The sequence below is a fragment of the Limnobacter sp. MED105 genome, from assembly GCF_000170915.1.
In the GTDB taxonomy this organism is placed as follows: domain Bacteria; phylum Pseudomonadota; class Gammaproteobacteria; order Burkholderiales; family Burkholderiaceae_B; genus Limnobacter.
Map to the genome: position 1 here is coordinate 115,343 of NZ_ABCT01000006.1, position 56,506 is coordinate 171,848.

Below are 56,506 nucleotides of genomic sequence, written 5' to 3' on the forward strand. Positions count from 1 at the left end.
TTTATCCGCACGAATGGATCACGCTAGCCAATGCGCCTGTGGTTCTTATTCTGGTCTCGTCGATTTATTCACTGTTGTTGCCTTTGGGGATTTCGCTTGCGTTGAGCGCACTTGCCGTGCTCATGTTCAACTACCAAATGGTGCCGCCTGTTCACACCTTTCATGTGGACCTGCAAGAGCATGGCATTTTGCTGATCACGATGATGGGTGTGTCGTGGTTGGTTACTTATTTATTGCGGCGGCAAAAGCAAATTGCTGCGCTTGAACGGCGGCAGGCGCAGCGTACTCTGCAGCTCATGCAATGGAGCGAAAAGCTGCGTGAGGTTGATCATCCGCAACAATTACTGTCAGATTTGCAGCAGTTGTTGCTCAGCTTGGCCGATGGCACTCGCCAATTCTTCGTGGGATTTGGTTCTATTGAAGTTGATTTGCTTAACGCTTCTCAAACAAAGGCATTTGACGCGTGTTTGCAAGAAAACAAGGCGCTTGGAAAAAGCACAGGGCGCTACGACAATCTGGAAGATCTGTACTTGCCTATGCGTGGAAAATCGAAAGCATATGGGGTGTGCGTTTGCGTGGGTGACGACCTGGATTCTAGCGAAACCTTGTGGGTTCGAGATGCACAGGCATTGCTTGACCAAATGGGCCTGGCCTGTGAACGGCGAGACAATTTGCTGCGTGCTCAAAGCGCCCGGGAATCGGCACAAACCCAGCAAACCCGTAGCCTGTTTTTAACATCAATTGCTCACGATCAGCGAACACCGCTGGCCAGTATCATGACTTCCGCTTCGGCGATACTGGAGCAAACAGACCGCTTGAGCCACGATGAAATTCGACACTACGCCGAATTGATTCAAGAGGAAACCCAGCAGGTTGCTCGCCTGACCGACAACACGCTGACCTTGGCACGGTTAAGTGGTGAAAAGGTTAAGGTACCCATGCAACTTGAATCGGTGGAAGACATGGTAGCGGCCGTGTTGCAACGCTTGAGGAAACGCAAGACCTTGTATATACCCACCGTGAAAGTTGCTGCAGGTTTGCCTTTGGTGAATTGCAATATGGTGCTGGTGGAACAGGTGCTGGACAATTTGATCGACAATGCAATCAAACATTCGGGTGTCCCTGGTTCAGTTGAACTTAAGGTGTTGCAACAGCAAGGTGAGGTGGTGTTTCAGGTGTCTGATAGCGGCCAAGGTATGCAAAGCCAACTTAAATCGAAGGGCGATGAATCACGGGGTTTGGGTATCGGCTTGCAGCTGTGTAAGGCTGTGGCACAAGTTCATTCTGGGCGCTTGGAGTTTTCTTCAGCTGCAAGTTCTGGCATTGGGGTGCTGGCCACCTTCGCGTTGCCGTCGACCATCGCGCAGGAACATGGCGCATGAGCATTCGTATTTTATTAATTGAAGACGACCGTGAACTTGGCAAGGCCTTGCGCAACAGCCTCAGCACCGAAGGGCATTCGGTAGTTACTGCGGCCAGTCTTTCAGAAGCCAGAGCCTTGTTGGACAATCAGGCCACCGGGCAGCCATTCGATTTGTATTTACTCGATTTGGGTTTGCCCGATGGCGATGGGAAACTTTTTCTGGAAATGGCCCGCAGGGTGAGCACTGCGCCCGTGATTGTGATTTCCGCACGCCCGCACGACGACAGCAAAATTGAATTGCTCGATGCGGGTGCTGACGACTACCTGGTCAAACCATTCAGCGTGGGAGAATTGTTGGCACGCATTCGTGTGGCCTTGCGCCACCGGGGAAATTTGGCGCAGGCGGCCACTCTGGTCTATCAGCGCGATGGTTTGAACATTGATTTGGTGAAGCGTGAAATTACCCTGAATGGTGCTGAGGTTAAATTAACGCCCACTGAGTATGAACTGTTGGCGCGTTTGGTCCGAAGTGCTGGGCAGGCGGTAAGCCACCGGCAATTGTTGGCCGATGTATGGGGCCCCGAGTTTCTGGAGCACACACAATACACTCGTTTGTATGTGGGCCAATTGCGCGCGAAAATCGAGATTAATCCCGCAGACCCACACTTTATTTTGACGGAAACCGGTGTGGGTTACCGCATGTTGGCAGTCGCTTAGTTTTCTGCTCATGTTTCCTTATAACTTCCTTATATGTTGCAGCGCATGATGCAGTCTGTGTTTCTACTACAGATGCGTTACAACCATGAACAAACCAGAATCAAAAGACAAAACGAAGGCTGGCTTGGCCGCGCTTACCTTGGGTGCAATTGGTGTTGTATATGGTGACATTGGTACCAGCCCGCTGTACACGGTCAAGGAAGTGTTTGGCGAGAACAGTGGCGTACCATTGAACCCTGAGAATCTCACCGGCGCCATTTCTGTGATCTTTTGGGCACTGATGTTGGTGGTCACCTTGAAGTATGTGATCCTGATTTTGAAGGCCGACAACCATGGCGAAGGGGGTGGCCTGGCGCTGACTGCACTGGCGTCGGAAGCGGTACGAAAAAACCCGAAACTGAAAACCTTGTTGCTGTTGATTGGTGTATTTGGTGCCACTTTGTTTTATGGCGACAGCGTGATTACACCTGCAATTTCAGTATTGGGGGCCATGGAGGGGCTTACGCTAATTACCCCGACATTAACGCCTTACATCATTCCGCTCAGCGTATTGATTCTGATCGGCCTATTCGCTGTGCAGCGTTATGGAACTTCAGTGGTGGGGCGCTTCTTTGGGCCGATTATTGTGTTGTGGTTTGCTACTTTGGGTGCAGTGGGTGTGGCCAATATTTTGAGCGCGCCTGAAATTTTGTATGCCCTGAATCCTGTACACGGCATTCAATTCATTCTGGATCGGGGTTGGGGTTTGTTTGCAGCATTTGGCGCAATTGTGCTGGCTTTGACCGGTGCGGAGGCGCTGTACGCTGACATGGGCCACTTCGGCAAAAAACCGATTCGCATGGCCTGGACGTTTTTGGTGTTTCCGTGCTTGGCCTTGAATTACCTGGGACAGGGTGCTTTGCTGATTGCCGATCCCGGTGCCATTGAAAATCCTTTCTATCGTTCTTTCCCTGATGCCTGGGTAATCCCCGTACTTTGCCTGGCAACCATGGCCGCAATTATTGCCTCACAGGCAGTGATTTCCGGCGCTTATTCCATGAGCAAGCAGGCCATTCAATTGGGCTTTTTGCCACGCATGAAAATTCAATACACGTCGGCCAAAGAGTCGGGTCAAATTTACATGCCGGCCGTGAACTGGTTGTTGTTGGCGGGTGTTTTGTTGGCGGTGTTGATGTTTCAGAATTCGTCGAACCTTGCAGGCGCCTATGGCATTGCAGTGACGCTGACCATGCTGATTACCACCACGCTAACTTATTTTGTGATTCGCCACAGCTGGGGTTTGCCAGCGTGGTTGTCGGTGGGGGCCACGATCTTCTTTGTTCTGATTGACTTGTTGTTGGTCATCAGTTGTGCATTCAAGTTGTTCGATGGTGGTTGGTTCCCGATTGTGTTGGGTTTGGCTTTGTTTGTGGTGATGTCCACCTGGTGGCGCGGTCGCAAATTGCTGATGAAAAGTATCCAGAAAGACGGCATTGATCTAAACGATTTCTTGCCTACGTTGAATGTAGACCAAATCAACCGCGCTTACCGCACAGCCGTGTACCCGGTTGCCGACCCTGGCAAAGTGCCCATGGCTTTGCTGCACAACTTGAAGCACAACCAGGTGTTGCATGCATCGAATGTGATATTGACGGTGGTGTTTGAAAGTGTGCCTTGGGTAAGCGAAGCGAGCCGGGTTGAAGTGAAGTCGCTCAGCCGAGGATTCTGGCAGGTAACAGTGCGCTATGGCTTCATGAATACGCCAGACATTCCCAAGGCGCTTGAGTTGACCGATGAGGTGGGTCTTAAAATTTCTCTGTTCGAAACCACCTATTTTTTAAGCCGGGAAACCGTGGTGCCTACGGCAGGTTCTGGCATGGTCAAGTGGCGCGAGCAACTGTTTGCCACCATGAGCCGCAATGCAGGGGGTGTGGTTGACTTCTTCAGGTTGCCTTCAAACGCGGTGGTGGAGTTGGGTACACGGGTACAGATTTGATGAATGAAAGCTGATCGAGTGTTGACTGCATTGCTTTATAATTTCGCACATGAATCCAGACGATCTACAAAAGCTTGTCACCATGAAGATGCCTTTTGGTAAACACCAGGGTAAGTTGCTTGCCGACTTGCCCGGCAATTATCTGAACTGGTTCGCACGCGAAGGCTTTCCGAAAGGCGAGATTGGCCGTTTGCTTGCCCTGATGCAGGAAATTGATCACAACGGTTTAAGCCATTTGCTCAAACCACTGCGCAACCCCACCTCAAATTAAAGTAATCGTTGCATGCCTGACTCCTTGAATAAAACCGTGGCAATTATTGGCGGCGGCCCCGCAGGTCTGATGGCTGCAGAGGTGCTCAGCAACGTGGGTGTGCAGGTGGATGTGTTCGATGCCATGCCTTCATTTGGGCGCAAGTTTCTGCTGGCGGGCATTGGTGGTTTGAACATCACGCACAGCGAGGATTACACCAAATTTTGCACCCGCTATGCGGACAGGCAGTCTCATTTACAAACCACACTCAACTTGTTGCCGCCAGAACAATTGTGCGAATGGGTGCATGGCTTGGGCATAGAAACATTTGTGGGTACTTCTGGCCGGGTGTTTCCGAAGGAAATGAAAGCAGCGCCCTTGTTGCGGGCCTGGTTACACCGCCTGCGCAGTAAGGGTGTGCGCATGCATGTGCGCCACAGGTGGCAGGGTTGGGGTGCGAAGGGACAATTGCAGTTTTCAACACCAAATGGGGTCATCGAATATGCACCCACTGCCACGGTGCTTGCCCTGGGTGGGGCCAGTTGGCCCAAGCTGGGTTCCGATGGGGCCTGGGTGCCTTGGCTGCGAAATGAAGGCGTTGAGGTGACTGAGCTTGAAAGCGCCAATTGCGGTTTCGAGGTGAAGTGGAGTGATTACCTGCGCGAAAAATATGCAGGAGCACCCTTGAAGTCGGTTGCCTTGAAGTTCACCAACCTGCACGGCCAGGAAAGCGAGCGGCAGGGTGAAATGGTGATTGGCCAGCATGGGGTAGAAGGCAGCCTTGTTTATGCGTATTCACGCGAAATTCGCCAACGCTTGAATGCGCAGGGTAGCGCAACTTTCACGCTCGACCTGTTGCCCGGGCGCAGCGTTGATCGTGTTCGATCTGAAGTGGCAGGGTTTGCACGCAGCAGCCATTCTTTGCCCGCTTACTTCAAAAGTAAACTTGGCCTTGCTGGCGTGAAGCTGGCCCTGCTGCATGAAGTGTTGAGCAAAGAGGATTTCCAGAATTCAGAAAAACTGGTGTCAACCATCAAGGCGCTGCCGATCACGGTGCAGGCCGTACGGCCAATCGATGAAGCCATCAGTACGGCAGGTGGTGTGCGCTTCGAAAGCATGAACAGCAATTACATGCTGACCAACAAGCCAGGTACATTTGTCGCGGGCGAAATGCTGGACTGGGAAGCACCCACCGGTGGTTATTTGCTCACCGCGTGCTTTGCAACCGGCATGGCTGCCGGGCAAGGTGTGTTGCAGTGGCTGAATGATTCAACTACGGGTTGATGAAGGTAATCATGTTTTGCCAACTCAGGCTTTCGGCTTTCTCGTATTTCAAGCCTAGGTCTTCGGCTTCTTTTTGAACCTGCGCCACGCTCATGGTGTGTAGCGCTTTGATGGGTACGTCGGGATCAAAAGCCCGGTATTCCACAAATACAATCTTCCCGCCTTTTTTCACCGCTTTCATCAGCGATTGAAGTGTTTCGCGCGGGTATTCAAGCTCGTGGTACACATCCACCATAATGGCCATATCCAGAATTCGATCCGGAAGATTCAAATTCTTTTCAGTGGACTGTTGAATTTGCAGCCTGCCTTTGGGCAAACCATCCGCCTTCTTTTGCAGCATCTTGATCATTTGCGGTTGAATATCGACCGCCCACACCACACCATTGGGTGCAATTTTTTCGGCCATCATTTGTGCAATGTGCCCAGTGCCCGCCCCAATGTCGCCCACCACCATACCCGGTTTCAGGTTCAGTTTCTGGATCAGTAAATCGGTGCGCTCCTCTTGAAGGCGCTGCGGGCGTTCAAGCCAGGGGGCACCTTGCCAGCCCATTACTTTCGAGATTTGGCGATCGCAATAGGATTTGCCAATGCCATCGGGGTGGGGGTTGGGTAGGGTGGCGTAGGTGCAGCCTGCTTGGGCCGCGCCAGTAATCCAGAACGATGACGCAGTCATTAAGATTGCCAAGAACATATTGACTCGATTGTTCATTGCTTCCTTCCCCGCATTACTTCGACCACTTGCTTCTGTTAATCTGGTTTTTGACTCAGCATAAGCTGAAAAATAAAAAAATAGAGAATTCGGAGACAACAATCAATGAACAACTTCAACGGCAAAACAGCCGTGATCACCGGGGCAGCCAGTGGAATTGGCTTGGCTTTGGCCAAACATGCCGGTGCCATGGGTATGAACCTGGTGCTGGCCGATATCGATGAAGCCGCACTTCAGGCCGCAACAGAACAGTTGAGCCTGCCAGCAGACCGTGTTTTGGCCTTGCGTACCGATGTGCGCCATGCAGCAGAAATCAAGGCGCTGGCTGATGCTGCCTATGCCCGGTTCAATGGTGTGCACCTGTTGTTCAACAATGCGGGTGTGGCTTTGGCACGCACCACTTGGGAACACACTGTGGCCGATTGGGAATGGATTTTGCAGGTGAATTTGTGGAGTGTGGTACACGGTATTTCCGAATTCCTGCCGCGCATGCAGGCGCAAGGTGGCCCCGCGCACATTGTGAATACGGCATCGGTTGCGGGCCTTGTGTCCAACCCCGGTATGGCGGCATACAACGTCAGCAAGCACGGTGTGGTCACTCTGAGCGAAACCTTGAGCCTTGAGTTGCAAATGACTCAATCGCCCATTGGTGTTTCCTTGTTGTGCCCGGCTTGGGTGCCCACCGGGATTGGCAATTCTGAACGCAACCGGCCTGGCGATGTGGCGCACACCAATTCGATTGAAGGATTTTCTGCACAGTTGAACAAGCGGATTGGCAAAGCCATTGCAAGCGGGCAATTGACCGCCGATGACATGGCGGTGGAAACGTTCAAGGCAATTTCTGAAAAGCGCTTTTACGTGATTCCGCACGGCTACATGTTCCCGGTGATTGAAACCCGGATGAAGGAAATTCTTTCGCAGCAAAATCCCACCTTACCCAAATAAAAAGAGGACAAAAAATGAAAGCATTGATGTGTAAAACCCTGGGTCTTCCCGACACTTTGGTATTCGAGGAAACCGCCGATCCACAGCCCGGGCCAGGCCAAGTGGTGGTTGATATGAAAGCGGCCGGTGTCAATTTTCCGGATGCGTTGATGATTCAAGGCAAATACCAGTTCAAACCCGCTTTGCCTTTTGCGCCAGGCGCTGAACTGGCCGGTGTGGTGGCAGCACTGGGTGAGGGCGTCAAGAATGTGAAAGTGGGTGATCGCGTGATTGCCATGTGTACACATGGTGCTTTCGCCGAAAAAGTGCTGGTGCAGGCCAAACAGATTATTCCGATGCCACCGGCCATCAGTTTCGAGACTGCGGCATCGTTCACCTTGGCCTATGGCACCTCTTACCACGCACTGAAAGGCCGTGCCCAATTGAAAGAGGGCGAAACCCTTTTGGTGTTGGGCGCTGCAGGTGGGGTAGGCCTTGCGGCCATTCAGATCGCGAAAGCCCTGGGGGCCAAGGTGATTGCGGCAGCCTCCAGCGCGGAGAAGCTGGCGATTTGTAAAGAGAATGGCGCAGATGAACTGATTAATTACAGCAATGAAGATTTGCGTGAACGCGTGAAAGAACTCACAGGTGGCAAAGGGCCCAATGTGATTTTTGACCCCGTGGGCGGCAAGTTTGCAGAGCCTGCATTTCGAAGCATTGGCTGGAATGGACGCTACCTGGTTGTCGGTTTTGCAGACGGTGAAATTCCAAGTATTCCACTGAATCTGCCCTTGCTGAAAGGTGCTTCTATCGTGGGAGTATTCTGGGGCGATTTTGTGAATCGACAGTTGTTTGACTTCATCAAAGACCTGGGTGAAATGTTTGCCTTGATCGAACAAGGCAAATTGAAACCACTGGTGTCTAAAGTGTATTCACTCCCGCAGGGCGCACAGGCCCTGCAGGATTTACTGGACAGAAAAGTGGTGGGTAAAGTGGTGATTACTGCCAACACTTGAGAGGCTAGGTGGTGTAGTCACCACTGGCCTCTGGTTGAAACAGTATTTCTTTGACCACCGCAAAATGCTGCTCTCCGTTGGGGGTTGCCCACTGCGCCACTGTGCCCGCTTTTCGACCAAGCAGGCTTGCGCCGACTGGCGAAAGCACTGAAATGTAGCCCTTTGCAGGCTCTGCATCGCTTGGGTAACACAGCATCAGTTTGTTGGTTGATCCACTTTCTGTTTCAACAATTGTGAACAGGCTGTTCATGGTGACAACGTCTGCGGGAATATCTTGTGGCTTGATGAATTCGGCATTATCCAAGGCCGCATTTAATTCGGGTGGAAATGGCGCATTCAGTTTGGAAATCCGAGCTAGATCAAGCTCGTTCATCCATCGCTCGGACGTCAGTAGTTTTTTCATTGTTTAACTCTCAGGCAGTTGCGCTTGGAGTGTGCCCGGCGATGCGTGTGTTGTGCGCAAAATTGGGGGGTAGGTGATCGCCGGGCTTAAGAATGTGCGGCCGGCGGACAAACATGCATGCGACCAGCTGCCTTGCTATTGAGCAAGGCGAGCAGTTGGGCAGCGAAGTGTTTGTTAAAGGTCAGCATGGCCGAATGGTAGGCCGCTTCCCTGATTAGGTCAACTCTTGAGCAAACCTTGTGCCGCCAAGGTGTCGTCAATTAACTCAAGCCGAAGCAAAGGATTGTCCAAAGCAAGCAGTTGCAGCTTGGTGGGCTTGTCCAAGGGCAATAATTCGCACCAGCGGTTGGCCACCCAGCCACAATCCATGAGTTTGTAGGGTTTGCGAAACGGTAGTTGTTCTTCGGCGATTTCTTGCTCATCAATCGAGTTAATCAGTCGTGCCAAGGCATTTGCGCTGCCTTGCAGGTAGTCTGGAATTTCAACCACAGGGTCAACTGGCAGGGGCTGAGTTTCACCTATCCACAGGCCGTTTTTCTCTTGTGAAGCATTTAACAGCTTGAAGCGCTGGCTGCCCACTGTCGAAATTTCTATCAGTGTTGGGGTTACAAATTCATGCTTTTCTATATTCACCAGCGTGCCGATTTTTGCCAGTTGAATTTTCTCATCAGGACGGCGTACCTCGTTGCCGTCCAGCAGGCTGATTACTCCAAACGGTGCTTTGTCGCGCAGACATTTTTTCATTAAGTCGAGATAGCGGACTTCGAAAATTTGAAGGTTTAAAACACCTTGTGGATACAGCACCGTGGTGAGCGGGAAAAGGGGCATGGCCGCTTGAGACATTGTCAAATTCCTTGGATAAATCTTCTACAACAATCCAAGCATATCAACCCAAGGCTTGTATTGCCATCTCGGCGCTCAAAGCAAGCAAGGTAATTCCCATCAGCAAACGCTGAGCAAGAAGCCATGCCGGTTTACGTGCAAGAAATTCAGCTATGCTGCCGGAAAATATTGCCATACAGGCATTCACACCCGCGAACATCGCGATTAGCAAGCCGCCGTAAAACAGCGATTGCTGCAATACCTGGCTTTTTGTTTCATCAATAAACTGAGGCAGCAAGGTCAAAAAAATTAGTGCAAGTTTGGGGTTAAGCAGACTGGTGGTCGCCCCCATGGCAAATAATTTACCTGCATGTTCGCGAGGCAAATGTTCATGGATTTCAAGAGGTGATCGACCACCTGGGCGAATGGCATTCCAACCTAGCCATCCCATGTAAACAGCGCCAAGGGCACTCAAAATTTGAGTGGCATGTGGCTGCGTTTTGAAGAAAGCTGTGATGCCATACGCAGCGCCAAACATGTAAAAAAGATAACCAACTACCACGCCACCCAGCGAAGTCAGTCCCGCCCGTCGTCCTTGCGTGATTGAACGTGAGATGACATAGACCATGTTGGGGCCGGGCGTAACAGACAACAAACCGCCCACCACCAGAAAAGCATATAGAGAACTCAGGTCATGCACTTTAAATATTCCTTGTTGGGTGAGTCGCGAGGTGGATTATTCAATACTGGAAAAATTTCGTAAAACGAATTAAATTGAACTGATTAATCAGAAAAGTTGATGAAATGAAAAAACTCGATCTGGATGCATTAACCATATTGGTTGCAGTGGCTGATTCAGGTAGTTTTGCGGCTGGCGCAGCTTTGGTGCACCGCTCGCCGTCGGCGGTCAGCATGCAAATCAAAGGGCTTGAGAGTCTTCTGGGCAAACCCCTGTTTTTGCGCGACACACGCAACTTACAGTTAACGGCGGAGGGCCATACCTTGTTGGGCTATGCCCGACAAATGCTCGCCTTGCGGGATGAAGCCTTTGCAGAATTAACCCGACCCGCTGTGACCGGGCGCGTTAGCATCGGTGTTCCTGATGATTATGCGTCGTCTTTGTTGCCACCAGTTTTGCGTAAATTTTCTGCCACTTATCCCCGTGTGGAAATACAGGTGGTAGGGCGACCCAGCAATCACATCGCGCAAATGGTCAAAGACAATGAAGTAGACCTGGCTGTAATCACCCGCACCAAGGGGTGCCCAGGGGTGTTGCTACGCCTGGAACCACTGGTGTGGGCGGGTTCCCCGAGCAACAAAAATATTTGGAAGGAACGCCCCTTGCCACTTGCACTGTTTGGTGAGGGAAGTACCGCGCGTATCCATGCTCTAAAGGCTTTGCAGCAGGCAAAAATTCCCTACCGTATGTCGTACGAAAGCCCGGCCGTGCAAGGCTTGGTTAGTATGGTAGACGCTGGCCTGGCAATTGCACCCCTGGCCCAGTGCGGTGTACCTGCTCACCTTACCCGATTGGGTTCTGCAGAGGGCTTGCCACCGTTGCAGCCCGTCGAGGTGGTGTTGTCCAGAAGCTTGAAATCGAAACGCCCTCCCTGTGATTATTTTGCTGAGTTGCTGGTTCAAGAACTCAGCACTTGAATCTGTCAGCCACACATTGCAGTACAAGTTGAATCAAATCCATCAGTAATTCCAGCTGCACAAAACAGCCCACGGAGACTAAAAGTCATGAAATTGCTGCTAAATGCGCTCGGTCTTTTGGCAGCGTCAGCATTATTGGGTGCGTGCCTTGGTGGCGCTGACAGTACCGATTCCTCTTCAACGCCACGGCTTGATTTACGCGAAGTACAAGCCAACATGGTGGGGGTTTGGTCAACTGCACCTTATGGCCCTTATCCGCTCGGGCCGCTGACTCAGGAAAACATACCCTTGCCTGGCGCACCCGAGTTGGCAAGCTTTCCGGGGGATCAGGCCGTTAACCGCAGCTTTCGAATGATCATCAACCCGACCTTGGGTGGCCAAGCGGTTCGTTTGCGGTTGTCCAATCTGGTGGGGACCCAGCCGGTGCGTTTCGAGAATATTTCAATCGCCAAAGGCAATCCTTTGTTACCCAATATCGATGAGTCGACTCGGGTTCCGCTAACAGTGAATGGTCGAGATTTCGGCGTGGCCATGCCAGGGCAGGAATTGATTACCGATGTGGCTGAGTTCGCATTCAATTCGCAGGAAGATTTGGCCATCACATTCCATGTGGCAGGCGAAAGTGGACCCATGACCTGGCATGCAGTCAGTTTTGGTCCGCAGTACATTAGCCCTCACAACAGTGGGGATGTGACCCGTGATTCTCTCGGCACCTCGTTCTCGCAAGTGTCGGTGGGGTGGTTTTTCCTGTCTGGACTCGATGCGTTCAATCCCCAGACCAAAGGCGCAATCGTAGCCATTGGTGACTCGATCACTGACGGGTTTTTACAGGTATTGAACCAACGCTGGACGGACCGCTTGGCCATGCGCTTGAATGCACAAAACGCCAACGTGGCAGTGTTGAATCAAGGGATCAACAGCAACACGGTGACCGCAGCAAGAAGCGGTTTTGCTGGTCCTCCATTGCTTGAGCGTTTTCGGCGGGATGTGTTGGAGCAGCCCGGCGTTAAAGGTGTGATTATTTTTGAGGGCACGAATGATTTGGGTGCCGGTGTGAAAGCTGAACCTGTGATTCAAGCCTATCAACAGCTAATACAGCAGGCGCGGTCCAATGGCTTGTGCGTGTTTATGGGTACAATCCCGCCGCGCGCTGACGTGGCATTCGGGTGGCTTCCCGATGGCCCTATCGTGAAAGAACCCGAACGGCAGAAAATCAATACCTGGATTCGTAGCACGCCTTTGATTGATGGTGTTGTTGATTTTGACGAAGTACTTGCTTTGCCTGGCATACCGTTGCCCAATGCGGCTTTGTTCATCCCCGACTTGCTGCATCCAAATTCACTTGGCTTTACCGCAATGGGCGATGAAGTGAATATTGATGCATTGCTGACCCGTTGCAATTTAAACTGAACTCACCACAACAACACGGAACTTGACTCATGAAAATTCACCACATGAATTGCGGCACCATGTGCCCAATCTGCAAGCGATTGATCAATGGCAGTGGTGGTTTTTTTGAACGGGCGAATATGGTGTGCCATTGTTTGCTGGTCGAGAGCGAGCAGGGTTTGATTTTGGTCGATACCGGTTTAGGTACAGGTGATGTGCTGGAACCTAACCGGCGTTTGGGTGCTGGCTTTGTAGCCATGTTGGCTCCTCAGCTGCGCATGGAAGAAACTGCGATTGAGCAAGTGAAGAACCTTGGATTCAAAGTCAGTGATGTGAAGCACATTGTGCCCACTCACCTTGATCTGGATCATGCTGGGGGCTTGAGTGATTTTCCCGGTGCGCAAGTGCATGTGTTCGAGCCTGAGCATCGCCATGCAATCAAGCCAAGCCTGCGTGATTCCTTGCGCTTCAGGAAAGCGCAGTTTGAGCACCAACCCAAATGGACCATTCACGACAAACCCACTGAAACCTGGTTTGGTTTTCAGGCCATTCGACCCATTGCCGGTATTGAATTACTGATGGTGCCGTTGATTGGGCACACGCGCGGGCATGTGGGCGTGGCGGTGAAGAACGGCAACAAGTGGATTTTGCATTGCGGCGATGCTTACTTTCATCGCAGTGAAGTGGCTTTGAAACATGAAGACCCCATGCCTGCAGGCGTGGCCTTTTTTGAAAAACTGGTGCAAACATTACCGGCAGAGCGGGTGGCCACACAGGCACGTTTGCGTGAGTTGGTCAAAAGCAGTGGCGATGAAGTTGAGCTGTTTTGCGCGCATGACCCCGTGGAGTATGCGCGCTATCTCTGAATCAGAGTCAGCCTTTTGCTTTTCGTGCTGCAGCCAATTGTGCTTGCAGCGCATCAATGCGCTGGTGGTTGTCTTCGGAACCAATGTAACTTCTGAACAGCCATTCCTGAGTGCGCATGGACATGTCCAGATCTTGGTTCAACACCACATTCGACAGTCGCTTGGTTTCAGCCAAACAGGCACGGTCGTATTGCGCCATATCGCGTGCAATTTGGGCAACCGAAGTCAGCAATTCACCTTCAGGAAATACCTTGCTGACATAGCCCATGCGCTCCGCTTCTGCAGCATCGTAAATGCGGCCAGTCAACGCCACTTCCTTGGCGCGACCCATGCCAATGATGCGCCACAGCGGGTCCATAATCGGGGTCAGCGACAGCACAATTTCACGCTGGCCAAACTTGGCGCGTGTGGAGGCGTAGCGAATGTCACACATCATTGTCAAATCAAAACCACCCGCAATGGCGGCACCTCCCACGGCACAAATGACAGGTTGTTCGCAAAACAGAATCGCGCGGTAAGCGCGGTGGAACAGGGCGGTGTAGGCCTCGTTGCTCACCTTCTCCAGTTTGCGAATTTCATTCAAATCGAACCCTGCTGAAAAGTAGCGCTCGCCGCCAGTGAACACAATCACGTTCACGTCTTGCCGCGCACCCAGCGTGTTGAACATGTGTGTTACTTCTTCCAGTACATCGGGCGCAAGCGCATTGCCTTTGTCGGGGCGGTTAATCGTGACAGTGGCCACGCGTTCGGCCACATTCAGGGTCAAATACTCAAAATTCATTTGCATTGTTTCCAGTTGTTTTTTATTTCCAGGCATTGTTCGTTACCTTGACCACATAAAAGCCCTGGTAGCCATCGGTGTACCAGATTTCTTTTCGTTCCGGCACAAATGCAGGGCTGGACATGGCCCAGTTGCTCGCCGGTGCGGGCAACGTTAGCACACGTGGCTTCACTGGTGCGTTGAAGTAGGCCACTTCAACCGGGTTGGCCGGGTCGCGAATGTCAAAAATCCGAAGGCCTGACAAAATCATGCTGCAAGCCACAATAGTGGGGTCCACGCGGGTGGGAATATTGCAGTAGTGCCCCGCATAGCCACCTGTGGGGTTTTGAGCCCCCGGGTCGCTGGCAATTTCTTCACGGTTGGCGATGTTGTGCACATCCAGTCGCAGGTTGGAAATTACTTTGGGCTTCGTTTCATCTGAAATGTCGATAATGCGTGCTGCACCCACGTTGGGACCATGAATACCGACAGGAAGGGGGCCACTGTTGCCGCCCGAGTATTCATCAATTTCCATCACATACTGTTTGCCATTGCGTGTGAAGGGAATGGCGTTTTGTGGAATGGTCACAGTGTCCCAGCTTACTCGGGAAATTTCGCGCACCTGCGGGTTGGCTTTGCGGGCCTGAATTTCAGAAATGTCCAGAATCAACATACCTGCAGGGTCGCCAATACTGGCCACATAGGCGCGGTTGCCATCAGGGCTGATGGACAGGCCATGCGATGAATATTGGCCGGCCCAAAGGGGGCGCGGCAGGCTTGGGTTGGAAATATCAAGCGCCACCAACGTGGAAGTAGAAGGTGAGCCCGAGAAGAATGTTTTACCGTCGGGAGAAATGCCGCTTTCATGTCCAAACAAACCCAGCGGTGTTGATGATTTCAACACCGGGTTGCGACAGTCTTCCGACACATCGTAAATATCCACAATTCCTGGGCCAAACGCCGGGTTGCCCAATACAGCGGCCAGCACGCCACCTTCCTGGCTCACCACCAGTGACTCATGGGGTGACAACATGGCAGGCGTGATTAGCCGCGCAGTGCGAACTGGCTTGGTGGGGTCGCTCATGTCGAACACATTCACGCCCAGTTCAAGGTCAAGAATGTTGGTGGGAAACAGCAAGGTGCTGTCAGCAAACGCGCAGTCGCGGCCCGCTTTGTCGCGGTAGCGTTCTACCTTGAAGCCACCTACGGTGCCAATAACGCGTTCGGGTGCGAATGAACCCACCATCTGTGTGTTGCAGGCAAAACCTGCAGCAGCCAAACCAGCATCGTGATCGGCTTGTGACACACGGCCTTGCATCCCTGTTTCAGGGCGCGAGCCCGGGCCACAGCGTCCTTGAGGTGTTGCAGTAATATTCAAACCATCGACCACTTGAGAGGGATTTGTTCGCACGCCGCTGAAAGAATTGCTGCTGTCGGAACTACCCAGGCAACCCGCAATCAGTGTGGGCAGAAGCAGGGCGGTGAGAACCAAAGGTGAGGATTGTTTCAACATGATCTAGAGTGTCTCCGGTTCAGGATTTTTTGAGTTGTTGTAGTTTCAATTGGATCCAGCCAATTTCCATGCCCTGTTCGCGAATCATGGAACTGGCCAAAGCCTTTACCAGGCTTGCCCCACCGTTTCGGTTTGCAAACCAGGCCATGGGAATGGCTGCACGGTGGTGGGCCAGCATCAGCTCAAGAAAAATAATCTCTTTCTCGGTACCTGTGGCGTTCTTCAGTTCTTCAAGTTGTTCGGGTGTGGCCACGCCAGCCATGGCACCGCCATCAGCTTTGCATTGGGCCTGGTAAAGCTGATCGTCTAGGTGGCGAACATTGGTGGCGTTTTCGACCCACGCCATGGGCGGGCCATCCAGCATTACGGGTTCGTTCCAGGCGGTCAGCCAGCCTTCCATCACACCCATTTCACGGGTCTGTTTCATGATGATGGATTGGGCCAATGCCTGAATTTCAGGCGATGCGGCGTCGCGCATCATCATTGACATTTGAATGGCTTGGGCATGGTGCAATAACATGCTGCGCGCAAAACCCGAGTCGATCGGGTCGATGGCTGGTTTCTTGTCTTGTGTGCTTTGCTGGAAAACAAAAAAACCAGCCACAAGTGCGCATAGGGCCAGTACGACAAGTATCAGGGCGCGTTTGCCCGGATAGGGTGATTGTTGGGACTTTGGGTGTTGCATGTCTCGCGGTGTATTTTTCTAATGTATATACACCTTCTACTTACAAAAACCCCTGTTGGATTCAGTACTTATTGTTCAAATTCAGTGCTGAAAACCTGGTGTCAACATGTCAGTAATGTCCCTGGCGCTGGCCGGTACGCAGTCGCTGGCATTCTGCCCGGCCCACAGCGGCGAGAAGTCGCCTGAGCCCATGCTTTCCGCCTTGGCCCGTAATGGTGCAATGCCAGGTGTGGCCAAAGGAAATTCGGGCGGAAATTCTGAAAGCGCACCGAGTTCTCGCATTACCCGGTTCACAATGCCGCGTGCTGGCCTGCCACTGAACAGGTTGGTCAGTGCAGTGTGGCGTGCAGCTTCACTTTGCAATGCTTTGCGGTGAATGGCACTGGTGCTGCATTCCGTTGCCAACAGATAAGCTGTGCCCACTTGCACTGCGCTGGCACCCAGGGCCATGGCCGCAGCCACGCCCTTCGCATTGGAAATACCGCCCGCCGCGATGACCGGCACATTCACTGCTTTCACAATTTGCGGTAGCAGCGCAAAGGTACCCATTTGCAGATTTAAATCATGATTCAGAAAGTGTCCGCGGTGCCCGCCAGCCTCCAGCCCTTGGGCAATGATGAAATCGCAGCCATTGGCCTGAAGCCATAGCGCCTCTTCCACGGTGGTGGCCGATGAAATGATTTGCGCACCCATGGCTTTCACGCGCTTTAGCAATTCAGGTTTTGGCAAACCGAAATGAAAGCTGACATAGGGAGGCTTGAACTCCTCAAGCAGTTCAGCCGATTCATCATTGAATGGAGTTCGGCCCTGACCGCTGGGAAATTCGTCAATGTTTAAACCCAACTCAGCGTAATACGGCGCCAGTGCATTTTTCCATTTCTGGTTGCGCGTGGCGTCGATTTCCGGTGGTGTGTGGGCGAAGAAATTCACGTTGTAAGGCTTCGCATTGCCTTTCTGAGTGGTGCCTTCTGCAATGGCCTGAAGTTCAGTGCGAAGCTGACTTGTAGTGAGCATGGCGCAGGGCAGGGAGCCCAGGCCGCCGGCATTGCTGACTGCAATGCACAGCGCACTGGTCTGCACACCCGCCATGGGCGCCTGCACAAGCGGGTATTGCGTGTTAAACAACATATTCAACCTTAATCTTTCAGTTCCAATGCACGGTTCAGGCTAAGCGCAGCCAGCGAACCCACCGCGCCTGAAAGCAGGTACAGGCTTACATACTCCAGTCCGAAATGTGCGGCCAGACCCAAAGCAACCAGGGGCGCGAAGCCCGCTCCAACCAGCCAGGCCAGGTCGGATGTCAGCGCAGCACCCATGTAACGGTACTTGGCTTTGAAGTTGGCGGTCACCGCACCAGCGGCTTGCCCGTAGGAAAGCCCCAGCAGCACGAAACCGATCAGGATAAAAACGGTTTGGCCGGTGTCGCCACCGTCCATCATGGAAGGCACAAAGAAGCTGAATAGAGCAATCAGGATCGCGAAGAAACCCAAGGTGTTACGGCGCCCCAGCTTGTCAGCGATCAGGCCACTCAACACCACCGAGCCAGCTGCAAGCACTGCGCCTGCAATTTGAATCACCAGGAATTCTGGTATGGACCGCTCGGAATGCAGCACAATCCAGGACAGCGGAAACACAGTCACCACGTGAAACAGCGCATAGCTGGCCAAGGCCGCCAAAGCACCCACCAAAATGTTGTGACCTTGCGAGCCTACAATTTCAGTGACCTTCACGGGTTGAAGTTCGCGTTCCTCCAGCAGGCGAGCGTATTCGGTTGTGGCCACCAAGCGCAGGCGGGCAAACAAAGCCACCACGTTAATCGCAAAAGCCACATAGAAGGGATAGCGCCAGCCCCAGTCCAGGAAGTCAGCGCTGGACAAAGCAGACAACAGGTAGGCAAACAAGCCTGCTGCAATCACGAATCCCAAAGGAGCACCCAACTGGCCCAGCATGGCGTACCAACCACGTTTGTTTTCAGGCGCATTCAAGGCCAAAAGCGATGGCAAACCATCCCATGAACCGCCGAAAGCGAGCCCTTGACCAATCCGCAGTACCGACAACAACACGATGGAGGCGACACCCAGCGATGCGTATGTGGGCAGGAAGGCGATGCCGGCTGTAGAAATACCCAACATGAAAAGGGCCACGGTCAGTTTGGTTTCACGTCCAAACTTTTGTTGCACCATCATCAACGCGACGGTACCGACCGGGCGAGCGATGAACGCAAACGAGAAAATAATAAATGAATACAGGGTTGCGGTCAGCGGGTCTTCAAAGGGAAAAAACACCTTTGGGAACACCAACACTGATGCAATCGCATACACAAAAAAGTCGAAATACTCGGATGCGCGCCCAATAACCACCCCGATGGCGATTTCGCCTGGGGACACATTGCTGTTACTGCCGTGATGGCCCGGTGTGACGCCTTGTTCTGCGTGAATTGTACTTGTGCCGGACATTTGAACTTCTCCTCGAATCTTTGCTTGCTTGAATATTATTTTTATTTTCAATGGGTTGAAAGTGAAATCTGCTGGCTGGGACAATATGTCCAATGCCCAGCGACACCCCATGTCAGTAAATTAGCATGAAATCAATTCCTAACCGTGCTGGGTATTATGTTCAAGCCACTGAAACGAAGTCTTTTGTTGGTGCCGCTTCTCCTGCTTGCAGGATGTAACACCATTGTGATGAATCCCAAGGGAGATATCGCTTCTCAACAGGCCGATTTGATCGTGTTGTCGACAGTGTTGATGTTGATCATCATTGTGCCGGTGATTTTCCTGACCTGCTTCTTCGCTTGGAAGTATCGCCAGGCCAACACGCAGGCTGAGTACGATCCTGAATGGGACCACTCCACCAAGCTGGAACTGGTAATTTGGGGTGCGCCGCTGCTGATTATCATTGTGTTGGGCCTGGTGACCTGGGTAAGCACTCACAAGCTTGACCCATATCGCCCGCTTGACCGCATTAACGCAAGCACACCTTTGCCGGCAGACCATGAGCCATTGGTGGTTCAGGTGGTGTCACTGGATTGGAAGTGGCTGTTCATTTACCCCGAGCAAGGCATTGCGACCGTGAACGAACTGGTCACTCCAGTGAATGTGCCCGTGCGCTTCAAGATCACCTCCAGCACCGTGATGAATTCCTTCTACATTCCTGCGCTGGCTGGCCAAATTTACTCCATGGCAGGTATGGAAACCACTTTGAACGCTGTGATTAATGAAAAGGGCAGTTGGGAAGGTTTCTCTGCGAACTACAGCGGTGCCGGGTTTTCCCACATGCGCTTTAAGTACAACGGTGTAAGCCAGGAAGAGTTTGACAACTGGGTTGCACGCAACAAATCGTACGGAAAAGAACTAGACCGCGCTGCTTACCTTGAACTGGAAAAACCCAGTACGAAGCACCCTGTCGAGCGTTTCGCCACAGTGGAACCCGAACTGTTCCACGCCATTGTCAACCGATGCGTGGTTGAAGGCACTGTGTGTATGGACACTCAAATGATGGCGGACTCCATGCGCAATCGAACTGATTTGTCGCCTGACGAACTGGCAATTTTGATCGAAGAAGCCATGTGCCGCATTCCGACCGACGACGCAAATCCACTCATCACTTCATCCAAGAAGAATGGCTATGACTCAGTATCCAATTGAAACAAGCCCGATATTCGGGCGGCTAACACTGAACGCAATCCCATACTACGACCCAATCATCATGGGTACGTTGGCCGTGGCGATGATTCTGGGTATCGGGCTACTGGCCATGATTCACAAATATCGCCTGTGGGGTACTTTGTGGAACGACTGGTTCACCAGCATTGACCACAAAAAGATTGGCATCATGTACATGGTGTTGGGCCTGGTCATGATGATGCGTGGCTTTGCCGATGCGATCATGATGCGTGCCCAGCAGGCCATTGCCTTCAACGGCAATGAAGGTTTCTTGCCGCCGCACCACTACGATCAAATTTTCACGGCCCACGGCGTGATCATGATTTTCTTCGTGGCCATGCCTTTGATCACCGGCCTGATGAACTACCTGATTCCTTTGCAAATTGGCGCACGCGATGTGGCGTTTCCGTTCCTGAACAACTTCAGTTTCTGGATGACAGCCATGGGTGCAGCGCTGATCATGGCGTCCCTGTTCGTGGGCGAATTTGCCATGACCGGCTGGCTGGCTTACCCACCGTTGTCGGGTGTGTTGCAAAGTCCGTATGTGGGGGTTGATTACTACATCTGGGCGCTACAAATTGCAGGGGTGGGTACTTTGCTTTCGGGTGTGAACTTGATCGTGACCGTGATCAAGATGCGCGCCCCCGGCATGACCATGATGAAAATGCCGATTTTCACCTGGACGTCCCTGTGCGCCAACGTGTTGATTGTTGCCGCTTTCCCAGTGTTGACAGCCGTGTTGGGCATGCTGACCATGGACCGTTATTTGGGCACCAACTTCTTCACGAACGACCTTGGTGGCAACTCCATGATGTACGTGAACCTGATCTGGATTTGGGGTCACCCCGAGGTTTATATCCTGATTTTGCCGCTGTTTGGTGTGTTCTCTGAAGTGGTATCTACTTTCAGCCGCAAGCGTTTGTTTGGTTACAGCTCCATGGTGTACGCCACCGTGGTTATTACCATTCTTTCCTACCTGGTGTGGTTGCACCACTTCTTCACCATGGGTAGCGGGGCCAGCGTGAATGCCTTCTTCGGTATCACCACAATGATTATTTCCATCCCGACGGGTGCGAAAATATTCAACTGGCTGTTCACCATGTACAAGGGCAAGATCAGTTTTGAGCTGCCCATGATGTGGACCATCGCCTTCATGATCACCTTCGTGATCGGCGGCATGACCGGTGTGTTGCTGGCCGTACCCCCAGCCGACTTTGTATTGCACAACAGCCTGTTCCTGATTGCGCACTTTCACAACGTGATTATTGGTGGTGTGCTGTTCGGTTTGTTTGCCGCCATCAACTTCTGGGCACCCAAAGCCATTGGCGTGAAACTGGATGAGTTCTGGGGCAAGGTGTCGTTCTGGTTCTGGGTCGTTGGTTTCTACTTCGCCTTCATGCCGCTGTATGTGTTGGGCCTGATGGGTGTAACACGCCGCATGAGTCAGTTTGAAGATCCTTCACTGCAAATCTGGTTCCAGATCGCAGCGCTGGGTGCCGCCATGATCGCTGTGGGCATTGCCGCCATGTTGATGCAGTTCTATGTCACATTCCGTGACCGTGCCAAGTTGCGCGACACCACCGGTGACCCTTGGGGCGGCCGCACATTGGAGTGGGCCACTTCAAGCCCACCTGCAGACTACAACTTTGCGTTCACCCCTGTGGTGTATGACACCGATGCCTGGGCTGACATGAAAAAGAACGGCTACAAGCGCCCACAGGAAGGTTTCGTGGACATTCACATGCCCAAGAACACCGCAGCAGGCGTGGTGATTGCCGGCATCAGCGCAGTGATCGGTTTTGCCCTGGTGTGGCACATCTGGTGGCTGGCGGCAGGCGGCTCCGTGGCCTTGGTGGTTGCCGTGATTGCACACACATTCAATTACAAGCGCGACTTTTACATCAAGGCCGATGAAGTGGCCCGTACGGAAGCCGCGCGCACGAAACTGGAGCAAGCCCATGTCTGACCTGACCATGAATGCACCCACTGATCCAAGCGCACGTTATTACGTAAAAGACCACCATCCCAAAAATGGCTCTTCGCTGGGTTTTTGGATCTACCTGATGAGCGACTGTTTGATCTTCGCTTGTTTGTTCGCCACCTATGCAGTCATTGGCCGCAATTACGCAGGCGGCCCCACCGGCGCAGAAATTTTCGACTTGAACCTTGTGGCCCTGAACACAGCGTTTTTGTTGCTGAGTTCAATCACCTACGGCGTGGCCATGGTGGGCATGCAAAACCGCAATGTGAAGAAAACCATTCAGTGGCTGGCCATAACAGGTGTGCTTGGTCTGGCGTTTTTGGCTGTTGAAATTTACGAGTTCTGGCACTTCATCAGCATTGGTGCCACACCGCAAACCAGCGGTTTCCTGACCGCCTTCTTCGCCTTGGTGGGCACTCACGGTTTGCACGTATTTTTCGGCATCATCTGGCTGGTGGTGTTGTTGTTCCAACTGAAAAAGCACGGCCTGATTGTTGAAAACCGCCGCCGCGTCATGTGCCTGTCCATGTTCTGGCACTTCCTCGATGTGATCTGGATCGGCGTGTTTACCTTTGTCTATTTGATGGGAGTATTGCCATGAGCGCGCATCCAAACAACATGAATGACCATCACGACCACCACGATGATGAGGATGAAGTGCATGTCAGCATGCGCGATTACACCATTGGCTTCGTGTTGGCAGTCATTCTGACAGTCATCCCGTTTGCATTGGTCATGGGCGGTGTGTTTGAAAGTTCAACCACCACGGCCTTGGTGATTTTAGGCTTGGGTGCTGTTCAAATGGTGGTGCACATGATTTACTTCTTGCACATGAACAGCAAATCGGAAGGTGGCTGGAGCATGTTGGCCATGATGTTTACACTCATTATTGTGGTGATTACGCTGGTGGGTTCAATTTGGGTGATGTACCACCTGAACACCAACATGATGCCGGGCATGAATCACGAGGCCATTGAGTCGATTCAACAACTGAAATAAAGGAGTTCGGTGCACCATGAATGATGTGTCAAAGCCCCATTCAGCCCGTGCACCCAGATCAATCAAAAGGCTGCTGGGCTTTGCCCTGGCGGCCTTTTTTTTCAGCGTATTTTTGGCACTTGGCACCTGGCAGGTGTACAGGCTTGATTACAAACTCGATTTGATTGAGCGCGTTGAAAACCGTGTGGATGCGCCAGCCGTGAATGCGCCTGCCGCCGCCGAATGGCCTGCTGTTGCCCGTGACACCCATGAATACCTGAATGTGAAAGTGCAGGGTGAGTTGCTACCCCAGCACACCACCCGCGTTCAAGCCACCACAGTGTTGGGGGCTGGTCATTGGCTTCTTACGCCGCTGCGCCAGGCCAACGGGGAAATTGTGTGGATTAATCGCGGGTATATTCCCGTGAACGAAGCTGATCCCATGACGATTGATAACACCCAAGGTCTGTTTGAAGTGCGTGGCTTGTTGCGAATCAGCGAAGCGGGTGGCGCATTTTTACGAGAGAACGACCCTGCTGGCAATCGCTGGTATTCTCGCGACATTGAAGCGCTGTCGCAGCACCACGAACTGCAAACCGTTGCGCCTTTTTTCATCGATGCAGGCACTCCTAGAAATCTGGGCGAAGAAATCACGGGGTTTACCCCAAAAACCTACCCGGTCGATGGATTAACTGTAATCAAGTTTCACAACAGCCACTTGGTGTATGCCTTCACTTGGTATGCTTTGGCCTTGATGGTGGCGGGTATCACCGTTTGGCTGAATCGCAAGTCAGTCGCCTTGGCCTAAACCCGCTTGTTCAGGTTCAGCAGCAGGATTCGAGTTCCAATGGCCATTAATTCCGACATCGTTTCCATTCGGCAAGGTAGTAGCGCGTTTGATGAGACAAACGTGTTGAACGAAACCGGCCACAAAAACATGTTGCATTTGATTCACCTGCGCTGGCTGGCCGTGGGTGGTCAAATTGCGACCATATTGGTCGCTACCTGGGGCTTTGGCATACAGCTGCCGATGTTCAACATGCTGGCCGTGATGGTATGCCTGATCGCTTTCAATATTGGCAGCCACCTGCGCTGGCACGAAGAACGTGTGGTCAGCAATCGCGAATTGTTTTTGGCCATGCTGGTGGACATCGCCAGCCTGACTGCCCAGCTTTATTTCACTGGCGGTATCAACAATCCCTTCGTATTCCTGTTTTTGTTGCAGGTTATTCTAAGTGCGGTGTTGTTGCGGGCCGAGTCTACCTGGCTTGTGGTGGCCATTACTACATTGTGTCTGGCTTTCTTGTCGATTTTCAACAAGCCGCTGGTGTGGCCGCTGAATAGCCCGTACAAACTTGCTGACCTGTACGCGACCGGCCTGGTCATTTGCTTTGTGCTGAATGCGGCCCTGTTGGTGATCTTCATTACCCGAATTGGGCGTAACTTGCGTGCTGGTGATGCCGCATTGGCCAGCCTGCGGCAACGCGCCGCCGAGGAAGATCACATTGTGCGCATGGGCCTGTTGGCCAGTGGCGCTGCACATGAACTGGGTACACCATTGGCCACCATGTCGGTGGTGTTGGGCGACTGGAAGCGGATGCCCCAATTCTCAAATGACCCGGCCATGCTGGAGGAAATTGAGGAAATTGAAGGGCAGTTGCTTCGCTGTAAAAGTATTGTCAGCGGCATTTTGTTGTCGGCAGGCGAAACGCGTGGGGAGTCTTCTTCAAAAACCAGTCTGAATGAATTCTTTGAAAGCTTGGTGGAGGAGTGGGAAAGTAGCCGCCCAGCCCAACACTTTGAATACAACAACACCATCGAAGAGGAGTTCACCGTTGCCTTTGATTCAACCGTGAAGCAAATGCTGTTCAACGTGTTGGACAATGCACTTGAAGTCTCGCCGAACTGGTTGCGATTTGAGGTGTCCAAGGTCAGGGATCAGTTATTTTTGACCGTGACTGACCAAGGCCCAGGTTTCAGAGCCGATATTCTTGAGCAGGTGGGCACTCCTTACAATTCAAGCAAGGGGCGCCCGGGCGGGGGTCTCGGGCTTTTCCTGGTCTTGAATGTGGCGCGCACGTTGGGCGGCACGCTGACAGTGAACAATCGTAAAGAGGGCGGTGCCGAAGTGGTGATTGCACTGCCGCTAAACGCCATGATTTTGCAGGAGAACAAATAGCCATGAGCCAAGGTAGCAGTATGGAAAGGCTTTTGTTGCTGGTTGAAGACGACGAGGCATTTGCCCGCGTTTTGAAGCGTTCTTTTGAGCGGCGTGATTACAAAGTACTTCATGCCAGTAGCCAGGAAGAAATGCAGGATGTGCTTTTGAAACAAACGCCAACGCACGCGGTGGTTGACCTAAAGCTCAGCGGTAATTCGTCAGGCCTGAATTGCGTTCAGGCGCTGCATGAACACAACCCGACCATGTTGATTGTGGTGTTGACTGGTTTTGCGAGTATTAACACTGCAGTGGAAGCGATTAAACTTGGGGCGTGCCAGTATTTGGCGAAGCCTTCCAACACCGACGATATTGAGGCCGCTTTCGGCCATGTGGCGGGCAGTGAGCCGGTCGAACTTACGAACCGCACAACATCGATCAAAAACCTGGAATGGGAACGCATTCACGAGGTGCTGGTGGAAACAGATTTCAATATTTCAGAAACAGCGCGCCGGCTGGGTATGCATCGCCGCACGCTGGCCCGCAAGCTCGAGAAGCGCCGCGTAAAATAAGTGGCACCTCGAGCCGCTTGAATCAGTTCAATTCCTCTTCACTCGGAAGCACGGGCAGCGCAATCACTTCAATACCCTCGTCGCGCAGTTCTTCAAATTCCTCAGGGCTGGCCTGTCCGCGTATGGCACGAATGGGGGCCTCTTCATAATGAATTTTTCGAGCCTCCTCGGCAAAGCGGTCGCCCACATCTTCCGAGTGGTTAATCAAGGCCTGAATGGCCTGACGAGCCATGACAAAGGCGGTGGCTACATCCACTGAATTTGGCTTTTGTACTGTGGGTGCTGCAGGTACCCCTGCGCCCTGTGCTTCGCTAACCTTAGACTCAGTATGGGCTTTGCCGCCAATGTTGATCTTGGAAGGTACTTTGCGAATGGCAGATGTGCCACACTCAGGGCAGGTCAGCAGTTTTTGTTCGCGTTGGTCATCGAAATCCTCGTTGGACCGAAACCAACCTTCGAAACGGTGGGAGTATTCACACTCCAGGTCGTAAATAATGATTGCCACAATGTTTGAATCTGTCTCTGAATTTGGGTATTTTACAGTGGAATGGTTTGCCTACCGCTGAATTCGAATCTCTTCTAGAATTCGATCAACAACAATCAAGGCCCAAAGAGGTTTGTATGTCCCGAAAAAAGTCACTTGAACCGCATTTGCGCGGCATCGTTGACTTGGTATCCGCCACGCTCGACGAAGGCACGCGTCAGGTTGAAGGCGTGCATCGCCGAATTGCAGACATTCCGTTCTCCGTGCTGAAAAAAATTCGCCCGATCGCGCCAATTTCATCGGCCGTGCACATGGTCGAGAAGAAAATAACCCATTCAGCCTACGACACTGTGCGCCTTGTGGCCAAGGTAGGTGCTCAGGCTGTTCACAATGTGTTGCCTACAGATCCCACCAGCCAGGGTATCTCCAAACCCGACTACAAAATAGACCACGACAGTCTTAGAAAACAAAAGACCGAACAAAAGACTAAGAAGAAACCCTAGGTGCAAATTGCTTGCGCAAGTTGAATTTAGAGCGTAGATTCTAGATATGAGCATATGCGCATATAGTGACGCAATGCAGCAATAATAGTCATATCCAGGAGACATTTGTGTCGTTCGACATTCCCTCAGACACCCCCTTGGGCCAAATTCGACGCGCCCCGGAAAATTTTGTCAGTCGCAGTGACATCGCTTTCGTGAATCGTGCCAGCGACACCGATCGCCGTGGTTTTTTCAAGAAAGCCTTTGCTGCCGCCGTTGCCGGCAGTGTGGCAAGTGCCATAGGGGCTTCACCTCGTTTGGCGCAGGCGGCGCAGGGTGATCCCGCCATTCTGAATTTGCCAGCGCACAGCAAGGGCCTGGGTCAACCCGTTGCCACCATGCCCTATGGCATGCCTTCACAATACGAAAAAAACCTGCAGCGCAGGGAATCACCAGGATTGACCCGCGTGGGTGGTTCATCGGTCTCGTTTTGCCCTTTGCAGGGATTGTTCGGAGTCATCACACCATCGGGTCTGCACTTCGAGCGTCACCACCAGGGTTGGTGGGACATTGACCCCACCCAGCACCGCTTGATGATCAACGGCCTGGTGAAAAAGGAAATGGTGTTCACCGTGGATGAACTCATGCGCATGGAATCTGTTTCCCGCGTTCATTTCATTGAGTGCGGCGCCAATTCTGGCATGGAGTGGGCCAATGTAGCGGTGCCAACCGTTCAGTACACCCATGGCATGTTGAGTTGCTCCGAGTTCACTGGCGTGCCCCTGATCAAAGTACTGGAATATTGCGGTGTTGACCTGAAGAAGGGTCGCTTCATTCTGGCCGAAGGTGCCGATGGTTCATCCATGACCCGCACTATTCCCATGGAGTTAGTAGAAAGCGGCGAAGTGCTGTTGGCCTACGGTCAAAATGGCGAAATGCTGCGACCCGAAAATGGCTACCCCTTGCGTTTGGTGGTGCCGGGTGTGCAAGGCGTAAGCTGGGTAAAGTACCTTCGCCGAATTGAGGTGGGTGACAAACCCTACGGCACCAAAGACGAAGCCATTCATTACGTCGACTTGATGCCCGACGGCACACACCGTCAGTACACCTCCATTCAAGAATGCAAATCAGTGATCACCACACCATCGGGCGGTCAAAAATTACTCAGCCCTGGTTTTTACAACATTACAGGGCTGGCCTGGAGTGGCAGAGGGAAAATTACAGCCGTCGACGTATCGACCGACGGCGGAAAGAGCTGGAAAACAGCCAAACTGCAAGGCCCCGTTCATGACAAATCGCTGACCCGTTTCAACCTGCCTTGGGTTTGGGACGGCAAAGGCGAGGTCTTGCTGCAAAGCAGGGCGGTGGACAGCACAGGCTATGTGCAGCCCAGCTACCGAACACTTCGTGAAAAGCGCGATGACAAGAGCATTTACCACAACAACGCAATTCAAAGTTGGCGCCTGGATGCCGCTGGTGAAGTGCACAACGTGCACGTGGGGTAAACATGAGCAAGATGGAAAACAGGATTAAATTAACCGGTTTGCTTAGCAATGCCGCAATGGCGGTACTTCTGTGTTCGCTGCTTTGGACAGCAGGTGCAGCCCAGGCTTTCGAAGGTTTGGGGCGCTTGGCCACTCCCGATGAAGTCAAAGCATGGGACATTGATGTTCGCCCAGATTTTGTGGGTTTGCCCAAAGGCAGCGGCAGCGTGGCCAAGGGTATGGAGGTGTGGGAAGCCCAGTGCGCTTCTTGCCATGGCGTGTTTGGTGAAAGCAATGAAGTGTTCACGCCGATAGTGGGCGGTACCACGGCTGAAGACATCAAAAAAGGGCGCGTGCAATCGTTGAAGGACGGTTCTTCTCCTCAGCGCACCACCTTGATGAAAGTACCCACATTGTCGACTTTGTGGGACTACATCAACCGTGCCATGCCATGGACCGCACCGAAAAGCCTGAGCACAGAGGAAGTTTATGCAGTGACCGCTTACATTCTGAACATGGGTGGCGTTGTGGGCGACGACTTTGTTCTGAGCGACAAGAACATGGCTGAAACTCAAGCCAAGCTGCCCAACCGCAACGGCATGCAAACCAAGCACGGCATGTGGTTGCCATCGGGTAAACCCGATGTGAAAGAGGCGCGTTGCATGTCAAACTGCAAACCTGACGCAAAAGTCATTTCTTTTTTGCCTGATTACGCACGCGATGCGCATGGCAATTTGATCGATCAGAACCGCCTGGTAGGTCCCGTGCGTGGCGTGGTTACCGTGGCTTCGGCGGGTGACAAACCGGCAGTGCCAAAGCTCAGCATGAACAGTGGGGAAACGTTGTTCAGTGCAAACGGATGTGTCGCCTGCCACGGCATTGACAACAAAAAGTTGGGCCCATCGGTGGTGGCGGTGGCGAACAAGTACGCTGGCAAAGCGGATGCAAAAGCGTATCTTGCCGGTAAAATCAAGGCAGGCAGCAGTGGTGTTTGGGGTGACATGCCCATGCCCGCTCAAGCGCATTTGGCCGATGAAGACATAAATGCACTTTCTGACTGGTTTTTGTCCAAGCAGAAGTGATTTGATTGAATTTTAAGGAGGAGTTACTCAATGAACCAAAACAGACGCACCATGCTGAAGGCCTCTTCTGGCCTGACAGTATTGGGCTTGGCAGTTGCCGCCGGATTGATCAAACCCAATGAAGTATTTGCAGCAGCCGGTTACCCCGACAAAGCGTTCAACGCGAAGTCAATGGACGAGCTGATGAAAGCACTTGGCGCGGGCATGCCCACAGAGAGTAAAGACATCACAGTGATCGCTCCTGACATCGCTGAAAACGGCGCAGTGGTTCCGGTTGGTGCTGACAGCAAGTTGAAAAACACCACAGAAGTGGCTTTGCTGGTTGCCAACAACCCATCCATGTTGTCTGCCCAATTCATGATCCCGGCCGGCACAGATGCGAAGGTGAACACCCGCGTGAAAATGGGTAAATCAAGTGATGTTTACGCGCTCGTGAAAGCCGATGGCAAATACTACTTTGCCAAGAAAGAGGTCAAGGTGACCCTCGGTGGTTGCGGCGGTTAATTAAAAATTCAGGAGAAAAACATGGGTGATCCAATGAAAATTCGCGCCAAAGCCAATGGCGACGAAGTTGAAGTGAAAGTATTGATGGCGCATGAAATGGAAACTGGTCAGCGCAAAGCTTCCGATGGCAGCTTGGTGCCGGCCTGGTTTATCCAGAACGTCACCGCAAAGTGCAATGACAAGGTGGTGTTGCAGGCCAACTGGGGCCCGGCAGTGTCCAAGAATCCCTTCCTTTCCTTTTCTTTCAAGGGTGGAAAGGCTGGTGATACAGTCGAAGTAACATGGACAGACAACAAGGGTGATTCCCGCACCGACAAAACAAAAGTGGCGTAATCTCCAATTAATTCATAACCATAAGAAGGGGTGTGAGATGAGGCAAACAGCAAAAACAGCGGCCAAGCTAGCCGCTGTGACCCTCGCGGGTGCCAGTGTATTGGCATCCATCACCATGAATGCACATGCTCAGAAAACAACCGAGCAGGGCATTCAGGAATACCGTGACATGCTGGCCGATGGCAACCCAGCCGAATTGGTCGAGTTGCGTGGCGAAGACATTTGGAAAAAGCCGCAAGGTCCCAAAAATGCATCGCTTGAGCAATGTGACTTGGGCGCAGGCCCTGGCAAGCTTGAAGGCGCAGTGGCCACCATGCCACGCTTTTTCAGCGACACGGGCAAAGTGATGGATGTAGAAACCCGGCTGGTTCACTGCATGGTGACTCTGCAAGGGCGAGACGTTGCTGAAGTCACCAAGAAACCTTACTCAAGTGCCGGTGAAAAGCCCACTGAATTGGAGTCACTGGTGGCCTACATTTACGCGCAATCGCGTGGCGCCACCATCAAGGTGCCGCAAGGTCATCCCGAGGAAAAGGCATCGCGTGCTCGTGGCGAGAAAATCTTCTTCTACCGCGCAGGCCCTTATGATTTTTCATGTGCAAGTTGCCACGCCACAGACGATCAACGGATTCGTCTGCAAGGCTTGCCTAACCTGACCAAGCCTGAACCTGCCCAAGCCGCATTCGCGGCCTGGCCTGCTTATCGTGTTTCACAGGGTGCTGTTCGCTCCATGCAATGGCGCATGTACGACTGCTTCCGTCAGCAACGTTTCCCCGAGTTGAAGTATGGCTCGCAAGCGTCGATCGACCTGATCACTTTCCTGGGCGTGAAAGCCGAGGGCGGTACCATGCAGGCCACATCGCTTAAGCGCTAACAACAAGGAGAACAAACATGCTTCGCACCATTAAACACTCAACTGGCCTGTTGTTGGTCGCCTTGTTGGCCGCCTGTGCAAACACGGACAGCAAACCCGTGGTGGCTGAACCCACCAATGAAGAAATCAATCAGCTATTGCTTGCTTCGTTCAAAGACAAAGGCATTGCCAAGCTTGAGCGTGTGAACCAAACCGAATTGCAGAAAGCCTGTTCATTGGCTGAGACAGCACCCGGCGGTTTGTCGGACGCGAAACGCACCGAGTTGCAAAATGCGGCCCTGGCTGCAGTGAAGTTTCCAGCCGATGGCAAGTATTTGGGCGACTGGAAAGCAGGCGAGAAACTCGCGCAAAACGGTCGTGGATTCCAGTTTAGCGACAAGGAAGGCACCGCTGCCGGCGGAAACTGTTATGCATGCCACCAGTTGGCACCGCAAGAGCTGGCCTACGGCAATATTGGTCCTTCCTTGTACCAGTACGGCAAGTTGCGTGGCAATTCTGAAGAAATCATGAAGTACACCTGGGTCAAGATCTGGAATTCCCATGCCTACAACGCATGTTCCAACATGCCACGTTTCGGCGCCGAGGGCATTCTGACTGAAACCCAGATTAAAGACGCAATGGCCTTGCTGTTGTCACCCGACTCGCCGGTTAACAAGTAATACAAATGTTCTCATCACCTGTGCCCGAAAAGGCGCAGGTGTTAACTCTCTGAAAAGCGAACTATCCAAATGCAGATGAATCGACGCGAATTCATGGGCATGCTTGCGGCCGCCTCGGCTGCGGGCATGGCGATCAACTCACCGCAGGTGCTGGCGGGTGGTCACGGTGAAAAACTGTACGACCTGAAACCTTTTGGCAATGCAAGCTTGCTGCACATGACCGATTGCCATGCACAGTTGGTGCCCATTTATTTTCGCGAACCCAACGTGAACTTGGGCGTGGCCGCTGCATTTGGCAAGGCGCCGCACCTGGTGGGAGAATCGCTGTTGAAGGCATTCAATATCAAACCTGGTTCAGCGCAGGCGCACGCATTTACTTATCTGAATTTTGAAGAAGCCGCCAGGCACTATGGCAAAGTGGGCGGCTTCGCACACCTGTCCACATTGGTGAAAATGATGAAGGCCAACCGGCCTGGATCGCTGTTGCTCGACGGTGGCGACACCTGGCAAGGCTCGGCGACCAGCCTGTGGACCAATGCCCAAGACATGGTGGATGCTGCAAAAATGTTGGGTGTTGATGTCATGACCCTGCACTGGGAATGCACCTATGGTTCAGACCGAATTCTTGAAGTGGCTGAGAAAGACTTCAAGGGCAAAATCGACATCATTGCCCAGAACATCAGAACTGCCGATTTTGGCGACCCTGTTTTTCCAAGTCATGTGATGAAAACAATCAATGGTTGCAAGGTTGCAATCATTGGCCAGGCTTTCCCCTACAGTCCGATTGCCAACCCACGTTACTTCGTCAAGGACTGGTCTTATGGCATTCAGGAAGAAAGCATGCAGGAAGTGGTCGACGAGGTGCGTGCAAAAGGCGCTCAGGCGGTGGTTCTGCTGTCACACAACGGCATGGACGTTGACCTGAAAATGGCCAGCCGCGTAACCGGTATTGATTTCATTCTGGGTGGCCACACACACGATGGTATACCCAATGCCATTCCGGTGAAAAATTCATCGGGCACCACGTATGTCACCAACGCGGGCAGCAACAGCAAGTTTTTGGGTGTGCTCGACATGGACATTCAAGGCGGCAAGGTGCGCGACTTCAAGTATCGCTTGTTGCCCGTATTCTCCAACATGTTGCCAGCAGCCCCCGACATGGAAACCTTTGTGCGCAATGTGCGCAAGCCCTACATCGAAAAGCTCAGCGAACCGCTGGCCGTGAGTGAAGGTTTGTTGTACCGCCGAGGCAACTTTAATGGCAGCTGGGACCAGTTGATCGTCGATGCCTTGATGGAAGTGAAGGGCGCTGAAATTGCATTCTCTCCGGGTTTCCGGTGGGGCACTTCGTTGCTGCCAGGCCAAACCATCACGCGTGAACACCTGATGGACCAAACTGCGATCACCTACCCCAACACCACATTGACCAACATGAAAGGCGAGTTCATTAAAACCGTGCTCGAAGATGTGTGTGACAACCTGTTCAACCCCGACCCTTACTACCAGCAAGGCGGTGACATGGTGCGTGTCGGCGGCTTGACCTACACTTGCAACCCCAACGGCGAAGCGGGGCAGCGTATTTCGGACATGCGATTGAATGGCAAACCCATTGAGGCCACGAAAACCTACAAGGTGGCTGGTTGGGCGCCTGTGGCCGAGGAAGCCCGCAACAATGGCGAACCGCCAATTTGGGACGTGGTGGAAACTTACCTGAAAGACAGGAAAACAGTGGTCACCAAAGTGCCCTACACGCCCAAACTGATCGGAATGAACGACAACCCGGGGTTCGTGGTCTAAATTGCATGAAAGCAATTTGGATGTTCTTACTGTTTGTAGGGCTCTCACCCGCGCTTGGGGCGGGTGAGAGTGCCCTTGAGTTTCCGTCGAATCTTCAAGTTCGACAAGCACCCGCCGTGGTGGTTTTGTTTTCTTTGCCCGATTGCGCCTATTGCGAGAAGGTCAGGCAGCAATCGCTACGCCATATTCACAGCGACCCCGCTTACAGGGGTAGGGTGGCAGTCTACGAAATCGATTTTTCAGACAGCAAACGCAGTTTTACCTGGTTTGATGGCAACAGGTACACCGGTAAATCCTTGGCTGGTCCGTTGAATGTGAAGTTTTCGCCCACGGTCATGGTGTTCAATGCCCAGGGCGCGGTGGCCGGGAAACCGCTGTTGGGCGCAAGTTTGCCCGAGTTTTATGGCGCTTATCTGGATGAATTGATAAAGGCTGCCTGGGCCTTGTAGTTCAACCCGCTTTCAGTCGCTGGCGGTGCCCTGGTTGCCTTTGAAATCTGAAATTGCGCTTCGAATTCTGTCCAACATCGCCTTGGAAGGTTTGTGTTTGGTAATTTGACTGGCCAGTTCATAACCTTTGGTGTCCATGCTCACCGCAAAGCACAATTCCAACAGGCTGGTCAAGGTTTCTGGTTCCAGCGTGGGAAGCACATCTGAATTGTTCTCGAAAAAGGCGACCAGTTTGTCGTTGGCCTTCACTCCACGACCATCGGCGATGTCTTTTTGTATGGCCATCATGGCGCGCGCAAGGTCAAGTTCGGCCGAGTTTACAGTGCTGCGCATTTTGGCGGTCAGCTTCTCCGCCTCTTCATGTCGACCTTCTTTCACATAAATTTTTGAAAGCTGCAGGTAGTCGTGGATTTGGGAAAGCGAGGTGTTTCTTGAACGGTCAATTACTTTCGTCAAATAGTTTTTAGAGCGGGTATTGTCGCCAATCCGAACGGCCAGGTCAGCCAGTTTGCGCAAGCGGGTTGTCGATGAAAGCGCCTTGGCTCCCATTTTCTCCAGAATGTCCAGGGCATCTGCGGGGCGGTTTTGTTCCCAGAGTACGTCGGCAAACAGGTCGCTTGCTGCGAGGTATTCCGGGTTTGATTTCACCACTTCGCTGAGCAGTTCATTGGCGTCTTCAAACTGTTTCTTTTCAAGATTTACTTTGGCCAGTAACAACTGCATCCATGGTTTGGGGGCTTTCTCAAGTTTAGCGAGTAATTCATGCTCGGTTTTTTCGTACTGCGCAGACCTGTAAAACGACTCCACACGCATGCGTTCCAGTTCATTCAAGTATTGGGGAAATTTGGATTCCAGGTCTTCGCAAATGCCCGGCACTTCTTGAAAGCGCTCCTCAAACATCGAGCGGTAGGCCTCGGCGAGCCGAATCTTCCGGTTGAATATTCGAACCACGCGATCGGACAGCGTCGACGCGGTGAACGGTTTGATCAGGTAATCGTCGGGCTCAAATTCGGCTACCGCGACCACATTGCCGTAACTTCGCTCACCGGTCACCATCATGAATGCGGTATTCCACGCCAGTTTTTTATTCACGCGAAGGTCTTCTAGCAATTGTTGGCCATTGCGGTCACCTTCCAGTTGGTATTCACACACAATCAGCGCGAATTCGCGAGAGCTCAAGTGCTGTTCAACCTCGGAAACCGAGCTGGCGAAAATAACTGACTTGGCGCCCAATTGAGAGAGTTGATCTTGAAGCGCACGGCGAGTCGCCAGCGCAGAATCCACCACCAGTGCCGTTTTCCCCTTCAGCGGCGTCATGTCTTTCACGGCCTGCTTCATTCGATCAGGTTTGCTTGGGCTGTCCTTTGCAGTTGTGTCAGTGTTGTCTGCCGGTAGGTCAATCTGCATCATGAATTTCAAGAGGGCAACATGGAGATACTTTATTCTCCGCGCTTTTTAACAATTTATTGCCTTCAATTGCGGGGTGTTTTGGCATCTTTCTTCGGGTTTGGTGGGTTAAATAGAATGACGCTTCTATTAACAACTGTTTACTTTCCCTTGGATGGGTGAATATTTCATGGTTTAATAACGTGCGCAAACCTTGTTACTCAAAGGTCAAATCCAAATATTGACTAGGCAAGGTATAAAAGAAAAATCAACGGAGACATCAATGATCAAAGCTGGCGTATGGCGTGTATTGGCCATTTCGGGAGTGGTTGCATTTGCGGCAGGTTGCGCAAGCGTCGAAAGAGGTGCTACAAACCTTGCGATTAACTTGATTGAACGCAGAATTATTCCCCCCCAGCTTGAAATCGATGATGTCGACATGGCCTGTCGATTCGCCACAGGCAACTTCCCCCTCATTTCTGGGGGCACCCGCGCATTCGGTGGTGACCCACAGCTTCTTGAATCCCTCTTGTTGGTGTCCTCAGCCGCCTGTTCTGAACAGCGCGCCGTGGAAGAAGAGTTGCGCTACCTGCGCGCCTCCAAGCAGAACAACATTGAAGAAGCGCAAGATGCCCGCATCGGCCAGAAGCGCTTGCTTGAGATCACAGCACGTCGCCAGCTACGTGCATTTGAAGCCATGCGCAACAAGCTTGAAGACAAGTACAATTTTGAATACGGTGAGGGTTGCCCCGAATTTGAACGCGATTTCGATGAGTTAGCCTACTTATTAGGTACCGTGGCTGGTTTGCAAGCCGTGGTAAACGACATTGCTTCCCAGCAAATGGTAGGCGTGCCCACTGACATTGCACCAAAATCCGAGCGTGCGCTCAAATGCATATCCAATGCCAAGTGGTGGGGTGCTCCCAACGCCGCGCGTGCTGTGGTCTGGAGTATTTTGCCAGGTGCCTCTGAGGGCAAAGATGTGTGGGGCACATTCCGCTTGTCCATGTTGATTGGCGAGCGTCAAGGCGTGCGTCTTTCTCATGTGATGTACGGTTTGTCCGCACTGGCTGTGGGTGACACCACTCGTTTTCGCGACGCCACCAAGCGTTTTGCCAATGTAAAAGATTATAAACCAAGCGAACAATATGCCTTGGTTGAAGGTATTTCCGTTGCTGTGATGACCAACCTTTCCGACCGCTACTGGTCAGAAAACGTGGGCACTCGTACCCCAGTCGGCAGCATGGGAAAATATTGGGATGAAGAAGCCGCAATGCCTGCAGGCATGAATGTGGACGACTTGTTGAACTAAGTTTTTGCTCACAGCAAGCCTTGGCCATACTCTAGCGACCGGCACAAGGCGCAGAAACACAATTTTGGGAGACCAGACAATGACATTTAAAATGAAAGCAATCACCGCCGGCTTTGGCTTGGCTTTGATGGCATCTGCATCACCGGCTTTGGCCAAACAAAAAGTATGTGTGTTTGACATTCTGGGCGCGGGTGGTGATGTGTTCAACTTGAGCAAAGACTACGTTCTCGCCGCCAAGGGTTTCGGCGCTGACCTGCACCTGGAGGCTTTTACAGACGAAAAAATCGCGTCTGAAAACTTCAAAACCGGCCAGTGCGACATGCTGGTGGCCACCTCGTTCCGTACACGTGCTTACAATTCCGTGGCTGGTTCGATCGATGCCCTGGGTGCTGCTTCTGTCGTGAAAGACGGCAAAGTGGACATGGCTTTGAGCTATGAAGTGGTCAAGCGCACCATTCAACTGTTCGCCAGCGAGAAAGCGGACACATTGATGACACAAGGTAATTACCAAGTGGCTGGTATCATTCCTTTCGGTGCTGCCTACCTGTACGTGAAAAGCCGCGACATCAACTCCGTTGAAAAGCTGGCTGGCAAGAAAATCGCCTCGTTTGATTACGACTCAGCCCAGAAAGAAATGATTTCCAAAGTGGGTGCTTCGCCCGTGTCTGCTGACATTTCCAACTTTGGTGCCAAGTTCAACAACGGTTCTGTAGACATTATTGCTGCGCCCGCAGCCGCCTACAAACCACTGGAACTGTACAAAGGCTTGGGTAGTGCTGGAGCCATCGTTCGCTTCCCGGTTGCTGTGTTGACCTATCAAGTAATTGTCAACAAATCCAAGTTCCCTGAAGGTTTTGCCCAGAAGTCTCGCGACTACTGGTTCAAGAAATTCCCGGCGGGCATGCAAATCATTACCAACGCCGAGAAGGGTATTCCCAACGGCGCCTGGATGGACATTCCAGCGGCTGACTCTGTGAAGTACACGATTTTGCTGCGTGAGTCACGTGTTGCTTTGGCCAAGGGTGGTTCATATGATCCCAAGGCTTTGAACATCATGAAGCAGATTCGTTGCAGCGTGAACCGCGCAGACTCCGAGTGTGCAACAAAGACCGAGCTGTAAAAAAACAAAGGTGGGCCCTATTTGCCCACCTGTTGCCTTTGATGTAAAGGGGCTTGCCGTTGCCCCTTTTTTATTATCTTAAATAGCTAATTAGATCAGTCAATCAGTCGATTGACGCTGATAAGGATCCGTTATGCAGAGTTCCGCCGGCAAAAAATGGTTTGGTCGCACGCCATCTGAATGGCTCTCCAGCCTCCCGATTTTCTCACTGTTGTTGCTTACCCTGATCATTGGTACCGGTGAAATGGTGCACGGCCAGCTCTTGCGGCTTGGCGAGCGCATGTTCGGTGATCCTGAAAACCAGGTTCAGTACTTTCTCCTTCGTGCCGATCCCTCTGCACCCACTTGCGAAGCCAACCCCGATATTGATGCACTGGTGGCTAAACAGGTTGCCGACGCAGAAAGCGCACCCAAATCGGATCTCGATTTGTTGTTTGGCGATGTTGCCATTGACCCCAATGAAATTCGTGCATCGCTTGAAGCCGCCCGTGATCAGTGTCGCGAGCGCTATGCTGTATATGAGCGAGTGAGCAAGGCCATTACGCCTGAAGTGGAAGTGTTCCGCGAAATTGAAACCGGCTTCTTCGGTATTTTCAAGTTCGGCACGGAAAACCGCCCATTGATTTTGTTGATCATGGTTGCCATTGCAGCCATTTCAACCACCAAGCATTTCCACCACATCAGCCTGCGCCCGCCGCGCACCAAGAAAGACTTTCAGGTCTATTCTCTGGCCATGCTGGGTGCCAACTTGCTGATGACTATTTCAGCCAGCTATTACCTGAAGCTTCAATACGACTCGGGTGTGGCGGTTGAAAATCCGCTGATCAGCATCATTGCGATCGCCCTTTTTGCCGCGCTTTCTTTCATCAGTTTGAAAGATGTTCTGAAAATTCCCGCGCAAGCCGAGGAGGGTGGCAGCTACGGCCTGGGTCTGTTGAGTATTCCGTTGTACGCCTTTATGGCACTGAATGCGGGTATCAACTTTTTCATGGACGATTACATCGCTGGTTTGGCAATTTACTTCGGCCAAATTACCGAGTTGTCGAGTATTTTCCTGAATCTGGCCCTGTACTTGTGGGCTGGTATGTTGCTCAAGCAAACCCGCGTGGTTTCCTTGTTCATGGATATTTTGAAGCCCTGGAAGTTACCACCCGAGGTTTTTACCTGGATTGTATTGCTTGCGGCTGCAATTCCAACTGCTTACACGGGTGCCTCCGGTGTGTTCGTAATTGCAGCAGGCGCGATTGTTTATCGTGAGGTGCTTGCGTCAGGTGCACGTCGTCCTTTCGCTCTGGCTGCCACAGCGATGTCCGGTTCTTTGGGTGTAGTTCTCCGACCATGTCTTTTGATTGTGGTTATTGCAGCATTGAACAAAGAAGTTACCACCAGTGAATTGTACGGCTGGGGTCTGTTCGTGTTCATTCTGACCTCGACCATTTTCATGTTGATCGCATTGTTGAAAGCGGAGGGGCGTGTCACCGAACGCGCAAAGGCAAAGGAGGCGCTGCCACAGTCGCTGCGTGCCTTGGTGCCGGTATCGCCTTACATCGTGATTGTGATGTTGGTAGTGTTTGGTTACGAATACCTGCTGGACACCAAGCTCGACGAATTCACCGCACCAGTGATGTTGCCCGTGATCATGTTGTTCGTGATTATTTTCGACAAACTGCGTGGTGGTCCCACCAAAGTGGGGGGCGACACACCGGCTGACAAGAAGAAAAATCAGGGTCTTGAGATGGCGGTTCGTAGTGCCACCACCGAAACAATCGGCCACATTGGGGCCCTGATTATGTTGATGGCCTTGTCCATTAGCGTCGGCGGTATGATCGAGCGCTCTGGTCTGATGAGTGTTGTTCCAGCCGAGATGGCGAGCATTTGGGGCGCCTTGACTCTCTTCATGATCATGATGGTCTTCATCGGCATGGTGATGGATCCATTCGGTGCGGTTATTCTCGTGTCGGCCACGGTCGCGCCAATTGCATACAGCAACGGTATTCACCCGGTTCATTTCTGGATGATTGTGATCACCGCGTTTGAGTTGGGTTATCTGTCACCGCCTGTCGCGTTGAACCAGCTGCTAACTCGTCAAGTGGTGGGAGAGGCCGAAATGGACAAGGTTGCCGATGAAGTCAAAGGCAAAGCTTTCTACTACCGCTACGAGCGCTGGCTATTGCCTGTGTACACCTTATTCATCGGTTTGTTGATTGTGACTTACGGTGGTCAGGCTTTGATCAACAATGCGGACAACTTGAAGCCGGTCAGTCACTTCCTTGGTCTCGATCAACTGCGGCCAGCCGTGCTTGATCAGTCGCCCACACCGGCTCCTGAACCTGCGCCTGCCGCTGAACCCATGGTCGATCCTGTTGTAGATCCGGTGACAGATACCATGCTTGATCCGACTTTACCGCCAGCAGACGATTTACTGGGCGGAGAGCCGCCTGCAGCGGCTGCTGCTGCAACACCTTCGGCAGCGCCGGCTGGTCCAAGCCCGGCTCAGCTTCAGGTAGAGGTGACTGAAGTGGTTAGCAACTGGGCGGCAGCCTGGAGCGCACGGGATGTTGAGGGTTATCTCAGCTTCTACTCCGCCAATTTCGAGTTGCCTGGTGCGCAGAGCAGGGCGCAATGGGAAAGCCAGCGTCGTGCCCGCATCGCCAACAAGTCGAGTATTGAGGTGGACATCAGCAACCTGAATGTTCAGGTCAACGGTGAAGAAGCCACTGCCGAGTTTGATCAGGCTTACAAAGCTGATAAGTACTCTGACAATGTTCGCAAGACATTGCGCCTGAAGAAAGAAGACGGTCGCTGGAAAATCGTGACCGAGCAGGCCAGCTGAACAAGCCGGCGTGCGAATGAAAAAGCCCCTGACCAGTCAGGGGCTTTTTTTATGCCTGGTCTCGCGGACAGGAATCGAACCTGTATCTAAGCCTTAGGAGGGCCTCGTACTATCCATTGTACTACCGCGAGATCAGCGCATTTTACACTGCAACTGGAGTCGGCCTGCACCGGGGCTTGTGATGATTTATAGATTTTGCTTGGCCCAGCGCTGTAAATTTAGAAAAAATCCAATGCATGCCAAGAGTTAATCAATAAATATGCCATGAAATCAATTGGTTAAAGTTTGCCTGATCCTGGCATGCACACTGCACAACGCTTGTTACCACACACAAGCAAACAGAGGCAGGCCATGGAACACAATGCAAACTTACAGCAGTTCGAAATCACCGTTTCGGCCATAGAGGAAAATACGCTTACTCCGTTGAGTCCAGCACAATTGGGCGCACTGGAAGCCTTGTTGAAATCACAGCAATCCCGCTTAAAGCACTTTGTACGCAAGCATCTTCGCCGTGAAGATTACGTGGATGATCTCATTCAGCAAACCCACATGGCTGCATTTCGCAACTGGGCCGGTTTTCGTGGCGATTCCAAGCCTGAAACCTGGTTATTTGGCATTGCATTGAACCTGGTTAAGAACTTTCGTTACCGCGACACCAGTTTTCGTTTTCAAGGCGATGATTTCGACGAGCAAATCAGCCTGATTCCTGCCGACTCCATTTGTGAGCCAGAAGAATCCCTGATGCGCCAGGAACGCATGGAATCCTTGAAATCTGCAATTGATCAACTCCCAGGCAAAATGCAAACAGTGGTTCAGCTGGTTTTGCTCGAAGGTTTGACTTATCAGGATGCCGCACTTGAACTGGATTTGCCAATTGGTACAGTTCGCTCTCGCCTCTCGCGCGCGCGGGACATGCTTAGGGTGGAGGTGATGGGGCAGTCAGAATCACAGCATTGACTAATCCCAAGGGGTGATTTCAAGCGATTGCACAGCCCTCACAATGAGTCTTGTCCATTTCATTGTGCAATCGCCACCAATGACCGAGTTAACGCTTTGCATCGAATCCCCCGAACTGAAAAGCAGACTGCGCGCTGCAGCATTGTTGATGCAGGCTAGTGTTCACGAACTTTCGTTGGTCGACCTGTTGGGTAAACGAAGCTTACCGGCGCACTGGTTACTGGTGGATCAGGGTCTGGAGCAGCTTGGCGATTTAATTGAGCACTTCAAAGCGCACGGCAGAACGCCAGAAACACAAATTATTCGTTTTATCGAGAAGCCCTGGCAAGAGTACGTGTATCACGACATTCCCATTTTTGCCTCAATTGTGCACCCGGCCAACCCATTGGCTGCAGTTCAGGTACTTGAGAAACTGATACGCACCAAACCATTCCAGTTTGGTAAAAAACCCTTGCCCAACGGCAACTTGGGGCCATACAGCGATGAATTTGTTCGTTCGCAACCCATGCGCCACGCTGTGGCCCAACTTCAGCGCTTAAAGCAACTACCTGTCGACACGGTGTTGCTCGGGCCGACTGGCGCTGGCAAAGACACTGCTGCACGTTGGCTGCATGCACATTCCGGGCTTAAAGGCGAGTTTGTACACGTCAATTGTGCCGCTTTGCCAGAACAACTTTTTGAAGCGGAGGTGTTTGGGGTTATGGCCGGTGCTTTTACGGGCGCACAAAAAGACAGGCCAGGAAAGCTCGAGCTTGCACACAATGGCACGCTGTATCTTGATGAAATAGACAGCCTGCCGCTGTCGTGCCAAGCCAAGTTGTTGAATGCGCTGCAGTACCGCGGAGCGGTTCGACTGGGCGGGCATGTATTCTACAAGTCAGTTTTTCGCGTCATCGCGTCGACAAAAGCCAAACTGGAAACGTTGGTTGAACAGCGCAAATTTCGGGAAGACCTTCATTTCAGGCTGAGTGTTTCTCAAGTTCGAATTCCTGCCCTGGCAGAACGGCTCGAAGACATCATTCCCTTGTACCGATATTTTCTGAATGATGTCGCTGCACAGTTCAAGCTTGAGGTTCCAAACCTGGAGCTTGAGGATATGGACGAGTTGTTGAGTCGACCATGGCCTGGCAATGTACGTGAGTTGCACGCATTCGCTCAGCGCCATGTGATGGGTTTGGGTACACCTGGTGCAGTGCCATTGAGCGGGCCACATGCTGGCCTGAAACAGCGTTTGCTGGCTTTCGAGAAGGCAGTTTTGATACAGACACTTCAGGCACACGATGGGTGCGCGCGCATGGCCAGTGAAAGTCTTGGCATTCCCTTGCATTCCCTGTACTACCGCATGAAACGTTTCGATTTGCTGGAGAAAACCGGGAACCATTCAGACTACAAAACCACTCAATTGTCATGAAACGACGTTTATTGGCCCGCTGCCTGTAACTACTAAAAATGATTAATCCAAACACTCCGTCAATACAGACTGCTTCTTTACATGCGAGTGGCAATGCCAAGCCAACTGGCTCTGCTGTACGCAATACCTTTAAGTCCATTCTTTCTGAACTCAATGCTCGTCCCATGAAACCACTTGCCTTGCAACGTTTCGCAGGCCTGGCTGCGCCCCGTGGTCTTGCGCAGCAAATTCACAGCGACACTGCTGGTGTTGTTTAGGTGCCCCCACAATCCATGTCGCCAAGTTATCCCTCGAACTGGTTTCTAATCGATGAGCAACCCGTTGAGGGCCTGGGGCATGGAGAGCTATTTCAGTCCTCTTTATGTCCATCTGATTTTCAAGCCACGCTTGTACTGAATAACTATGAAAGTAATTGTCTGCGAGACTGGCTTTCACAGCGTTGGCTTGCAAAGTCTCTGGAACAAAGCCGTATTTTTGAAGCTGATCAGTCTGGTCTGCTTGTTTCCAAGGCCATGTCGGCCGCCAACTTGCTAGATGCAAAAGAAAGATTCGAATTCTGGTTGAAGTCAGTTTCAGTCGATCGGGTCAAGGCTACACAAAGCCGAGGCTGATTGCTCTATGTTGCGCCCTTGTGCTGAAAGTAGGTTTGCTTGTAGGCAAAGGCAACATGAACAAATCCCTGAAACTGGGTCATGATGATATCGTTGTTCTCGCTCACAATTTCGACGCATAGGCGTAGGCAGTTGTCGTGGTTTGAAATGGCAGTTGATACACCATCGGGCATGTCGTTTTTCAGTTCACCGAATAGGTTCAAAGCCAACTTGATTTGATTCTCCTGAACCTGTAACGACTTGCCCAAGCTGAAAATTCTTGCGCTTACCCGGCAATCGGTTCCGCCAAGGTGCTGCAACTCAACAGTGAAGTTTTTTTCGAAATCAATTCGATATCCGTCTGTTGCAGCACATTGCTCGGTATCGCCAGCGCTCATTCCCAAAGATTCCAGAATTTTGTTGAGTGCTCCATATCGGATCGCCAAATTTGCGTTCATCAGTCCATGTAAAGGTCGTAGATTGATTTCAATTGGGCACGCGATCTTGAAATGCGTGAGCGAACAGTGCCAATCGGGATGCCTAAAATATCCGCAGCCTCCTGGTAAGAATTACCATGCTGAACCACCAGAATCAGGGTTTCACGCAGATCATTGGGCAAGTTGCCGATGGCCGACTCCAGTTTGATACTGAACTCGTTTTTCATACAGTGTTGCATGGGGTCTGACCCCTCGGCTTGTTCCAGTTCAAGGTCCTCATCCGAGGTGAAATGAAACTTGTACTGTGGGGAACGGCGTGCTGTATTTCGAATAATGTTTAATGCGATGCCGAACAGCCAGGTGGCTCTTTTTGCATCACCTCGAAAACTGTCCCAGCAGCAGTAAGCTTCAATCAGGGTTTGCTGGAAGATGTCTTCAACTGCATTTTCATCACGAAAATGTTTGATGATGAAGTTACGCAACCGCTTTTCCTGCTTGGCAACCAACAATTCAAACTCCGAGCGTGTTGTTTCCAGATTCGCCCTTGAGCACCTTTGAATAGAGGTGATCTTTAACTTGGGGGCAATCGGTTTCATGTCGAGCCTCTCTACTTGAAACGGAAGTGGAATCATGGTCGGCCTTGGCGAATTATTTAAATAACGCCACAGCGTATCAAGGCTGCAAAAAGTCCGAATGAGGTGTCACCATGGATAGGGGGTGGGGTGACATGCTGCTTTATTAGCCTTGAAATGTGTGCTAACCACGCTGTACAAATTTCCTATCATGGTCATGAGTGTTGGCACGGCTACAGATGGTTCCAGCACTGCCCGAAATGTGTCCAAATTATTGGTATCATCAAGCGGTCATTGAACTTTCAGGTTGTTATGAGCCAGTACCAAGAATCGTCCATCCGCGTCCTTAAAGGGCTGGAACCAGTCAAGCAACGCCCCGGCATGTACACCCGCACCGACTGCCCCTTGCATATTATTCAAGAGGTCATCGACAACGCGGCAGATGAGGCCTTGGGGGGGTTTGGTTCACGAATTACGGTGACCATTCACACCGATGGCAGCGTGTCGGTGCAGGATGAAGGGCGGGGTATTCCAATCGGCCTTCACCCCGAAGAAAAGGTGCCGGTGATCGAACTGGTATTCACCCGCCTGCATGCAGGGGGCAAATTCAACAAGGCCGATGGCGGCGCCTACCGTTTCTCGGGGGGCTTGCATGGCGTGGGTGTGTCGGTGACCAATGCTTTGTCGACCCGGCTTGAAGTGAGTGCGGTGCGTGACAAACAGGTGGGCACCCTGGTGTTCAGTGGCGGCGATGTAATCGAGCCTTTGAAAGTTCGCCCCCAAACCGGCAGTGACCCCAAAAAAGGCACCACCGTGCGCGTGTGGCCCGACCCCCAGTATTTTGATTCCGCGGTACTGCCACTGAATGAAATGGATCGCCTGTTGCGCAGCAAAGCCGTGTTGCTCAAGGGCGTTGAAGTGGTGTTAGTGACCGAGAAAACCGGTGAAGCCAAACGCTGGAAATTTGACGATGGGTTGCGCGGATTTCTAAAAGAGGAATTGTTGGACCGTGAACTGGTGGCCCCCATGTTCAGCGGTGACCTGAGTGTCGATGTTCTTCGCGATGAAGGATTCGCAGAGGGCGAGGGCGCAGCTTGGGCCTTGGCTTTTGTGGCGGAGGGCACACCCGTGCGGGAAAGTTATGTGAACCTGATTCCGACTTCTGCAGGTGGCACGCATGAATCGGGTTTGCGCGAGGCCGTGTTTCAGGCCATCAAGGCGTTTTGCGAAATGCATTCACTGATGCCCAAGGGTATCAAGTTAATGCCTGATGACATTTTTTCAAAAGCCAATTTTGTGTTGTCGGCCAAGGTGCTCGATCCGCAGTTTCAGGGGCAAATCAAGGAACGCTTGAACAGTCGCGACGCGGTGCGACTGGTGTCGTCTTTGGTCAAGCCTGCATTTGAATTGTGGCTAAACCAGCACGTGGAAGACGGTAAAAAAATTGCTGAACTGGCGATTAAACAGGCGCAGGCCCGTTCACGTGCTGCGCAGAAAGTCGAGAAGCGAAAAAGCTCGTCGGTGGCCATTTTGCCGGGCAAGTTGACCGACTGTGAAAGTACCGACATTACGCTGAACGAGGTGTTTCTGGTTGAGGGTGATTCTGCGGGGGGATCGGCCAAGATGGGCCGTGACAAAGAGTTTCAGGCCGTGTTGCCTTTGCGCGGTAAGGTGCTGAATGCCTGGGAAACTGACAAAGACCGCCTGTTTGCCAATCAGGAAATTCACGACATTGCAGTGGCCATTGGCGTAGACCCCCACGGCGTGAACGACAACCCCGATTTAAGCGGTTTGCGTTACGGCAAAATTTGTATTCTTTCAGACGCTGACGTGGATGGTTCCCACATTCAAGTGTTGTTGCTCACCTTGTTCTACAAACATTTCCCCGCGTTGATTCGAAGCCAGAATTTGTATGTGGCCAGACCACCGCTATTCCGTGTGGACGTGCCTGCTCAGGGCAAAAAGCCGGCACGAAAACTGTATTGCCTGGACGAAGCGGAGCTGTACGCCGTGCAAGACAAGCTGGGCAAGGAAGGCGTGAAAGAGGCGAACATCAAGATTTCCCGCTTCAAGGGTCTGGGCGAAATGAATGCTGAGCAACTTTGGGAAACCACATTGAACCCGGACACACGTCGTTTGTTGCCCGTCACGTTGGGCAGCATGGATGTGAACGAAACCAACGCCATGATGCACATGCTGATGGGGCGCACAGAAAGTGGCGCACGCCGCACCTGGCTCGAGGACAAAGGCAATTTGGTGGAAGTGGATATCTAATCCTTTCCCTGTTTACTTAAAATCGCGCGAGGGTGTTTGCAGTTGTGCAATCAGGTGGGTGTAATCCACCAGCCTTCGCGCTACCAAGTTGCATACTTCGCCTTCGCGTTGCCAAATACCAAACACACCCATAATTTGCGCATTGCGCAGAACCTGGCGTTGTTCTTCGGCCAGGCTGTTCCAGACAATCACATTCACATTGCCTGTTTCATCTTCAAGATTTAAAAACACCGTGCCGTGCGCAGTGGCTGGACGTTGCCGGTGCGTCACTATGCCACAGGCCCGTGCCAACCTGCCGTTTGGGTAAGTACGCAATTCTTCAACCTGTTTTATTTTGTAGGGTGCCAGTTGCTTGCGTAAAAATGAAATAGGGTGGTGCTGAAGGCTTGAACCTGTGGCGCGGTAATCGGCCAACATGTCCTCCAGTTCACTGGCTTTGGGCAATTCAAGCGGTGTTTCATTGCTGCGGGTATTGCTCAGCAGGTTTGTATTGTTTGCGTTGTGACGAATGCCACTTGTTTCCGTTGCTGCGGTTTGCCACACGGCTTGGCGGCGGTGCCCGGCGAGTTTTTCCAGTGCATTCGCATCGGCCAGTGCAAGTAAGTCACCACGGTCAAGCCGGGCACGTTTGGTCAAGTCTTCCACACTTTCAAACAACCCTTTCTCGCGGGTTTGAACAATGCGCAAAGCAGCGTCGTGTTTCAGCCCGTTCACCCGGTTTAAACCCAAACGAACTGGCAGAAAATCACCTGTGCAATTTTCAAGTTGGGTTTCAAGGGAGCTGCACTGCACATCCACAGGCAGTACCGTGACACCATGCCGTTGCGCGTCTTGAATCAGCTGCGAAGGTGCATAGAAACCCATGGGTTGTGCATTGAGCAAACCGCACAAAAATGCATCAGGGTGGTGGCATTTCAACCAGGCCGATGCATACACCAGCATGGCGAAACTGGCGGCATGGCTTTCCGGAAAGCCGTATTCACCAAAGCCCTCCATTTGTTTGAAAATACTTTCAGCAAACTCCCGGGTATACCCACGTTCCAACATGCCATTCACCACCCGTTCGTAAAAATGGTGCAGACCACCTTTGCGCTTCCAGGCGGCCATGCCACGGCGCAATGCATCGGCCTCGCCTGGTGAAAAGCCGGCCGCCAGAATAGCAACCTGCATCACTTGTTCCTGAAAAATAGGAACACCCTCGGTGCGGCCTAGAGCCTCTTTCAAGGCATCAGAAGGATAGTTCACGGCTTCCAGGCCCTGCCTGCGTTTTAAAAACGGGTGCACCATACCGCCTTGAATGGGGCCGGGCCGCACAATGGCCACCTGTATCACCAAGTCGTAATATTGTTGAGGCCTAAGGCGGGGAAGCATGCCCATTTGCGCGCGGCTTTCAATTTGAAATACACCCACAGTGTCAGCCTTGCACATCATGTCGTATGTTGCATTGTCTTCAGGCGGTATCGCTTGCAGTGTTCGGGGCGCATCAGGTTTTCTGTGCAGTTCGTCCAGTGTCATTCGAATGGCGCTCAACATACCAAGCGCCAGTACGTCTACCTTCATCAAACCCATGGCATCCAGGTCGTCCTTGTCCCACTGAATCACACTGCGCTCTGGCATGGAGGCATTTTCTACGGGCACCAGTTCAGTCAGGCTGTCGCGTGCAATCACAAAACCGCCTGTGTGTTGCGACAAGTGCCTCGGAAAACCAAGCAGTTCATCGGCCAAATGTACACAATGCTGCACGCCACTTTGGTGTACATCAATCCCTGCCTGAATCATGTGGTCTACGCTCATGCTGCGGCTGTAACCACCGTCTTGCGACTTGGCCAACTGTTCAACCAAATCCGTGTCCAGTCCCAAGGCTTTGCCCACATCACGCAATGCTGATCGGGGTCTGTACACCACCACACTGGCGGCCAATGCGGCCCGGTCACGACCATATTTTTGGTAAATGTATTGAATTACTTCTTCGCGGCGCGTGTGTTCAAAGTCCACGTCAATGTCGGGTGGCTCGTTGCGCTCCCGGCTGATAAAACGCTCGAACAGTACGGCCATTTTGTCGGGGTTGACTTCGGTAATATGAAGGCAGTAACACACCACTGAATTGGCGGCAGAACCTCGGCCCTGGCACAAAATATTTCGCGACCGGGCAAAACGGACAATGTCGTAAACCGTTAAAAAGTAAGCCTCAAATTGCAGCTCTTCAATCAGTTGTAATTCATGTTCAATTTGTTTTTTAACTTTGGCAGGTACATTGCTGCTGTAGCGTTGGGCAGCGCCTTCTTCTACAAGTTGACGCAAGTATTGTGTAGGTTCCAGGCCTTCTGGGCTTATTTCACGGGGGTATTGGTAGCGCAACTCATCCAGTGAAAATACACACTGTGCGGCCAGCGTTACAGTTTGTTGCAGCAAACGGTGCGGGTAAGTTTGGGCAAGTTGCTGCAAAGGTTGCAGACACCGTTGTGCATTCGTTTCCAGAAATGGCTTGGCGTCGTTCAGCTTGCAGTTCAAGCGAATGGCAGTTAGCACGTCATGCAGATTTTTTCGTTCACTTGAATGCATAACTGGTAAGTTACTGGCCATGAGTTCAACACCGTGCAAGTGGGCCAATGCCTGCAGGTATAGCAGCCATGGCCTGTCGAATCCACGGTGCTGCAAATTGCACACCACATGCAAGCGGCCAGTGAAACGTTTGGCACACCAACTTAACAAGGCAGTAAAATTTTCCTTGCTGCGTTCGTCGGGCACCAATAACAATTGCAGTCCAGGTGGAATATCAGCAAGATCGTCGCGGGTGAACAAGTAGTCGCCTTTGGTGGCACGGCTACGGGCCTGCGTAATCAGGCGGCACAAGTGGGTGTAGCCAGTTTTGTTTTTTACAATCAAGGCAATGCGTTGGCCAGCAAATGCGCTGCTGCGTGCAAACACAAACTGTGCACCCACCAGCAGCTGAATGCCACATTCTTTGGCGACCTGGTGTGCACGAACAATGCCCGCAAGCGAACATTCATCAGTGATACCAATGGCGCTGTAACCTAACAGTTTGGCTTGTTGCACCAGTTCTTCCGCGTGCGATGCGCTTTTCAAAAAACTGAAGTTGCTCAAGGCCAGTGTTTCAGCGAAAGGCGGCAAGGCTTGCAGTGATGTGTTCATGCTAACCAAGCCCTATGCAAAGTAACCGTGCAAAAACCAGCGTGCCTCTTCTTCAAGCAGGTCTTGATAAAGCCATACCAAACTGGAATTGCTGTCCCGCGCGCAGTAGTAATCGCGTTTGCAGGGTTGTGCATCCCACCAGCCAAACTCAACACGCTCAGGGCCGCTGAGCAATTGCCAGGGGCCACCCGTTTGCCAATTCGGGGCTTTGCCTTGCAATGGTTTGGGTGTTGGCAATAGCCACAATGGGCGCGGAGTGCTGGCTGCCAATGCCGAGTTATCTAATTCGGGTGTGTGCTGGTTTTCAATTTTTTTATAGGCGTTGTTTGCAGGTTTTTGCACCGGGGTGTGCTGCAGCACAAGGCTGCACTCAGGCCTGGGGTCACTGTCTGTTGCTGCAAATAACACGGTTTGTTCGCCCAAGCGCGCGCGAAGAATATCGCAGGTGTTGTTCCAGTTGCGCGCGCCTTCCGCGGGGTCGGGTAAAAAACTGTGATTCACGTTGGGCAGCAATTCACTGTGCGTGCATTGCACTCGCAGGTTACGTATATCGTCCTCGAATTGCATGCGCCCCAGTTGGTGGTGCAGCAGGCGCCTCCATGTGTCGAGGCAATCGGTGGCTTGCGCACTTCTCAGGTGCAAAACCTCCTCACCGTGCGTGTGAATAAAGGCCCAGTGCAATTCACGTGTGCCATGTTTTTGCTGCTTTAACCAGTTGCACACCGCATCAAGCAGTGCTTGCGCATGGTGCTCAATCAGATCAAGCCTGTCGCTGTGAAAGGGAAGTTCCTTTTCTTGCTCGAATGTATCCGCAGGTTTGTGTGGCACCGTGCTTGTGGCGAGTTTGTTTTGAACACCAAAACCTGAATCCAGTTCAGCCAATGCCTGCGCGCCAAAGCGTTTTAAGAATCCGTCGCGTGGCAAGCGCCACAAATCACCAAGGCGGCCAAAGCCGCATTGTCGCCAGGTGATTTGAAGCTTCGCATCGCAATCAAGTACAGAGATTGGCAAGGCCAGCAAACTGTTTTCATTGAAATTCAGCATGGCCAGAAAATCATCTTGATTGCCTGCAGGGGCGCTCTTGCCAAGCCACCACGCGCCAGTTGCTGTGTGGTGGTTGGCCAGTTGTAATTCACCAGGAAATTCGTCTGCGCTTTGCCACAATTGCGAAAGTAAAGCCTGTGCACCACCAAACAACCTGAAGCTGCTGTGTACCTCGACCAGCCAACCTACGTATTCATGATGCTGGTCTTGTCGCCAGCACACCACCGGGCTGTAATGCGATGCCAATTCAAACAACGAATTGGCATCAAATTGCGATTTGACTTCGCGTGGGTTGCGGGATTGTCTGTAACTCAGGGCGATCCAACGCACGAACAAGCTCCTGTGAGTGCGGGGTGTCGTGTAAAGCACCTTGCGGTTTGGGTAAATCGATTAGTACCGGTTGCTCTAGTACCGGGCCCCTGCGTTTGATCAAATGCACTCGCAGGGTGTTTGGATTTTGGGCCGTAAGGCACAAGCGCAGTGAAGCCGGGGAGGGCTGCATTTGTGCCCGAATGGGTCGAAACACAAAACTTAGCCCCTGTGAACGTGTGGCCTGGTACTGCAAGCGGCGCAACACGGTTGGGCTACACAGTGTTTTTTCTTCGGGAAGCCACATGAAAAGCGCGCCGAAGGAGTCACTTTGCAGCACTTGTTCAATGGCCCAAAGCCGATCCTGGGGTTTGTCGGTTTGAATCAAATGCACTTGGTTCAAAGCCACTCCAAACTGCTCAAATACAGGCGTGAGTGGAAGCAGCGGTGCGCCAATCAGCACCAGTTTTTTTTTCTCCAGCGTCAGCTTGCGTAACACAGGCATTAGAAAGCGAAGTTCGCCAATGCCATGGTGTTTCAGCAGCAGTTCAATCAAGTTGCGGGTGGGCCAGCCACCCCCGGGCAGTTGTTGATCAAGGGCGGAAAAACCGCTGGGTATGCGTGCACTGCTGTCGATGGCAAGCTGGTGGGCGCGCCACACGCCCGGGTGAATGTTGGAAAGATCAGACGACACAACACAACTCCCCGACATTGCTTTGTAGTGCAATTACTGGTTTTTAATGCAACTGACCTTGGCGAATCAAACCAACAGCCAAACCTTCAATTGCGAAGGTTTCGGTTCGCAGGTCGACTTCGATTGGAGCGAAATCGCTGTTCTCGGCTTGCAATTCAACCACATGGCCTTTCTGGAAAAAACGTTTCACGGTGACATCGTCGTTCACGCGTGCAACCACAACCTGACCCGCTCGAGCGGTGCTGGCTTTTTTTACAGCCAGTAAATCACCATCCATAATGCCGATGTCTTTCATGGACATACCGCGTACTTTCAACAAGTAATCGGGTTTGTCTGGGAACAGCGAAGGATCAACAGGAATTTGTTTTTCCACATGTTCTTGGGCGAGAATCGGGCTGCCGGCAGCAACGCGACCTATCAGTGGCAGTTGCATGAACTGCTCGACTGCACGTTCGGCTGCCTTGCTAGCTGTTTCTTCCAGACCTTCAGCGTATTCGCCCAGCAAGCGAATACCGCGTGATGTACTGGCATCCAGGGCAATGACATTTTTCTTGGCCAAAGCCTGCAAGTGATCTTCTGCTGCATTGGCTGAGCGAAAGCCCAGTTGCCGTGCAATTTCAGCGCGGGTAGGGGGCCGACCAAACTGGGTAATTTGGTCCCGGATTAAATCAAGAATTTCTTGTTGACGAGCAGTTAAACCTTTCATGGCACCAATCTCGAATTGACATGCTGTGATTATATACAGTAAATCAAAACTTGCAAACACAATTGCCTGAATCCAATTGGCGCATGTGACAGGTAATACATTTATCTTCGGGAGAGACAGTCTGGGAGACACGGCCAGAAGCGGAGCGACAAAGTCGCATCCGCGGCCAACCTCACAAAACCGGCCACTCGCATACCTTGTATTGGGTATTTTTCCCGGCTTCACACCACTCTGTCCCTGAATCACCTGCCAGATCCTGCGATAATAAACCCGTAGTAACAACCAGGTGATTCACGTTCATGCTTGTAGTTCTTTCTCCCGCAAAGTCGCTCGATTACGAAACACCCTTGTCTGTCCAAACCAGTACGCAGCCACAATTTGTTGAGCAAGCGGCCGGTCTGGTCGATATTTTGCGTCCCATGAGCCCTGCTGATATTTCCGAACTGATGTCGGTGTCAGACAAGCTGGGTGTGCTTAACGCAACGCGTTACAGCGAGTGGTCCCCGAAGTTCACCAAAAAGAATTCACGCCCTGCGCTGTTAGCATTCAATGGCGATGTGTACGATGGTTTTGATGCCAAAACCCTGGATGAAGAAGGGCTGGCTTTTGCACAAAAGCATGTGCGTATTCTGTCGGGCCTGTATGGCATTTTGCGCCCACTCGATTTGATGCAACCTTATCGCCTTGAAATGGGTACCAAGCTGCCCAACCCTGCAGGCAAAGACTTGTATGCCTACTGGAAGCAAACCGTGGCGCCTGCCCTGAACAAGGAGCTTGCCAAGAAAGACCCGGTCTTGGTGAACCTGGCCTCTGATGAATACTTTAAATCGGTTGATACCAAGGCTTTGAATGCGCGCGTGGTTCAGCCCGTGTTCCAGGACTATAAAAACGGCCAGTACAAAATCATCAGTTTTTTCGCTAAAAAAGCGCGTGGTTTAATGGCCCGCTACATTGTTGATCAACGCATTACCGATGTAGAGCATCTGAAAAAGTTCAAGGTGGCAGGCTATGCTTTTGCCGCCAAAGAATCCACCGAGAACACCTGGGTATTTCGCCGCAAGGAAGCCTGATCTTGACCATTCCGCACATTCTGATCAGCAACGACGACGGCTACAGCGCCCCTGGCATTCTGGCTTTGCACGGTGCTTTGCTTGAACGCTTTGGCAACACGGTTCACCTGGAGGTAATGGCGCCCGAGCAAGACCGTTCTGGTGTCTCAAATGCGCTGACGCTTGACCGGCCACTCACCGTTCGCACAGCAGCCAATGGCTTTCGTTATGTCAATGGCACTCCCACCGATTGCGTGCATGTGGCGGTGACTGGTTTGCTGGAAAGGCGACCCGATCTTGTGGTGTCTGGCATCAACAACGGCGCCAACATGGGCGACGATACGATTTACTCAGGCACTGTGGCAGCCGCCATGGAAGGCTTTCAGTGTGGTTTGCCTGCAATCGCTTTTTCGCTGGCTGGCAAAGGTTACGCGCACCTGGACAGCGCGGCTCGAGTGGCAGCTGAAATCGTGGATCGCTTCCTGAACAACAAGCTGGGTCTGGAGCATTGTTTGCTAAATGTGAACATCCCCCCGATTCCTTACGATGACATGCAGGGCTATGAATGCACCCGACTTGGCAAGCGCCACCATGCCGAGCCCGTGATTCCAACCCAGAACCCGAAAGATGAAACTGTTTACTGGATTGGCCCACCCGGCGGCGCCAAAGATGCGGGCCCTGGTACCGATTTTTATGCGGTCAAGCAGGGTAAAATTTCGATCAGTCCCTTGAAGGCTGATTTGACGCACACCGAACAAATGAAGACCCTGGCCGATTGGCTGTAAAACAACAACATGGATCAAAAGCCCCGTTTCAAGCCAGCACCTGCGCTGATTACCCAGTCTGCGCGCAAACTGGATCGCATTCCGGAACGCATCGGCGGTTCAAGCTTGACCTCCGAGCGTGCGCGTGGGCACTTGGTTCAAAAATTGAAAACCCTGGGCATCGTGAACCAGCGTGTGCTCGATGTAATTGGTGCTGTGCCACGGCATTTGTTTGTGGACGAAGCGTTTGCCTCGCGCGCCTACGAAGATGCAGCCTTGCCAATCGGGCACCAGCAAACGATTTCCCGACCATTCACAGTAGCCCGGTTTGCAGAATATGCACTGGATGGCCGAAAGGATCTCGACAATGTGCTGGAAGTGGGCGCGGGTTGTGGTTACCAGGCCGCCGTGTTCGCTCAAATTGCAAAGCGTGTGGTCAGCATAGAACGCATTGAGGCGTTGTACGACAAAGCCCAACGCAACTTAAAACTTGCAGGCTTTCAGAAAGTCAAAGTAATACATGGCGATGGTTTGGTGGGTTTGCCCTCACAAGCGCCGTTTGATGTCATCATTGTGGCCGCTGCGGGTTTGGAAATACCACAAGCCTTGCTGAAGCAGTTGAAAATTGGCGGGCGCCTTATTGTGCCCGTGGCTGACCAGAATCAGCAAAATCTGGTCATTGTTGATCGATTGGCGGTCGACAAATGGCACCGAGAGAAAAAAGACTTGGTAAAATTCGTACCCCTGTTACAAGGAACCCGCATCGTATGAAACGTGGCGCATTAACTAGAACCCAATTGCTGGGTCACACACGTGCATTGGCAGTTGGATTCGCAACACTGACCTTCTTGGCAGCCTGTACAACAACGGGTAACCAGGCTCCTGTGGTCGATCGTTTGCCCTCCCGTTCTACTGACACTGCCGTGGCTACCGACGGTGTTTACACCGTCAAGGCTGGCGACACCCTGTACAGTATTGCTCTGGATTTTGGCCTGGATTGGCGTGAACTGGCGCGTGCCAACAATTTGAGCGATCCCAGCAAACTAAGCATTGGTCAAAAGTTGCGCGTGACAGGTGCGCCTACTGCTGTAGCCGGCGGTACTTCGGGATCAACCATTGAAGACAGTGGCGTTGAAGTAACCCCAATCACACCCGCTGGTGGTGCAAAGCCCGTTGAGGCCACACCAGCACCTGAAATCAAACCACCCGCACCTGTTGCTGTTACCTTGGGTTTTATCTGGCCGCACCCAGGTGAAATCATTCAAGGGTACAAGGCGGGTGTAAACAAGGGTATTGATCTTGCCGCCAAGGTTGGTGATCCTGTGGTGGCCTCCCAGGCTGGGCGTGTAGTTTATTCAGGCAACGCGCTACGCGGTTACGGCAACTTGATTATTCTGAAACACGACAACAATTTGTTGACTGCCTATGCGCACAACAAAACCTTGTTGGTGAAAGAAGGCGAACCCGTCACCAAAGGCCAGAAAATTGCTGAAGCAGGGCAGTCCGATTCTGACCGCCCCAAGCTGCACTTTGAGGTGCGTAAGCAAGGTAAGCCTGTTGACCCGATGGATTACCTCCCGGCCCGTTAATTTTTATTGAATGTAGCCATGGGCCGCAAAAAGAAAAAAGACCGAACACCTGTGGTGTTTCCACAGGTGCAAGTTGCCATTGAATCAATCGACCTGGATGCCAATGGCATTGGCCATGTGGATGGCAAAGTGCACTTTATCGATGGTGCAATCACCGGTGAAACCGTGGTTGCTGAAATTACGCGAGTAAAGCCAAGCTATTCAAAAGGCAGAACACTGCAGGTGCTGAATTCGGTTTCCACTCGTACTACTCCCAAATGCCCGCATTATGGGGTGTGTGGTGGGTGTGCCATGCAACACATCGAGCCCAATGCACAGGTGGCCATTAAAAATCGTGCACTTGAAGACCTGCTGCAGCGAATTGGTCGCCAAACCCCTGAACAAATGATGCCGCCTATTTACGGCTCTTTTTGGGGTTACCGGCACCGTGCGCGCTTAAGCACCCGGTTTGTGATCAAGAAAGACCGCTTCT

Annotated in this window: 56 protein-coding genes and 1 tRNA gene (2 of these 57 cut by a window edge); 39 read left to right on the forward strand and 18 right to left on the reverse strand. The window is 52.1% G+C overall.

What is annotated here, in order from left to right; all coding sequences use genetic code 11:
• From LMED105_RS07850 to LMED105_RS07870, 5 genes are all read left to right on the forward strand, one after another.
• Positions 1–1,382, forward strand: the 3' portion of a protein-coding gene (locus tag LMED105_RS07850) for an ATP-binding protein (protein ID WP_008249999.1). Its footprint begins 70 nt before the window's first position; 1,382 of the gene's 1,452 nt are visible here — the last part of the coding sequence; its start codon lies off the left edge, out of view; the stop codon is at positions 1,380–1,382.
• On the forward strand, positions 1,379–2,080 hold the full coding sequence (locus LMED105_RS07855; RefSeq protein WP_008250007.1) for a response regulator: 702 nt from the start codon (positions 1,379–1,381) through the stop codon (positions 2,078–2,080). The genes LMED105_RS07850 and LMED105_RS07855 overlap by 4 nt, the downstream gene beginning before the upstream one ends.
• Positions 2,081–2,165: 85 nt before the next feature.
• Positions 2,166–4,055: a potassium transporter Kup gene (locus LMED105_RS07860; RefSeq protein ID WP_008250009.1), complete on the forward strand. Its 1,890-nt coding sequence runs from the start codon at positions 2,166–2,168 to the stop codon at positions 4,053–4,055.
• A 49-nt stretch (positions 4,056–4,104) separates the two neighbouring features.
• Entirely contained in the window at positions 4,105–4,326 is a 222-nt protein-coding gene (locus tag LMED105_RS07865) for a DUF3820 family protein (protein ID WP_008250023.1), read from the forward strand.
• 12 nt (positions 4,327–4,338) lie between these two features.
• Positions 4,339–5,589 (forward strand): TIGR03862 family flavoprotein, encoded by a 1,251-nt coding sequence (locus tag LMED105_RS07870; RefSeq protein WP_008250025.1) that lies wholly within the window; start codon positions 4,339–4,341, stop codon positions 5,587–5,589.
• On the opposite strand, the gene LMED105_RS07875 is transcribed toward LMED105_RS07870, so the two are convergent.
• Positions 5,579–6,298 carry a class I SAM-dependent methyltransferase gene (locus tag LMED105_RS07875; RefSeq protein ID WP_156799593.1) on the reverse strand — a complete coding sequence of 240 codons (720 nt, stop codon included), beginning with the start codon at positions 6,296–6,298 and terminating at the stop codon, positions 5,579–5,581. The genes LMED105_RS07870 and LMED105_RS07875 overlap by 11 nt on opposite strands.
• 105 nt (positions 6,299–6,403) lie before the next feature.
• Here LMED105_RS07875 and LMED105_RS07880 point away from each other — a divergent pair, with 105 nt between their 5' ends.
• Positions 6,404–7,243, forward strand: a complete 840-nt coding sequence (locus LMED105_RS07880; protein ID WP_008250028.1) for an SDR family NAD(P)-dependent oxidoreductase — start codon at positions 6,404–6,406, stop codon at positions 7,241–7,243.
• A gap of 14 nt (positions 7,244–7,257) precedes the next feature.
• Positions 7,258–8,238 carry an NADPH:quinone oxidoreductase family protein gene (locus LMED105_RS07885; protein ID WP_008250029.1) on the forward strand — a complete coding sequence of 327 codons (981 nt, stop codon included), beginning with the start codon at positions 7,258–7,260 and terminating at the stop codon, positions 8,236–8,238.
• Positions 8,239–8,242: 4 nt separating this feature from the next.
• On the opposite strand, the gene LMED105_RS07890 is transcribed toward LMED105_RS07885, so the two are convergent.
• The 3 genes from LMED105_RS07890 to LMED105_RS07900 form a co-directional block, all read right to left on the reverse strand.
• Positions 8,243–8,641, reverse strand: a complete 399-nt coding sequence (locus LMED105_RS07890; protein WP_040512796.1) for a GreA/GreB family elongation factor — start codon at positions 8,639–8,641, stop codon at positions 8,243–8,245.
• Between the two features lie 219 nt (positions 8,642–8,860).
• Positions 8,861–9,484 carry an LON peptidase substrate-binding domain-containing protein gene (locus tag LMED105_RS07895; RefSeq protein WP_008250031.1) on the reverse strand — a complete coding sequence of 208 codons (624 nt, stop codon included), beginning with the start codon at positions 9,482–9,484 and terminating at the stop codon, positions 8,861–8,863.
• A gap of 43 nt (positions 9,485–9,527) precedes the next feature.
• Positions 9,528–10,163 (reverse strand): LysE family translocator, encoded by a 636-nt coding sequence (locus LMED105_RS07900; protein ID WP_008250032.1) that lies wholly within the window; start codon positions 10,161–10,163, stop codon positions 9,528–9,530.
• Between the two features lie 104 nt (positions 10,164–10,267).
• On the opposite strand from LMED105_RS07900, the gene LMED105_RS07905 reads away from it, so the two are divergent.
• The 3 genes from LMED105_RS07905 to LMED105_RS07915 all read left to right on the forward strand — a co-directional run bounded on the left by LMED105_RS07905 (position 10,268) and on the right by LMED105_RS07915 (position 13,374).
• On the forward strand, positions 10,268–11,119 hold the full coding sequence (locus LMED105_RS07905; protein WP_008250033.1) for a LysR substrate-binding domain-containing protein: 852 nt from the start codon (positions 10,268–10,270) through the stop codon (positions 11,117–11,119).
• 87 nt (positions 11,120–11,206) lie between these two features.
• Positions 11,207–12,529, forward strand: coding sequence for a GDSL-type esterase/lipase family protein (locus LMED105_RS07910; RefSeq protein WP_008250034.1), 1,323 nt, complete (start codon positions 11,207–11,209; stop codon positions 12,527–12,529).
• A gap of 29 nt (positions 12,530–12,558) precedes the next feature.
• Positions 12,559–13,374 carry an MBL fold metallo-hydrolase gene (locus tag LMED105_RS07915; RefSeq protein ID WP_008250035.1) on the forward strand — a complete coding sequence of 272 codons (816 nt, stop codon included), beginning with the start codon at positions 12,559–12,561 and terminating at the stop codon, positions 13,372–13,374.
• Between the two features lie 7 nt (positions 13,375–13,381).
• Here the strand turns inward: LMED105_RS07915 and LMED105_RS07920 are convergent, their stop codons facing one another.
• The 5 genes from LMED105_RS07920 to LMED105_RS07940 all read right to left on the reverse strand — a co-directional run bounded on the left by LMED105_RS07920 (position 13,382) and on the right by LMED105_RS07940 (position 18,788).
• Positions 13,382–14,155 carry an enoyl-CoA hydratase/isomerase family protein gene (locus LMED105_RS07920; RefSeq protein WP_040512895.1) on the reverse strand — a complete coding sequence of 258 codons (774 nt, stop codon included), beginning with the start codon at positions 14,153–14,155 and terminating at the stop codon, positions 13,382–13,384.
• A 22-nt stretch (positions 14,156–14,177) separates the two neighbouring features.
• Positions 14,178–15,647 carry an LVIVD repeat-containing protein gene (locus LMED105_RS07925; RefSeq protein WP_008250037.1) on the reverse strand — a complete coding sequence of 490 codons (1,470 nt, stop codon included), beginning with the start codon at positions 15,645–15,647 and terminating at the stop codon, positions 14,178–14,180.
• Positions 15,648–15,666: 19 nt separating this feature from the next.
• Positions 15,667–16,332 (reverse strand): DUF305 domain-containing protein, encoded by a 666-nt coding sequence (locus LMED105_RS07930; protein WP_008250038.1) that lies wholly within the window; start codon positions 16,330–16,332, stop codon positions 15,667–15,669.
• An 81-nt stretch (positions 16,333–16,413) separates the two neighbouring features.
• On the reverse strand, positions 16,414–17,460 hold the full coding sequence (locus LMED105_RS07935; protein ID WP_008250039.1) for a nitronate monooxygenase family protein: 1,047 nt from the start codon (positions 17,458–17,460) through the stop codon (positions 16,414–16,416).
• Between the two features lie 8 nt (positions 17,461–17,468).
• Positions 17,469–18,788 carry an MFS transporter gene (locus LMED105_RS07940; protein ID WP_040512897.1) on the reverse strand — a complete coding sequence of 440 codons (1,320 nt, stop codon included), beginning with the start codon at positions 18,786–18,788 and terminating at the stop codon, positions 17,469–17,471.
• Between the two features lie 156 nt (positions 18,789–18,944).
• Here LMED105_RS07940 and cyoA point away from each other — a divergent pair, with 156 nt between their 5' ends.
• From cyoA to LMED105_RS07975, 7 genes are read left to right on the forward strand one after another with little or no spacing between them, the layout of a single operon-like run.
• Complete coding sequence (gene cyoA / locus LMED105_RS07945) at positions 18,945–19,979, forward strand: ubiquinol oxidase subunit II (RefSeq protein WP_008250041.1); 1,035 nt, start codon at positions 18,945–18,947, stop codon at positions 19,977–19,979.
• A complete protein-coding gene (gene cyoB / locus LMED105_RS07950; RefSeq protein WP_040512799.1) occupies positions 19,960–21,963 on the forward strand; it encodes a cytochrome o ubiquinol oxidase subunit I in 2,004 nt (667 codons plus the stop codon). Before cyoA ends, cyoB begins: the two co-directional genes overlap by 20 nt.
• Positions 21,956–22,579 carry a cytochrome o ubiquinol oxidase subunit III gene (cyoC, locus tag LMED105_RS07955; protein WP_008250043.1) on the forward strand — a complete coding sequence of 208 codons (624 nt, stop codon included), beginning with the start codon at positions 21,956–21,958 and terminating at the stop codon, positions 22,577–22,579. Before cyoB ends, cyoC begins: the two co-directional genes overlap by 8 nt.
• Entirely contained in the window at positions 22,576–22,977 is a 402-nt protein-coding gene (gene cyoD, locus LMED105_RS07960) for a cytochrome o ubiquinol oxidase subunit IV (RefSeq protein WP_008250044.1), read from the forward strand. The genes cyoC and cyoD overlap by 4 nt, the downstream gene beginning before the upstream one ends.
• A gap of 16 nt (positions 22,978–22,993) precedes the next feature.
• Positions 22,994–23,764, forward strand: a complete 771-nt coding sequence (locus LMED105_RS07965) for an SURF1 family protein (protein WP_008250045.1) — start codon at positions 22,994–22,996, stop codon at positions 23,762–23,764.
• Positions 23,765–23,803: 39 nt separating this feature from the next.
• Entirely contained in the window at positions 23,804–25,135 is a 1,332-nt protein-coding gene (locus tag LMED105_RS07970; RefSeq protein ID WP_008250046.1) for an ATP-binding protein, read from the forward strand.
• Between the two features lie 2 nt (positions 25,136–25,137).
• Complete coding sequence (locus LMED105_RS07975; protein WP_008250047.1) at positions 25,138–25,686, forward strand: response regulator transcription factor; 549 nt, start codon at positions 25,138–25,140, stop codon at positions 25,684–25,686.
• Between the two features lie 22 nt (positions 25,687–25,708).
• On the opposite strand, the gene LMED105_RS07980 is transcribed toward LMED105_RS07975, so the two are convergent.
• Complete coding sequence (locus LMED105_RS07980) at positions 25,709–26,185, reverse strand: DUF1178 family protein (protein ID WP_040512899.1); 477 nt, start codon at positions 26,183–26,185, stop codon at positions 25,709–25,711.
• A 122-nt stretch (positions 26,186–26,307) separates the two neighbouring features.
• Between LMED105_RS07980 and LMED105_RS07985 the strand changes: the two genes are divergently transcribed.
• The 9 genes from LMED105_RS07985 to LMED105_RS08025 all read left to right on the forward strand — a co-directional run bounded on the left by LMED105_RS07985 (position 26,308) and on the right by LMED105_RS08025 (position 33,834).
• Entirely contained in the window at positions 26,308–26,673 is a 366-nt protein-coding gene (locus LMED105_RS07985) for a hypothetical protein (RefSeq protein ID WP_156799594.1), read from the forward strand.
• A 107-nt stretch (positions 26,674–26,780) separates the two neighbouring features.
• Entirely contained in the window at positions 26,781–28,157 is a 1,377-nt protein-coding gene (gene soxC, locus LMED105_RS07990; protein WP_008250050.1) for a sulfite dehydrogenase, read from the forward strand.
• Positions 28,158–28,159: 2 nt separating this feature from the next.
• Positions 28,160–29,218 (forward strand): c-type cytochrome, encoded by a 1,059-nt coding sequence (locus tag LMED105_RS07995; RefSeq protein WP_369745962.1) that lies wholly within the window; start codon positions 28,160–28,162, stop codon positions 29,216–29,218.
• Positions 29,219–29,248: 30 nt separating this feature from the next.
• Positions 29,249–29,722, forward strand: a complete 474-nt coding sequence (soxY, locus tag LMED105_RS08000; protein WP_008250052.1) for a thiosulfate oxidation carrier protein SoxY — start codon at positions 29,249–29,251, stop codon at positions 29,720–29,722.
• A 21-nt stretch (positions 29,723–29,743) separates the two neighbouring features.
• A complete protein-coding gene (soxZ, locus tag LMED105_RS08005; protein ID WP_008250053.1) occupies positions 29,744–30,055 on the forward strand; it encodes a thiosulfate oxidation carrier complex protein SoxZ in 312 nt (103 codons plus the stop codon).
• A 37-nt stretch (positions 30,056–30,092) separates the two neighbouring features.
• Positions 30,093–30,929 carry a sulfur oxidation c-type cytochrome SoxA gene (gene soxA / locus LMED105_RS08010; protein WP_008250054.1) on the forward strand — a complete coding sequence of 279 codons (837 nt, stop codon included), beginning with the start codon at positions 30,093–30,095 and terminating at the stop codon, positions 30,927–30,929.
• A 17-nt stretch (positions 30,930–30,946) separates the two neighbouring features.
• Positions 30,947–31,588 (forward strand): sulfur oxidation c-type cytochrome SoxX, encoded by a 642-nt coding sequence (gene soxX / locus LMED105_RS08015; RefSeq protein ID WP_008250055.1) that lies wholly within the window; start codon positions 30,947–30,949, stop codon positions 31,586–31,588.
• A 69-nt stretch (positions 31,589–31,657) separates the two neighbouring features.
• Positions 31,658–33,385, forward strand: coding sequence for a thiosulfohydrolase SoxB (soxB, locus tag LMED105_RS08020; protein ID WP_008250056.1), 1,728 nt, complete (start codon positions 31,658–31,660; stop codon positions 33,383–33,385).
• 5 nt (positions 33,386–33,390) lie between these two features.
• Complete coding sequence (locus LMED105_RS08025; RefSeq protein ID WP_050771189.1) at positions 33,391–33,834, forward strand: thioredoxin fold domain-containing protein; 444 nt, start codon at positions 33,391–33,393, stop codon at positions 33,832–33,834.
• A gap of 12 nt (positions 33,835–33,846) precedes the next feature.
• Here LMED105_RS08025 and LMED105_RS08030 read toward each other — a convergent pair whose 3' ends face one another.
• Positions 33,847–35,241, reverse strand: a complete 1,395-nt coding sequence (locus LMED105_RS08030) for a response regulator (RefSeq protein ID WP_040512805.1) — start codon at positions 35,239–35,241, stop codon at positions 33,847–33,849.
• A 262-nt stretch (positions 35,242–35,503) separates the two neighbouring features.
• On the opposite strand from LMED105_RS08030, the gene LMED105_RS08035 reads away from it, so the two are divergent.
• The 3 genes from LMED105_RS08035 (at position 35,504) to LMED105_RS08045 (ending at position 40,485) form a co-directional block, all read left to right on the forward strand.
• Positions 35,504–36,532 carry a hypothetical protein gene (locus LMED105_RS08035; RefSeq protein ID WP_008250059.1) on the forward strand — a complete coding sequence of 343 codons (1,029 nt, stop codon included), beginning with the start codon at positions 35,504–35,506 and terminating at the stop codon, positions 36,530–36,532.
• Between the two features lie 79 nt (positions 36,533–36,611).
• On the forward strand, positions 36,612–37,652 hold the full coding sequence (locus tag LMED105_RS08040; protein WP_198006820.1) for a putative solute-binding protein: 1,041 nt from the start codon (positions 36,612–36,614) through the stop codon (positions 37,650–37,652).
• 133 nt (positions 37,653–37,785) lie between these two features.
• On the forward strand, positions 37,786–40,485 hold the full coding sequence (locus tag LMED105_RS08045; protein WP_008250081.1) for a TRAP transporter large permease subunit: 2,700 nt from the start codon (positions 37,786–37,788) through the stop codon (positions 40,483–40,485).
• A gap of 56 nt (positions 40,486–40,541) precedes the next feature.
• Here the strand turns inward: LMED105_RS08045 and LMED105_RS08050 are convergent.
• Positions 40,542–40,616, reverse strand: a tRNA-Arg gene (locus tag LMED105_RS08050).
• Between the two features lie 220 nt (positions 40,617–40,836).
• Here LMED105_RS08050 and LMED105_RS08055 point away from each other — a divergent pair.
• The 4 genes from LMED105_RS08055 to LMED105_RS08065 are packed head-to-tail and all read left to right on the forward strand — an operon-like array spanning position 40,837 to position 43,464.
• Entirely contained in the window at positions 40,837–41,442 is a 606-nt protein-coding gene (locus LMED105_RS08055; RefSeq protein WP_198006821.1) for an RNA polymerase sigma factor, read from the forward strand.
• Between the two features lie 43 nt (positions 41,443–41,485).
• On the forward strand, positions 41,486–42,853 hold the full coding sequence (locus LMED105_RS16275; RefSeq protein ID WP_083797141.1) for a sigma 54-interacting transcriptional regulator: 1,368 nt from the start codon (positions 41,486–41,488) through the stop codon (positions 42,851–42,853).
• A 38-nt stretch (positions 42,854–42,891) separates the two neighbouring features.
• Positions 42,892–43,110 carry a hypothetical protein gene (locus LMED105_RS16790; protein ID WP_156799595.1) on the forward strand — a complete coding sequence of 73 codons (219 nt, stop codon included), beginning with the start codon at positions 42,892–42,894 and terminating at the stop codon, positions 43,108–43,110.
• A 15-nt stretch (positions 43,111–43,125) separates the two neighbouring features.
• Positions 43,126–43,464: a hypothetical protein gene (locus LMED105_RS08065; protein ID WP_008250088.1), complete on the forward strand. Its 339-nt coding sequence runs from the start codon at positions 43,126–43,128 to the stop codon at positions 43,462–43,464.
• A gap of 5 nt (positions 43,465–43,469) precedes the next feature.
• Here LMED105_RS08065 and LMED105_RS08070 read toward each other — a convergent pair whose 3' ends face one another.
• Together LMED105_RS08070 and LMED105_RS08075 are read right to left on the reverse strand one after the other, a co-directional pair.
• Positions 43,470–43,841, reverse strand: a complete 372-nt coding sequence (locus LMED105_RS08070) for a hypothetical protein (RefSeq protein WP_156799596.1) — start codon at positions 43,839–43,841, stop codon at positions 43,470–43,472.
• Positions 43,842–43,900: 59 nt separating this feature from the next.
• Positions 43,901–44,476, reverse strand: a complete 576-nt coding sequence (locus tag LMED105_RS08075; protein WP_008250092.1) for an RNA polymerase sigma factor — start codon at positions 44,474–44,476, stop codon at positions 43,901–43,903.
• A 288-nt stretch (positions 44,477–44,764) separates the two neighbouring features.
• Here LMED105_RS08075 and LMED105_RS08080 point away from each other — a divergent pair, with 288 nt between their 5' ends.
• Positions 44,765–46,726: a DNA topoisomerase IV subunit B gene (locus tag LMED105_RS08080; protein ID WP_008250094.1), complete on the forward strand. Its 1,962-nt coding sequence runs from the start codon at positions 44,765–44,767 to the stop codon at positions 46,724–46,726.
• Positions 46,727–46,738: 12 nt separating this feature from the next.
• Here LMED105_RS08080 and LMED105_RS08085 read toward each other — a convergent pair whose 3' ends face one another.
• Genes LMED105_RS08085 through lexA form a run of 4 tightly spaced genes read right to left on the reverse strand, consistent with a single transcriptional unit; the run spans position 46,739 to position 52,632 of the window.
• Complete coding sequence (locus LMED105_RS08085) at positions 46,739–49,879, reverse strand: error-prone DNA polymerase (RefSeq protein ID WP_008250096.1); 3,141 nt, start codon at positions 49,877–49,879, stop codon at positions 46,739–46,741.
• A 12-nt stretch (positions 49,880–49,891) separates the two neighbouring features.
• Entirely contained in the window at positions 49,892–51,253 is a 1,362-nt protein-coding gene (locus LMED105_RS08090; RefSeq protein ID WP_156799597.1) for a hypothetical protein, read from the reverse strand.
• Complete coding sequence (gene imuA, locus LMED105_RS08095) at positions 51,189–51,926, reverse strand: translesion DNA synthesis-associated protein ImuA (RefSeq protein WP_008250104.1); 738 nt, start codon at positions 51,924–51,926, stop codon at positions 51,189–51,191. Before imuA ends, LMED105_RS08090 begins: the two co-directional genes overlap by 65 nt.
• Before the next feature lie 43 nt (positions 51,927–51,969).
• The gene (gene lexA / locus LMED105_RS08100; protein ID WP_008250105.1) at positions 51,970–52,632 is read right to left on the reverse strand and encodes a transcriptional repressor LexA; all 663 of its coding nucleotides are present in this window, start codon (positions 52,630–52,632) and stop codon (positions 51,970–51,972) included.
• A 299-nt stretch (positions 52,633–52,931) separates the two neighbouring features.
• Here lexA and yaaA point away from each other — a divergent pair, with 299 nt between their 5' ends.
• The 5 genes from yaaA to rlmD all read left to right on the forward strand — a co-directional run.
• Positions 52,932–53,702, forward strand: a complete 771-nt coding sequence (gene yaaA, locus LMED105_RS08105) for a peroxide stress protein YaaA (RefSeq protein WP_008250107.1) — start codon at positions 52,932–52,934, stop codon at positions 53,700–53,702.
• Between the two features lie 2 nt (positions 53,703–53,704).
• Positions 53,705–54,466: a 5'/3'-nucleotidase SurE gene (gene surE, locus LMED105_RS08110; protein WP_008250108.1), complete on the forward strand. Its 762-nt coding sequence runs from the start codon at positions 53,705–53,707 to the stop codon at positions 54,464–54,466.
• A gap of 9 nt (positions 54,467–54,475) precedes the next feature.
• Positions 54,476–55,216: a protein-L-isoaspartate(D-aspartate) O-methyltransferase gene (locus LMED105_RS08115; RefSeq protein ID WP_008250109.1), complete on the forward strand. Its 741-nt coding sequence runs from the start codon at positions 54,476–54,478 to the stop codon at positions 55,214–55,216.
• Positions 55,213–56,034, forward strand: coding sequence for a peptidoglycan DD-metalloendopeptidase family protein (locus LMED105_RS08120; protein WP_008250110.1), 822 nt, complete (start codon positions 55,213–55,215; stop codon positions 56,032–56,034). The genes LMED105_RS08115 and LMED105_RS08120 overlap by 4 nt, the downstream gene beginning before the upstream one ends.
• Positions 56,035–56,052: 18 nt before the next feature.
• Positions 56,053–56,506: part of a 23S rRNA (uracil(1939)-C(5))-methyltransferase RlmD coding region (rlmD, locus tag LMED105_RS08125; RefSeq protein WP_008250111.1), annotated on the forward strand (this coding region is incomplete at its 3' end). The annotated region continues 748 nt past the right edge of the window; the window shows 454 of its 1,202 annotated nt.

What these genes read in the sequence shown, in the direction of transcription:
- LMED105_RS07920 (WP_040512895.1), bottom strand. Translation starts at nt 14,155, where the DNA reads ATGAATTTTGAGTATTTGACCCTGAATGTGGCCGAACGCGTGGCCACT.
- LMED105_RS07860 (WP_008250009.1), top strand. Translation starts at nt 2,166, where the DNA reads ATGAACAAACCAGAATCAAAAGACAAAACGAAGGCTGGCTTGGCCGCG.
- soxY (WP_008250052.1), top strand. Translation starts at nt 29,249, where the DNA reads ATGAACCAAAACAGACGCACCATGCTGAAGGCCTCTTCTGGCCTGACA.
- cyoA (WP_008250041.1), top strand. Translation starts at nt 18,945, where the DNA reads ATGTTCAAGCCACTGAAACGAAGTCTTTTGTTGGTGCCGCTTCTCCTG.
- LMED105_RS16790 (WP_156799595.1), top strand. Translation starts at nt 42,892, where the DNA reads ATGATTAATCCAAACACTCCGTCAATACAGACTGCTTCTTTACATGCG.
- LMED105_RS07895 (WP_008250031.1), bottom strand. Translation starts at nt 9,484, where the DNA reads ATGTCTCAAGCGGCCATGCCCCTTTTCCCGCTCACCACGGTGCTGTAT.
- LMED105_RS07870 (WP_008250025.1), top strand. Translation starts at nt 4,339, where the DNA reads ATGCCTGACTCCTTGAATAAAACCGTGGCAATTATTGGCGGCGGCCCC.
- LMED105_RS08065 (WP_008250088.1), top strand. Translation starts at nt 43,126, where the DNA reads ATGTCGCCAAGTTATCCCTCGAACTGGTTTCTAATCGATGAGCAACCC.
- LMED105_RS07905 (WP_008250033.1), top strand. Translation starts at nt 10,268, where the DNA reads ATGAAAAAACTCGATCTGGATGCATTAACCATATTGGTTGCAGTGGCT.
- LMED105_RS07925 (WP_008250037.1), bottom strand. Translation starts at nt 15,647, where the DNA reads ATGTTGAAACAATCCTCACCTTTGGTTCTCACCGCCCTGCTTCTGCCC.
- LMED105_RS07985 (WP_156799594.1), top strand. Translation starts at nt 26,308, where the DNA reads ATGTCCCGAAAAAAGTCACTTGAACCGCATTTGCGCGGCATCGTTGAC.
- LMED105_RS08120 (WP_008250110.1), top strand. Translation starts at nt 55,213, where the DNA reads ATGAAACGTGGCGCATTAACTAGAACCCAATTGCTGGGTCACACACGT.
- LMED105_RS07975 (WP_008250047.1), top strand. Translation starts at nt 25,138, where the DNA reads ATGAGCCAAGGTAGCAGTATGGAAAGGCTTTTGTTGCTGGTTGAAGAC.
- LMED105_RS07965 (WP_008250045.1), top strand. Translation starts at nt 22,994, where the DNA reads ATGAATGATGTGTCAAAGCCCCATTCAGCCCGTGCACCCAGATCAATC.
- cyoC (WP_008250043.1), top strand. Translation starts at nt 21,956, where the DNA reads ATGTCTGACCTGACCATGAATGCACCCACTGATCCAAGCGCACGTTAT.
- LMED105_RS08045 (WP_008250081.1), top strand. Translation starts at nt 37,786, where the DNA reads ATGCAGAGTTCCGCCGGCAAAAAATGGTTTGGTCGCACGCCATCTGAA.
- LMED105_RS07940 (WP_040512897.1), bottom strand. Translation starts at nt 18,788, where the DNA reads ATGTCCGGCACAAGTACAATTCACGCAGAACAAGGCGTCACACCGGGC.
- LMED105_RS07885 (WP_008250029.1), top strand. Translation starts at nt 7,258, where the DNA reads ATGAAAGCATTGATGTGTAAAACCCTGGGTCTTCCCGACACTTTGGTA.
- LMED105_RS07875 (WP_156799593.1), bottom strand. Translation starts at nt 6,298, where the DNA reads ATGAACAATCGAGTCAATATGTTCTTGGCAATCTTAATGACTGCGTCA.
- LMED105_RS07865 (WP_008250023.1), top strand. Translation starts at nt 4,105, where the DNA reads ATGAATCCAGACGATCTACAAAAGCTTGTCACCATGAAGATGCCTTTT.
- LMED105_RS08115 (WP_008250109.1), top strand. Translation starts at nt 54,476, where the DNA reads ATGGATCAAAAGCCCCGTTTCAAGCCAGCACCTGCGCTGATTACCCAG.
- LMED105_RS08040 (WP_198006820.1), top strand. Translation starts at nt 36,612, where the DNA reads ATGACATTTAAAATGAAAGCAATCACCGCCGGCTTTGGCTTGGCTTTG.
- LMED105_RS08035 (WP_008250059.1), top strand. Translation starts at nt 35,504, where the DNA reads ATGATCAAAGCTGGCGTATGGCGTGTATTGGCCATTTCGGGAGTGGTT.
- lexA (WP_008250105.1), bottom strand. Translation starts at nt 52,632, where the DNA reads ATGAAAGGTTTAACTGCTCGTCAACAAGAAATTCTTGATTTAATCCGG.
- LMED105_RS08055 (WP_198006821.1), top strand. Translation starts at nt 40,837, where the DNA reads ATGGAACACAATGCAAACTTACAGCAGTTCGAAATCACCGTTTCGGCC.
- yaaA (WP_008250107.1), top strand. Translation starts at nt 52,932, where the DNA reads ATGCTTGTAGTTCTTTCTCCCGCAAAGTCGCTCGATTACGAAACACCC.
- LMED105_RS08070 (WP_156799596.1), bottom strand. Translation starts at nt 43,841, where the DNA reads ATGAGCGCTGGCGATACCGAGCAATGTGCTGCAACAGACGGATATCGA.
- LMED105_RS08030 (WP_040512805.1), bottom strand. Translation starts at nt 35,241, where the DNA reads ATGCAGATTGACCTACCGGCAGACAACACTGACACAACTGCAAAGGAC.
- LMED105_RS08085 (WP_008250096.1), bottom strand. Translation starts at nt 49,879, where the DNA reads ATGAACACATCACTGCAAGCCTTGCCGCCTTTCGCTGAAACACTGGCC.
- cyoB (WP_040512799.1), top strand. Translation starts at nt 19,960, where the DNA reads ATGACTCAGTATCCAATTGAAACAAGCCCGATATTCGGGCGGCTAACA.
- cyoD (WP_008250044.1), top strand. Translation starts at nt 22,576, where the DNA reads ATGAGCGCGCATCCAAACAACATGAATGACCATCACGACCACCACGAT.
- LMED105_RS08080 (WP_008250094.1), top strand. Translation starts at nt 44,765, where the DNA reads ATGAGCCAGTACCAAGAATCGTCCATCCGCGTCCTTAAAGGGCTGGAA.
- LMED105_RS07855 (WP_008250007.1), top strand. Translation starts at nt 1,379, where the DNA reads ATGAGCATTCGTATTTTATTAATTGAAGACGACCGTGAACTTGGCAAG.
- soxX (WP_008250055.1), top strand. Translation starts at nt 30,947, where the DNA reads ATGCTTCGCACCATTAAACACTCAACTGGCCTGTTGTTGGTCGCCTTG.
- soxB (WP_008250056.1), top strand. Translation starts at nt 31,658, where the DNA reads ATGCAGATGAATCGACGCGAATTCATGGGCATGCTTGCGGCCGCCTCG.
- LMED105_RS08025 (WP_050771189.1), top strand. Translation starts at nt 33,391, where the DNA reads ATGAAAGCAATTTGGATGTTCTTACTGTTTGTAGGGCTCTCACCCGCG.
- LMED105_RS07880 (WP_008250028.1), top strand. Translation starts at nt 6,404, where the DNA reads ATGAACAACTTCAACGGCAAAACAGCCGTGATCACCGGGGCAGCCAGT.
- LMED105_RS07890 (WP_040512796.1), bottom strand. Translation starts at nt 8,641, where the DNA reads ATGAAAAAACTACTGACGTCCGAGCGATGGATGAACGAGCTTGATCTA.
- LMED105_RS07995 (WP_369745962.1), top strand. Translation starts at nt 28,160, where the DNA reads ATGAGCAAGATGGAAAACAGGATTAAATTAACCGGTTTGCTTAGCAAT.
- LMED105_RS08075 (WP_008250092.1), bottom strand. Translation starts at nt 44,476, where the DNA reads ATGAAACCGATTGCCCCCAAGTTAAAGATCACCTCTATTCAAAGGTGC.
- LMED105_RS07930 (WP_008250038.1), bottom strand. Translation starts at nt 16,332, where the DNA reads ATGCAACACCCAAAGTCCCAACAATCACCCTATCCGGGCAAACGCGCC.
- soxA (WP_008250054.1), top strand. Translation starts at nt 30,093, where the DNA reads ATGAGGCAAACAGCAAAAACAGCGGCCAAGCTAGCCGCTGTGACCCTC.
- LMED105_RS16275 (WP_083797141.1), top strand. Translation starts at nt 41,486, where the DNA reads ATGAGTCTTGTCCATTTCATTGTGCAATCGCCACCAATGACCGAGTTA.
- soxZ (WP_008250053.1), top strand. Translation starts at nt 29,744, where the DNA reads ATGGGTGATCCAATGAAAATTCGCGCCAAAGCCAATGGCGACGAAGTT.
- LMED105_RS07970 (WP_008250046.1), top strand. Translation starts at nt 23,804, where the DNA reads ATGGCCATTAATTCCGACATCGTTTCCATTCGGCAAGGTAGTAGCGCG.
- LMED105_RS07910 (WP_008250034.1), top strand. Translation starts at nt 11,207, where the DNA reads ATGAAATTGCTGCTAAATGCGCTCGGTCTTTTGGCAGCGTCAGCATTA.
- LMED105_RS07915 (WP_008250035.1), top strand. Translation starts at nt 12,559, where the DNA reads ATGAAAATTCACCACATGAATTGCGGCACCATGTGCCCAATCTGCAAG.
- LMED105_RS07935 (WP_008250039.1), bottom strand. Translation starts at nt 17,460, where the DNA reads ATGTTGTTTAACACGCAATACCCGCTTGTGCAGGCGCCCATGGCGGGT.